This window comes from Kitasatospora sp. NEAU-69 (assembly GCF_057158765.1).
The window spans coordinates 1-56,098 of the sequence record NZ_JBWXUE010000027.1 but is presented as its reverse complement, the minus strand read 5'-3'; the positions used below and the strand labels follow the sequence as shown (position 1 = coordinate 56,098).

Sequence of the window (56,098 nt, the reverse complement as noted above, 5' to 3'; positions counted from 1 at the left end):
TGCGCCTCGACATCGGCCCGGTGCTCTCGCCCGAGCGCTACATCGGGCACGACGGCATCCTGCGCGCGATCCGGGCCGGCGACGCGGCCGCGGCGTCCACCGAGTCCTCTGACGTGATCGGCGCCTGCAGCCGCGCGGACGCCCGGCGGGCCGCGGAGGGAACCCAAACCTGACAGCGCAACCAGTCCTGACGCGGAAAACCCCGCGGGCCCGGCCGCACCTCAGAGGTGCGACCGGGCCCGCGGGGTTCGTGGCCGTGATCAACGGCCGATCAGCTGCCGGTCAGGCGCCGATCGCGTGCAGCCCGCCGTCCACGTGGATGATCTCGCCGGTGGTCATCGGGAACCAGTCCGAGAGCAGCGCGACGATGCCGCGGCCGGTCGGCTCCGGGTCGGTCATGTCCCAGGGCAGCGGCGAACGGACGTTCCAGGTGTCCGCGAGCTGGTCGAAGCCCGGGATCGACTTCGCCGCCATCGAGCGGAGCGGACCGGCCGAGATCAGGTTGCAGCGGACGTTCTGCTTGCCCAGGTCGCGGGCCAGGTAGCGGGAGGTGGCCTCCAGCGCGGCCTTGGCCGGGCCCATCCAGTCGTACTGCGGCCAGGCGAGCTGCGCGTCGAAGGTCAGGCCGACCACCGAACCGCCGTTCTCCATCAGCGGCAGGCAGGCCATGGTCAGCGACTTCAGCGAGAACGCCGAGACGTGCATCGCGGTCGCCACCGACTCCCACGGCGTGTTCAGGAAGTTGCCGCCGAGCGCGTCCTGCGGCGCGAAGCCGATCGAGTGCACGACGCCGTCCAGGCTGCCGAGGTGCTCGCGGACCTGGTCGGCCAGGCCGTCCAGCTGCTCGGTGCTGCTGACGTCCAGCTCCAGCACCTTGGTGGGCTTGGGCAGCTTCCTGGCGATCCGCTCGGTCAGGGTGGGCCGCGGGAACGCGGTCAGGATGATCTCGGCACCCTGCTCCTGGGCGAGCTTCGCGGCGTGGAACGCGATGGAGGACTCCATCAGCACCCCGGTGATCAGGATCCGCTTGCCCTCGAGAATTCCGCTCATGATCAGTGGCCCATGCCCAATCCGCCGTCCACGGGAATGACGGCTCCGGTGATGTACGCGGCCTCGTCGGAGGCGAGGAACCGCACGGTGGAGGCGACCTCGGCGGGCGCGGCGTAACGACCCAGCGGCACCCCCGAGACGATCTCCTTGCGGCGCTCGTCGCTGAGCACCGCGGTCATGTCGGTGTCCACGAAGCCGGGCGAGACCACGTTGACCGTGATGCTGCGCGGGCCGAACTCGCGGGCCAGCGAACGGGCGAAGCCGACCAGGCCGGCCTTGGAGGCCGCGTAGTTCGCCTGGCCCGGCGAGCCGAGCAGGCCGACCACCGAGGAGACCAGCACGATCCTGCCCTTGCGGGCCCGCAGCATCTTCGCGGAGGCGCGCTTGACGACCCGGAACGTGCCGGTGAGGTTCGTGTCGATGACCGAGGTGAAGTCCTCCTCGGTCATCCGCAGCATCAGCACGTCCTTGGTGATGCCCGCGTTGGCGACCAGCACCTCGATCGCGCCGCCGTGCTTGGCCTCGATCTCCGCGATCGCGGCGTCGACCTGCGCGCTGTCGTTGATGTCGCAGCTGACCGCGAGCACGCCGTACGGCGCCAGTTCGGCCGGGACCTCCCCGGAACGGCTGGTGATGGCGACCTGGTCGCCCGCCTCGGCGAAGGCCAGGGCGATGGCGAGGCCAATGCCCCGGTTACCTCCGGTGACGAGAACCGAGCGGCTCAACGATCCACCTCTCCTAGTCGTGAAATTCCTGCGCGGATGTCATGGTCCCGCTGCCCGCAGCCCCGCGTGGTACGGGGGCGGACGATATTCGGGAAACGTACGCAGTGTGACGCTATCGGTCGCTTCCGCACCGCGGCGCATCGACCCTCGACAGGTCCACACCTCCGGAACTGTCGCGTTCCGACAATCGTCCCGGTCGCTACCCTGGACCTTTCACCGGCACCGTCCGGTGCGGCGCGGCCGGGAACACCGGGCCGCGGACACCCGTTGCCCCTGACGGTATCCCGACGACAGACCACCACAGACCCTCCCAGAGCAAAGGGCGGCCCCCGATGAGCAAGGCAATCCCCGGCACTCGCAGGCGCCCGGGCCTACTGCTCACCCTGACCGGCCTCGCGGCCGTCGCCGGCACCGCCGCCTGGGCGCTGCGCGACCTGCCCGCCGCCTTCGGCCGCCGTCCGGACGCCGAGCGTGACGCCCGGATCCGCAACTCCCCGCAGTTCGCCGACGGCACGTTCCACAACGCGCCGTCCACCCTGGCCCGCGCCTCCGACCACCCGCCGCGCCCCGATCGCGACACCGTCCGCCGGATGCTCCTCGACCGGGACGGCCGCACCCCGGTCCGCCCGGTGCCGCTGGTGCGCACCGCCGACCGCCCCGGTGGGACGGCCGCCGAGGGCGTGGAGATCACCTGGTACGGGCACGCCTCCGCGCTGGTCGAGATCGAGGGCGCCCGGGTGCTGCTCGACCCGATCTGGAGCGACCGCTGCTCGCCGTCCGAGCACGTCGGCCCGAAGCGGCTGCACCCGGTGCCGGTCGAGCTGGAGGAGCTGCCGCCGGTCGATGTGGTGCTGATCTCGCACGACCACTACGACCACCTCGACATGCCGACCGTCAAGCGCCTGCTGCGCAGCCAGTCCGCGCCGTTCGCCGTGCCGCTGGGCATCGGCGGCCACCTGCGCCGCTGGGGCGTGCCGGAGCACCGGATCATCGAGCTGGACTGGAACGAGACCTGCACGCTGGGCGAGCTGACCGTCACGCTCACCTCGGCACACCACTTCTCCGGCCGCTCGCTGACCCGCAACGACACGCTCTGGGGCTCCTGGGTGATCGCCGGCCCGAGCCGCAAGGTGTTCTACACCGGCGACTCCGGCTACTTCGAGGGCTACGCGGCGATCGGCGCCGAGCACGGCCCGTTCGACGCCTCACTGGTGCAGATCGGCGCGTACGACGCGGCCTGGGCGGACATCCACATGACGCCCGAGGACGCGGTGCTGGCCCATCGCGACCTCGGCGGCGGGCTGCTCGTCCCGGTGCACTGGTGCACCTTCAACCTGGGCCTGCACCCGTGGGCCGAGCCGATCGAGCGGCTGCTCACCGAGGCCAAGGCGCAGGGCGTCACGGTCGCGGTGCCGCGCCCGGGCGAGCGGATCGACGTCTTCGACCCGCCGGAGCTGGACGCCTGGTGGGAGGGGCTGGCCTGAGCCGCCCGTCACGGCGCGGTCCGACGGTGTGACACCCGGCGATAACCGCTGGCCGAGAACTCCCCTGACACGACATGATGCGATGCGGGTAACCCTGACCCGGGGTCACCCGCCCGCCGTCATAGTCAGGCGGCGGCGCACCATGCCCCGCACCCAGGGAGTCCGATGCCGCCGACACTCCGCAGCACCGCGCCGGACGGCCGTGCCGTCGACCCGCTCTTCCTCGCTCTGCCGCTGCGCGAGCTCGCCGACGCCGCGCTCGACCGGGCCAGGCAACTCGGCGTCAGCCACGCCGACTTCCGGCTTGAGCGGGTCCGCAGCGCCTCCTGGCGGCTGCGCGACGCCCGGCCCGCCGGCAGCTCCGACACCGTCCAACTGGGCTTCGCGGTAAGGGTCGTGCTGGACGGCGCCTGGGGCTTCGCGGCCGGTGTCGACCTGACCCCGCAGGCCGCCGCCGCGGTGGCCGAGCAGGCGGTCGCGGTGGCGAGGCTCTCCGCGCGGATCAGCCGGGCGGCCGGCGGAGCCGACGTCGTCGAGCTGGCGGCGGAGCCGGTGCACCGGGACGCCAGCTGGATCTCCTCGTACCGGATCAACCCGTTCGAGGTGCCGGACGCCGAGAAGACCGGCCTGCTCGCCGACTGGAGCAGCGCGCTGCTGGCCGCCGACGGCGTCTCGCACGTGACGGCGAGCCTGCTCGCCGTGCAGGAGAACAAGTTCTACGCGGACACCGCCGGGACCGTGACGACCCAGCAGCGGATCCGGGTGAACCCGGACCTGGAGGCCGTCTCGGTCGACGAGCGGACCGGCGCGTTCGAGTCGATGCGCACCGTCGCACCGCCGGCCGGGCGCGGCTGGGAGTACCTGCTCGGTGAGGGCTGGGACTGGCAGGGCGAGCTGGCCAGGCTGCCCGAGTACCTGGCCGAGAAGGTCAAGGCGCCGAGTGTCGAGGCCGGTGTCTACGACCTGGTGATCGACCCCACCAACCTCTGGCTGACGATCCACGAGTCGGTCGGCCACGCGACCGAGCTGGACCGCGCGCTCGGCTACGAGGCGGCCTACGCCGGCACCTCGTTCGCGACCTTCGACCAGCTCGGCACGCTCAAGTACGGCTCCGAGCTGATGCACGTCACCGGCGACCGCACCGCCGAGCACGGCCTGGCCACCATCGGCTACGACGACGAGGGCGTGGCCACCCAGTCCTGGGACCTGGTCAGGGACGGGATCCTGACCGGCTACCAGCTGGACCGCCGGATGGCCAAGCTCAAGGGCCTGGGCCGCTCCAACGGCTGCGCCTTCGCCGACTCCCCCGCACACGTCCCGGTGCAGCGGATGGCCAACGTCTCGCTCCAGCCGGCGGCCGACGGTCCCGACACCGAGGGTCTCTTCGAGGGTGTCGAGAAGGGCCTGTACATCGTCGGCGACCGCTCCTGGTCGATCGACATGCAGCGCTACAACTTCCAGTTCACCGGCCAGCGCGCCTACGCGATCAGGAACGGCCGACTGGCCGGCCAGGTGAAGGACTTCGCCTACCAGGCGACCACCACCGACTTCTGGGGTTCGATGGCCGCGGTCGGCGGCCCGCAGACCTATCTGCTGGGCGGCGCGTTCAACTGCGGCAAGGCCCAGCCGGGGCAGGTCGCGGCGGTCAGCCACGGCTGCCCGTCGGCGCTCTTCGAGGGCGTCAAGGTGCTCAACACGCAGCAGGAGGCGGGTCGCTGATGTCGGGAACGTACAAGCCGCACGAGTTGGTCGAGCGCGCCCTGGAGCTCTCCCGGGCCGACGGCTGCGTGGTGCTGGTCGATGAGGTGACCAACGCCAACCTGCGCTGGGCGAACAACGCGCTGACCACCAACGGCGTCAGCCGCGGCCGCCGGCTGACCGTGGTGGCCACGGTGGACGGCGCCGAGGGCACCGCCTCCGGCGTGGTGGCCCGCGAGGCCGTCACGCTCGACGAGGTCGAGGAGCTGGTCCGGGCCGCCGAGGCCGCCGCCCGCGAGGCCGGCCCGGCCGAGGACGCCCAGCCACTGCTGCCGGCGGGCACCCCGTCCGCGGACTTCACCGAGCCGCCCGCCGGGACCTCGATCGAGGTCTTCGACGGCTTCGCCGACGAGCTCGGCGCCGCCTTCGCGCGGGCCCGCGCGGCCGGCCAGGCGCTGTACGGCTTCGCCCAGCACGAGGTCACCAGCACCTACCTGGGCAGCTCGACCGGTCTGCGGCTGCGGCACGACCAGCCGACCGGCTCGGTCGAGCTGAACGCGAAGGTCGGCGCCGCCTCCGCCTGGGCCGGCGCGGCCACCCGGGACTTCCGCGACGTCGACGTCGACGCGCTGCACGCGCAGCTCGACGAGCGGGTGGAGTGGGGCAAGCGGCGGATCGACCTGCCGGCCGGCCGGTACGAGACGCTGCTGCCGCCGTCCGCCGTCTCGGACCTGATGATCTACCTGTACTGGTCGATGAGCGCCCGGGACGCCTTCGAGGGCCGCACGGTCTTCAGCAAGGCCGGCGGCGGCACCCGGGTCGGCGAGCGGCTCTCCGAGCTCGCGCTGACGCTCCGTTCGGACCCGGCCGCCGCCGGGCTGGAGTCGGCGCCGTTCCTGCTCGCGCACTCCTCCGGCGACACCGGCTCGGTCTTCGACAACGGCCTGCCGCTGGAGGCCACCGACTGGATCCGGGGCGGCGAGCTGGCCAACCTGGCGAGCACCCGGCACTCCGCCGAGCTGACCGGTCTGCCGGTGCGGCCGGCGCTGGACAACCTGGTGCTGGAGACCGCCGACCAGGCCGCCGCGCCGACACTCGCCGAGATGATCGCGAACACCGAGCGCGGGCTGCTGCTCACCTGCCTCTGGTACATCCGCGAGGTGGACCCGGCCACGCTGCTGCTCACCGGCCTGACTCGGGACGGCGTCTACCTGGTCGAGAACGGCCAGGTGGTCGGCGAGGTCAACAACTTCCGGTTCAACGAGTCGCCGGTGGACCTGCTCGGGCGGATCACCGAGGTGGGCCGCACCGAGCCCACGCTGCCCCGTGAGTGGGGCGACTACTTCAACCGGGCGGCGATGCCCCCGGTCCGGGTGACCGACTTCAACATGAGCTCGGTCAGCCAGGCTTCATAACCGACAGAAGAGGTACGGAGTGGACGAAAGAAGCACGGTCAAGACCTCCAAGCGACTCTCCCGGATACTCCGGCACGATCCCGGCTCGGTCGGGATCACGCTGGACGAAGCCGGCTGGGTCGGCGTGGACGCGCTGCTCGCCGCACTCGCGGCGCGCGGCACCCGACTGAGCCGCGCCGAGCTGGACCACGTGGTCGAGCACAACAACAAGCGGCGCTTCGCCTACTCCGCGGACGGCCGGTCCATCCGGGCCAGCCAGGGGCACTCGGTGGCGGTCGATCTCGGCCTGGCCGCCACCGAGCCACCCGCGGTGCTCTACCACGGCACCGGGCACGGCTCGGTGGCCGCGATCATGCGCGAGGGACTGCGGCCGATGGGCCGTCAGGACGTCCACCTGTCGGCCGACGTCGAGACGGCCGTCAAGGTCGGCGCGCGGCACGGGCGCCCCGTCGTGCTGCAGGTGGACGCGGCCGGGCTGGCCGCGGCCGGGCACGTCTTCCGGGTGAGCGCCAACGGCGTCTGGCTGACGGACACCGTCCCGCCCACCCACCTCACCCGCCACAGCGGCTGAACCCGCGCGGCAGCGACTCGCGCCCCCGCTCTCCACGGCCGGGCAAGCTCGGCGTACGGTGGACGAAACCGGGCGGAATCGGTGTCGCGCGGGTGGATGCTGGTCAAGAGCTACGGCGGCGAGGCGGAGATGCAGATGGGCAGGAACACGGACGACGGGGTCTTCCGGATCACCGGTGCCCGGACCAGCCTCACCGAGGACGTCCGGGGCCGGCAGCGCCGCTACGTGATCTCGATGCTGATCCGCACCGCCTGCGTCCTGCTCGCGGTGGCGCTGTGGAACGTCCAGCGCTACGTGGCCTTCGGCGCGCTCGGCGGGGCGGTGCTGCTGCCGTACTTCGCGGTGATCATCGCCAACGCCGGCCGGGAGCGCTCACCGGGCCTGCCGAGCACCTTCGACGTGCCGGCCACCACGCCGCTGATGCTCGGCCCCGGCGGCACCGGCGGTGGTGGCGCGGCCGCAGCCGCCGCCACGGCTACCGCCAATGCCGCCCAGCCAGGCGAATCGCCCAGCGGCAGCTGAGCACGATCGGGCGGTGGCCCACCGCGACGGAGGGCTGACACCCCGTCAGCCGACACTCCGTCTGCTAACTCTCCGTATGCAGGCAGCACGAACCCACCCAAGGGGATTTCCCTCAAATCACGCCCGATTTGCCCACCCCTATGCCCTTTTGCCGCCTCTCAACCTCAGGAAATGCTCAAACAAATCTTTGGGGCCCTAGCCAACACCGGGGCTCTTCGTGACATACTGCGTACGCGCTCCGCATCCCCCGTCGGAGCGACGGACCGACGCCGGGCGGCTCCCCCCGTGGCTGCCCGGCGTCGTCATGTCCGCGTCAGCTCCATGGCGCGAGTCTAGCGGGGTGAGAGACTGTCGATCATGAGTATCGACTTCTTCGGCGGCGCGAACGGCGCGGCGGATGATGCCTCCCAGGGCCCCGCCGGTCCCCCCAAGTGCTCCGCGAAGGGCTGCCGGGCGAGCGCCGAGTGGGTCCTGGCCTGGAACAACCCCAAGCTGCACACGCCCGAGCGCCGCAAGACCTGGCTGGCCTGCCCCGAGCACCGCGAGTCGCTCGCCCAGTTCCTGAGCATCCGCGGCTTCCTCAAGGACGTCGTCGCGCTGGCCGACTGGCACGAGCCCGAGGTCTGACCCACCCGCGCCGCGACCCGCCGACTGCGCCCGGTCAGCCGCCGATCGCGGACATCGGCCGCTCGGGCTGGTGGAACTCGGGATCGTCGATCCCCGCGCCCGCCTTCTTGCCCCACATCGCAGCCCGCCACAGCGCGCCGATCTCGGCGTCCGAGGCGCCGTCGCGCAGCGCGCCGCGCAGGTCGGTCTCGGTGGTCGCGAAGAGGCAGTTGCGCACCTGCCCGTCGGCGGTCAGCCGGGTGCGGTCGCAGGCCCGGCAGAACGGCCGGGTGACCGAGGCGATCACGCCGACCACGGCCGGCCCGCCGTCCACCAGCCAGCGCTCGGCGGGGGCCGCGCCACGGGCGGCCGCGGGCTCGGGGGTGAGCGTGAACCGCTGCGCCAGCCGCTCCAGGATCTCCTCGGCGGTGATCATCTGCGAGCGGTCCCAGCCGTGCTGGGCGTCCAGCGGCATCTGCTCGATGAAACGGAGCTGGTAGCCGTTGTCCACGCACCAGCCGAGCAGGTCGGCGGCCTCGTGGTCGTTGGCGCCGCGCATCAGGACGGTGTTGATCTTCACCGGGGTCAGCCCGGCGGCTTCGGCGGCGGCCAGCCCGTCGAGCACGTCCTGGTGGCGCGGCCGGCGGGTCAGCCGGTGGAAGGCCTCCGGGTCGAGCGTGTCCAGCGAGACGTTGATCCGGTCCAGCCCCGCCGCCCGCAGCGCGGTGGCGGTGCGGGCCAGCCCGATGCCGTTCGTGGTGAGCGAGAGTTCGGGGCGCGGTTCGAGCTCGGCGCAGGCCGCGACTATCCCCACCAGGCCCGGTCTCAGCAGCGGCTCGCCACCGGTGAACCGCACCTCCCGCACGCCGAGCTCGCGCACCGCGAGGCCGACCAGGCGGACGATCTCCTCGTCGGTGAGCAGCTCGGGCTTGGCGAGCCACTGCAGCCCCTGCTCCGGCATGCAGTAGGTGCAACGCAGGTTGCACCGGTCGGTCAGCGAGACCCGCAGATCGACGGCCTGTCGACCGAAGGTGTCCAGGAGCACGGTTCGCACCTTCCCGAGAAGTCAGCTGGCGCTCGGCCACCGGGGGGGCGGGCCGGGCGCCAGCTTAATCCAGGGCGACCTTGCGCTCAGTCCGCGCCGATACCGGTGAGGGAGCGGACCTCCAATTCAGCGTACTTCGTCGGTTCGGCGACCCCGGTGGAGAGCAGCGTGCCCAGCCAGCCGAGCAGGAAGCCGATCGGAATGGAGACCAGCCCGGGGTTCTCCAGCGGGAACCAGTGGAAGTCCGAGTGCGGGAAGAGCGCGGCCGGACCGCCGGAGACCACCGGGGAGAAGATCACCAGCAGCACCGAGCTGACCAGACCGCCGTAGACCGAGCAGACCGCTCCGGCGGTGTTGAACCGCTTCCAGAAGAGCGAGTAGAGCAGCGTCGGCAGGTTGGCCGAGGCGGCGACCGCGAACGCGAGCGCGACCAGCGCGGCGGTGTTGAGCTTGTCCGCGTAGATGCTCAGACCGATCGCGACCGCGCCGATCACCACGGCGGCCAGCTTCGCCGAGCGGATCTCCTCCCGCTCCCCGACCCGGCCGCGCCGGATCACGTTCGCCCACAGGTCATGCGCGAAGGAGGCGGACGAGGCCAGGGTCAGCCCGGCCACCACGGCGAGGATGGTCGCGAACGCGACCGCCGAGATCACCGCGAGCAGCACCGCACCACCGGTCGACCCGGCGCCGCCGCCCAACTGCTGGGCCAGCAACGGCGCCGCGGTGTTGCCGGCGGCGTTGCTGGCCTTGATCACCTTCGGCCCGACCAGCGCGGCCGCGCCGAAGCCGAGCACCAGCGTCATCAGGTAGAAGACGCCGATGATGCCGATCGCCCAGAACACCGACTTCCGGGCCGCCTTCGCGGTCGGCACGGTGTAGAAGCGCACCAGGATGTGCGGCAGGCCGGCGGTGCCGAGCACCAGGGCCAGCGCCAGGCTGATGAAGTCGAGCTTGCTGGTGCCGCTGACGCCGTACTTCAGTCCGGGCTCGAGGAACGCCGAGCCCTTGCCGCTCGCGTGCGCGGCGGCGCCGAGCAGGTGGGAGAGGTTGAAGTCGTACTTGACCAGCACCCAGACGGTCATCACCGCGGCGCCGGCGATCAGCAGCACCGCCTTGACGATCTGCACCCAGGTGGTGCCCTTCATGCCGCCGATCGCGACGTAGAGCACCATCAGCGCGCCGACCGCGACGACGGTCCAGCGCTTGGCCGCGTTGCCCTCCACGCCGAGCAGCAGCGCGACCAGCGAGCCGGCGCCGACCATCTGGGCCAGCAGGTAGAAGATCGAGACCACGATGGTCGAGATGCCCGCAGCGGTGCGCACCGGGCGCTGGCGCATCCGGAACGCGAGCACGTCGGCCATCGTGTAGCGGCCGGAGTTGCGCAGCGGCTCGGCGATCAGCAGTAGCGCGACCAGCCAGGCCACCAGGAAGCCGATCGAGTAGAGGAAGCCGTCGTAGCCGGCCAGCGCGATCGCGCCGGCGATGCCGAGGAACGAGGCGGCGGACATGTAGTCGCCGGAGACCGCCAGGCCGTTCTGGAAACCGGTGAAACGGCGGCCGCCGGCGTAGAAGTCGGTGGCGTCCCTGGTCTGCCGGCCGGCCCAGATCGTGATGCCGAGGGTGACCAGCACGAAGAAGCCGAACAGCGACATCGTCATGGTGCGGTGGCTGCCGGCCGGGCCGGCCAGCAGCGCGGCCGTCCGGGCCGGCGGGGCGAGGACGGCGGTGAGGGGTGCGGTCATTCGCCGGCCTCCCTGGATGCGGCGACGGGGGGAGCGAACTGGCGACGCAGTTCGGCGGCCGGCGGGTCGAGCCGCCGGCCGGCGTACCTGGCGTACCAGGCGGCGATGGCGAAGGTGCTGACGAACTGCAGCAGGCCGAGCAGCAGGGCGACGTTGATGTGCCCGATCAGCTTGGCGGCCATGAAGTCGTGCGCGTAGCAGGACAGCAGCACATAGAGCAGGTACCAGAGCAGGAAGCCGAGCGTCACCGGGAAGGCGAAGCCTCGGAAGGACGAGCGCAGGGTGCGGAACTCCGGGCTCTGCGCGATACGTTCACCCGTCACCGGGTCGGTCGCGGTCGCGCGGTCCGGCGGGAAACCGGGCTGCGGGGGTTGGTCCACTATCTCTCCTGACGTCTTGGTGAGACAGGTCGCGCGGGCCTGGGATCGAGGGACAGCCGGGGGCGGTCCGCGCGGTGGGCGCACGAGTGGATCACGGCGGTGTGAGCGGTGTCACAGCCGTTGTGCGTGCCGATGCATGCTAAGAGCGAGTGCGCACTTGCGGACAGTGTTTGGCCGCATTCGGCGCACTATTCACACTGACGAGCTGCAAATCTGGCCGAAATACGTCGCTCCGCGACGATCTTCGGACATTACGAAAGGGGCGACACCCAGAACTGGTGTCGCCCCTCAGGGAATTGACTGAACGTCAGCCAATCACTTAATTCGATTGTCTAACTGCTGGATTGCGCCTGGGACCCAGAGGTCAGAACGCAATGCGCACCTTGAGCGCCGAGCGGTCGTCCATCGCCCGGTAGCCCTCCGGCACGCCGTCCAGGCCGACCGTGCGGTCGAATACCAGTCCGGGCTCGATCTTCCCGGCCAGCACGTCGGCGAGCAGCTCGGGAATGTACGCGCGGGCCGGCGCGACGCCGCCGCCGAGCGAAACGTTCCGGCCGAACATCTGACCGATGTCCACGCCCGCGCTGCCGCCGTGCGGCACGCCGACATAACCGACCGCGCCGCCGTCCCGGGTGATCGAGATAGCGGTGCGCATCGACTCCTCGGTGCCCACCGCCTCCAGCACGGCGTGCGCGCCCTGACCGCCGGTCAGCTCGCGCACCGCCTCGATCGCCGCGTCGCCACGTGCCGCCACCACGTCGGTGGCGCCGAACGTACGGGCGATCCCGGTCCGGAACTCGTGCCGGCCCAGGGCGATGATCCGACCGGCACCGAGCCGCTGGGCCGCGAGCACCCCGCACAGCCCGACCGCGCCGTCGCCGACCACGGCGACCGTGGCGCCCGGACGGACCTTCGCGGCGACCGCCGCGTGGTGACCGGTGGCCATCACGTCGGAGAGCGCCAGCAGGTGCGGCAGCAGCGCCTGGTCGGTGGCCGCCTCCTTGGGCAGCCTGACCAGCGTGCCGTCCGCGAACGGCACCCGGACCGCCTCGCCCTGGCCGCCGTCCGAGCCGACGCTGCCCCAGAAGCCACCGTCCGGGCAGGAGGTGTGCAGGCCTTCGCGACAGAACTCACAGGTGCCGTCCGACCAGACGAACGGCGCCACGACGAAGTCGCCCACCTTGGTGTCGGTGACCCCCGGGCCGACCTCCTCGACGATGCCGAGGAACTCGTGGCCGATCCGCTGGCCGGCCTCGCGGTCCGCCACGCCACGGTAGGCCCACAGGTCGCTGCCGCAGATGCAGGCGTTGACCACCCGGACCACGGCGTCGGTGGGGTGCTGGATCCTGGGGTCGGGGACCTGCTCGATCCGGATGTCGTTCGGGCCGTGGATGACGGTGGCGCGCATGGTGCAGTTCCTTACGGGAATGGATATGTCCGCTTGTACGACTATTCCCACGGGCCACTCTATTCCCAAGCCGGCGCCGGCTCCCCTTAAGCTGGTGCACCATGCATGCGCTCCCGCCGCAGGTCGGCCTCTTCCCCACGCAGCGCACCAGTGCATCCGACGTCCCGTCCGGTGCCGATTCCGGTGCCGCGTCCGAGCTCCTCGCCGGCGGGCCGTTCGACGCCGCCGGGCAGCCGGGCGGCTACGCGGTGGTCGACGTCGAGACCACCGGCCTGGGCCGCACCGACCGGGTGATCTCGGCGGGCGTCTACCGGCTGGACGCCGAGGGCGAGGTCATCGACCACTGGTACACGCTGGTGAACCCGCAGCGCGATCCCGGCCCGGTCTGGATCCACGGCCTGACCAGTTCGATGCTGGCCGACGCGCCGACCTTCCCGGAGATCGCCGAGGAGCTCGGCGAGCAGCTGCGCGGCCGCGTGATGGTGGCCCACAACGCACTGTTCGACTGGAACATGATCTCCCGTGAGTACGCGCGGGCCGGGCTGCGCGCGCCGGTCGAACAGCGGCTCTGCACGATGGTGCTCTCCCGCGACCTCGGCCTGCCGCTGCCGAACGGCAAGCTCGCCACGCTCGCCGAGTACTTCGGCGTGCGCCAGCGCAACGCGCACAACGCGCTGGACGACGCCCGGGTGCTCGCCGAGACGTTCCGTCCCAGCCTCCAGCTGGCCCGCAGCGGCGGGGTGCCGCTGCCGCTGACCACCTGCGTGGCCGTCACCGACCTGGGCGAGGACACCGCGCCCGGCGCCGCACCGGCCCGCGGCTCCTGGAACTCCTCGTACCGCCCCGCCCGCAAGCGGGTCGCCTGCCCGTACCCGAACCCCGGGCGCTGGCAGGAGGGCGGGCCGCTGGTGCAGGGCATGCGGGTGGCGATCACCGGCGACACCGCGACCGACCGCGAGGTGCTGGAGGACCGGGCCGTCGCGGCCGGTCTGCACATCGCGAGCTCGGTGAGCCGGCTCACCAGCCTGCTGGTCACCAACGAGCCGGGCAGCTGGAGCGGCAAGGCCCGCAAGGCGCGCGAGGTCGGCACGCCGGTGATCGGCGAGGACGCGTTCCTCCAGCTGCTCGCCGACGTCGCGCCGCACCCGGGCTGACCCCGGTTCGGGCGGCTTCGTCCCGGGGGCGTAGCGTGCCCTTTGTGTACCGTTTTATGCTCACCCGGCGCTGGCTGATCACCGTCCTGATCGCCCTGCTCCTGATCCCCGCCTGCATCCGGCTGGGCATCTGGCAGCTGCACCGGCACGAGTCCCGGGTCGCCCGCAACAACCTGATCGACGCCAGCCTGACGGCCGCGCCGGTCCCGTTCGACTCGATCTCCACCGGCCCCGGCTTCACCGTGCCCACCGACCTCACCTGGCGGACGGTCACCGCGACCGGCGAGTACGACACGGCGCACGAGTTCGTGGTGCGCCGGCGCACCGCCTCCGACGGCACCACGGTCGGCTACTTCGTGATCACCCCGCTGCGGCTCGCCGACGGGCACGGCCAGGTGCTGGTCAACCGCGGCTGGGTGGCTCCGGGCGCCGACGGCGTCTCCTACCCGACGGTCCCCGGCGCGCCGACCGGCCAGGTCACCGTCGCCGGCCGGCTGCGCCCGGACGAGACCGCCGCCCCCGGCGGCCTGCACGAACGCGGCGGCCTGCCGCCCCGGCAGTTCATGCTGATCAACAGTGACGACCAGGCCAAGGCGAACGGCAGCACGGTGCTCGGCGGCTTCATCGAGCTCGCGACCACCACCCCCGACCCCGGCGACGGCCACCAGGCCCAGCTGCTGCCCGCACCCGACCACTCCGACATCGGCCCGCACATGGCCTACACGATCCAGTGGTGGCTGTTCGCCGCGCTGGTGCCGGTGGGCGTGTGGATCATGATCCGCCGCGAGGCCCGGGACCGCGCCCAGGGCGCGGCCGGGGACGCCGCTGGGGACGCCGCCGGGAGCGCAACCGCCGCGACCGCGTGATCGCCCACCGCTGAAACCACCGCCCGGGGCAGAATGGCCCCATGGATCTTGGACTCAAGGACAGGGTGTACGTGGTCACCGGCGCGACCCGGGGCCTCGGCTTCGCGGCCGCCCGCGAGCTGACCGGCGACGGGGCCCGGGTGCTGGTGACCGGCCGCCGCCAGGAGAGCCTGGACGCCGCCGTCGAATCGCTCGGCGGCAGCGCGGTCGCGGCCGGCCTGGTCGCCGACAACGCCGACCCCGAGGCGGCCGAGCGGGTGATCGCCGCCGCCGTCGAGCGCTTCGGCCGGCTCGACGGCATCCTGATCAGCGTCGGCGGCCCGCCGGCCGGCCCGGTGCTCGCGGCGACCGACGAGGCCTGGCGCACCGCCTTCGACACCGTCTTCCTCGGCGCGCTGCGGCTCGCCCGGGCGGCGGCCGGCGTGCTCGGCGAGGGCGGCGTGATCGGCCTGGTGCTCTCCTCCTCGGTCCGCGAGCCGATCCCCGGCCTCGGCATCTCCAACGGACTGCGTCCCGGCCTCGCGATGGCCGCCAAGTCCCTGGCGAACGAGCTCGGGCCGCGCGGCATCCGGGTGCTCGGCCTGATGCCGGCCCGGATCGACACCGACCGGGTCCGCGAGCTCGACGCCCTCTCCGGCGACGCCGACGCCGCCCGGGCCCGCGCCGCCGCCGGCATCCCGCTGGGCCGCTACGGCACGCCCGAGGAGTTCGGCCGGGTCGCCGCCTTCGCCCTCTCCCCCGCCGCCTCCTACCTGACCGGCCTGATGATCCCGGTCGACGGTGGAGCCATGTCCGCGCTCTGACTCACCCGCGCCTGTCCGGCGGGAGCCGGTCAGGCGCGGAACGGCCCGGTCAGGCGCGGAACGGCCCGTCCAGCGCCGCCCACTGGAGCAGCATGATGGTCTTCGCATCCGCGATCTCCCCGGAGCGGATCATCCGCAGCGCCTGATCGAACGCCAGCTCCACGGTCGCGATGTCCTCGCCCTCGGCGGCGACACCGCCGCCCGCGCCGCTCGCGGTGGCCGGGCCGTAGGGCGCGGCGAAGAAGTGCAGGCGTTCGGTGACCGACCCCGGGCTCATGTAGACGGCGAAGACGTGCTCGGGTTCGCCGACCGCGTGGCCGGTCTCCTCTTCGGCCTCGCGGCGGATCGCCTGCTCGGGGGTGTCGCCGTCGAGCAGGCCGGCCGCCGTCTCCAGCAGCATGCCGTCCAGGTGGCCGTTGACGTAGGCGGGCAGCCGGAACTGGCGGGTCAGCAGCACGGTGCGGCGGGTGGCGTCGTAGAGCAGCACGGTCGCGCCGTCGCCGCGGTCGTAGGTCTCACGCTGCTCGCGGCTCCAGTGACCGTCGCGGTGCCGGTAGTCGAAGGTGGTCCGGCGCAGCACGTACCAGTCGCAGGAGAGCACCTCGACGTCGGTGATCCGCACCCGCGGATTGCCGGTCAGGTCGCGTCCGTGCCGGTCGAGGCCGGTGCGGCCGCGGCGGTCGGGGGTGTCGAGGCCCGCGGTCACCGCGTGGCGGTCGGGACGTCGGCGAGCTTGCGGTAGACCGGCTTGGCCTCGGCGCGGGCCTGCGCGACCATCCGGTCCGCGCCGGCCGAGGGGCCGCCGATCCGCAGCACCGCGTCGCAGCGCGAGAGCAGTTGCTCGGCTATCGGGTGGAAGATCTCCTCGAAGAGCGGGTCGCCCGGGGCGGCGCTGCCGGCGGTGCGCAGCAGCGGCAGCGCGAGCGCCTCACCGGTGACCGGCAGGTGGCCGGCCCGGAACAGCTCCAGCGCGGTCTCGTTCATCGCGCGGACGTTGGCTTCGAGCTTCTCGGGGTCGTCGCCGGTGCCGGCGCGGTAGGGGCCGGCCACCAGGATCATCAGGCTCATGCGGGTCGGGACCTCTCAGGCGAGGACGGTCCGCACACCCGCGTCGCGCATGGCGGCGAGGGTCTGCGGGCCGTTCGGGTGGGTGGCGGTGTCCTCGGCGGCGGCATCGGTCACGAAGACCTGCACGCTGCCGAGCGGGGCGACCTGGCTGAACGCGCGCACGCCGAGCTTGGTGGCGTCGGCGACCGCGACGGTCCGGGTGGACTGGGCGAGCCCGGCCTGCTTGACCGCCGCGTCGTCCAGCGAGAACTCCGACCAGCCGTGCTCGGCGTGCACGCCGCCGATCGACATCACGAAGCAGTCGAAGGCGAGCGACTCCAGGGTGCGCAGCGCGAGCGGGCCGACCAGCGAGCGCTCGCCGGGGCGGGAGCGGCCGCCGACCACCAGCAGCTCGATGCCGGGCCGGTCGGCGAGGCAGACCGCCGCCTGGAGGCTGAGCACCGCGACGGTCAGCGGTGCCCGCGCGGCCAGCTGCTCGGCCACGTGCACCGTGGTGGTGCCCGCGTCCAGCAGCACGCTGGAGCCGGGTTCGACCAGAGCGGCGACCGCCGCGCCGAGCCGGCTCTTCGTCGCGCCTTGCCAGGGCTCGCGGGCGGCGAAGCCCGCGCCCTCCTCGCGCGCCCGCGCGGCGATCGCGCCGCCGTGCACGCGCCGGACCAGCCCCTGCCGCTCCAGCAGATCGAGGTCGCGGCGCACCGTCATCTCGGAGACCCCCAGGCGCTGGGCGAGTTCCGAGACCGGGACGCGGTCGGCGGCGCCTTGCACCAGGCGCAGGGTCAGATCAAGACGGCTGGCTACTCCCATGCCGCATTTCTAACACACTGATGTTCATATGCACAGGCTGATGTGCGAACAGCTGATCCCCGCTCAGCCCACCCGCTCAGTCCACCCGCGGTGCGCGCTTGCCACGGCGGCGCCGGTGCGGGTGGTGGTGCGGCACCGCCGTCGGCGCGACCCGCAGCCGCAGCTCCACCGGCAGCCCGGCGACCACGCTGCGCGCCTGCGCGAGCGGACCGGCCCGGAATGCCCGCACCGCCGCCGGCACGTCCGTGCCGGGCGCGAGCAGCAGCACCGCGCGCAGCCGCCGGTGGCGTGGCTGGCGGCCAACCAGCCTGACCACCGCCGTCTCGACCTGCGGCAACTGCCGGGCCGAGATCTGGGCGGCGTCCGCCAGCGCCAGGCTGCGCAGCCGCAGCCGCAGGCCCGGGACGCCCCCGGTCGGCAGCTCCAGCTCGTCGGGCGCCGGGCGGCGGAGCTGGAAGACCAGCCAGCAGAGCGTCAGCAGCACCAGCACCGCGAGCCCACCGATCACCGCAGGCCACCACCAGCCGTGGTCGCGCCAGCGGGTGCGGGAGGCATGGCTGAGCACCGGCTGGGACGGCGAGGTGAGCGGCCACCAGCCGGGCGGCCGCAGTCCCACGTGCCGGTAGAGGCCGAAGCCGCCCGCCAGCACCAGCAGCGCGCCGGCCAGCAGCAGCAGACCGACCAGCCCGAGCAGCAGGCGGTTGACGGTGGACCGGCTCGGCAACAACCCGCGCTCCTCGGCTAGGACGTCCAGCTCGCCTGGTACGTCGGCTAGTACATCGGCGGACGGTGATGGGCCACCCGGCCGCGGATCTTCAGCTCGGGCTCCCGGGACAGCCCGATCCGGGCCAGCTCCGCGCCCAGCACGGCGCGCACCCGCGCGAGGTCCGCGCTGCCGTGCACCGTGACCCGGGCCCGCCGCCGGCCGACCCGCACCCGCGCGGCCGCGACCATCGGCAGCTCCAGCGCCCGGGTCTCCAGCAGCGCGGCCACCCCGACCCGGTCGATCGCCACCGGGCGCTCGTCCGGCAGGTCCTGGCGCAGCGCCAGCCAGCGCCGGTTGCCGGGACTCACGGCCAGCACGCAGAGCCCGCAGCCGAGCACGGCGACCAGCGCGGCGCCGGCCAGCACCCAGGGGGAGTCCAGATGCCGGGTGGCAAGCTGACGGGCCGTCCAGGAGCGCCAGCTGCCGGCGTGGTGCCCGGTCCAGACCGCGACCTCGTCGTACAGCAGCGCGCCCGCAGCGAGCAGCACGAGGAGCGCGACCAGCCCGGCGGCGGTGCCGCGGCTGGACGGGAAGCTGTGCTGCTGGCGCTCCGGCGGCGGCGCCGGCTCCACGACGGCGGGCAGCAGGGCGGGATCGCTCATGCCTGCTCACCCGCTCCCGGCCCGGCCCCTGAGCCCGGCTCGGTCTCGGAGCCGCCCGCCGTCTCAGCCTCAGCCCCACCCACCGTCTCGGTCTCGGACCCGGCCTCAACGTCGGCCTCGACCCCGGCCCCGGTCTCGGCCCCGGTCTCGGCCCCGGCCTCGGCCTCGCCCCCGGCGTCGATCTCGATCTCGGTCTCGGGCTCGGCCGTCTCCGGGTGCAACCGCTCCACCACCACGAGCACCTCGCGCGCCGGGATCCCGGTCAGCCCGCCGATCTGCTCGGCCACCGCCGCCCGCACCGCAGCGGCCCGCGCGCCCAGGTCGGACGGGAACGGCAGATCGACACCGACCCGCACCCGGGCCGCGCCGTCCAGCACCGAGACCGTCACCCGCGGCGGCTCGCCCACCGCGCCGACCCGCAGCGCGTCCCGGGCGGCCACCTGCGCGATCCGCACCAGCACCCGGTCGGCGATCCGCAGCCGCCCGCGCCGGCCCGGCGGCGTGGCCGGTCCGGTGTCCCGCCCCCAGGCGCGCTCCATCCCCAGCGACATCAGCGGCGGCGCCGGTCGCGGCTGCGCAGCAGGTCCCCGAGATCACCGAGGTCGATGTCGCTCTCCAGCAGCCGACCGGCCACGAAGCCGAGCACGCCGAGCACGGCGACCAGCAGGAACGCGGCGAACCCGCCGAAATAGCCGGCGAAGCCCAGGGCCATGCCGGCCACCATGCCGATCAGGGCGAGATTCAAGAGGTCTCCCGGTCGAAGTGGGCCGTGCGAAGGGTGTCTCTGCGGCTACTGGACCCGGGACCGCCGTTCGGAGGAGGACGGCGGCAGACCCTCCTCCTCGTCCGGTTCGTCGGGCAGGTGGACGTCGTTGACCGCGATGTTCACCTCGACCACCTCAAGGCCGGTCATCCGCTCGACCGCGGTGATGATGTTGCGCCGCACCGCCGCGGCGAGCTCCGGGATCACCACGCCGTACTCGACCACCAGGGCGATGTCGATCGCGGTCTGCTTCTCCCCCACCTCGGCCTTGATGCCGCGCGAGATGCTGGCCCGCCCGCCCGGCACCCGGTCGCGCATCGCGCCGAAGGTGCGGGCCAGGCCCGAACCGAGCGCGTGGATACCGGGAACCTCCCGGGCGGCCATGCCCGCGATCTTCTCCACCACGCCGTCGGCGAGCGCGGTGCGGCCACGCTCCTCGACGGCCGGTCCGGGCTGCGGGTGGACGGCCTTCGGCAGATCGGACGGCTTGGGGGTCTCGGGCATGGGGGTGCCTCCTGGGGGTGCGTCTCCAGCTATACCGCAAACTCCACCAACTCTGACATTCCGCCACGAAACCTGCGCCCGCAGGGAGCGGCGGTGCGGCCGCTCGGCGGGGTGGCCCAGCCGCGGTGGCCGCGGGCCCGGGAACGCCGGAAGGGCCCGGCTCCCCCCTCTGGAGCCGGGCCCTTCCCACACGCTGATCCAGCCGGATCAGTCACCGATGCCCGCCAGGTCGCGCAGCCGGCGGGCCTGGGCGGCGCGCTCGGCGGCGCACTGCTCCTGGTGCGAGCGCTGCCCGGCGCCCAGCAGCAGCGCCTTGGTCTCGATCACGGCGGCGCGCGGCGCGGCGAGCAGCGCGGCGGCCAGCTCGCGGCCGGCGGCGGCCAGCTCGTCACCGGGCACCACCAGGTTGGCCAGGCCGATCCGGGCCGCCTCGTCGGCCGCCACCCAGCGGCCGGTGGCGCAGATCTCCAGTGCCCGCGCGTAGCCGACCAGGTCAATGAGCGGCTTGGTGCCGGCCAGGTCGGGGACCAGGCCGAGCGAGGTCTCGCGCATCGCGAACTGCGCGTCCTCGGCGCAGATCCGGATGTCGCAGCCGAGCGCGAGCTGGAAGCCGGCGCCGACCGCGTGGCCCTGGACGGTGGCGATGGTGATCACGTCCGGACGGCGCCACCAGGTGAACGCCTCCTGGAAGCCGGCGATCACGGCGTCCAGCTCGGCGGCCGGCTCGGCCGCCAGGGCCAGGAAGTTCGCCTCGCCGGGGATCCCCTCGGGGGTGAACATCGCGCGGTCCAGGCCGGCCGAGAACGAGACGCCCTCGGCGCGCAGCAGCACCACCCGCACGGTGCCGGGCAGCTCACGGCCGACTGCGGCGAGCGCGCGCCACATGGCCGGGGTCTGGGCGTTGCGGCGCTTCGGGTGGCAGAGCGTGACCACGGCGAGTTCGCCCTCGACCTCCAGCCGGACACCGACCTCCTCCCAGTCGGCCGAGCTGGCAGTGGTGGGGACGGGCGCGGTCATGGGCACCTCCGGCGAGGGTCAGGGCAGGCTCCAGCGCGCTGCCCACTATGTCTACCGGAGAGTAACTTATCGACCGCCAATTGGACACCGCCCACCCGGCGACCCGATGGGGCCCGGAGCCGGGACATGGCGATCGGCGGCCGGACGGGTACATGTCACGGTCGCCGATACACCTGGACACTTGCGATAGACGTACCTGGTAGGACCTGACGGAAAGTCAGGAACCGGCTGCGGCAGCAGCCTTGGCCTTCCCGCGCGTGGCGCCGCCGCGACCCCGGAGGTTCACTCCGGATTCGCTCAGCATGCGGTGCACGAAGCCGTACGAGCGGCCGGTCTCCTCGGCGAGCGCGCGAATGCTAGCCCCCGAGTCGTACTTCTTCTTCAGCTCGGCCGCGAGCTTCTCACGCGCGGCACCAGTCACCCGGCTGCCCTTTTTCAGAGTCTCGGCCACCCGTGCCTCCTCGTAGCTGTGCTCGGTCAGATTCCCATGATCACCCATTGCCAGCGGTCTGGCCACCCATTCGACAAGGTCTGTCAGCGCAAAGGGGCGCCGCTCGGGGGTGATCGGAGCGCGCGCTGGCGCTCACCCTGGGTGTGCGCCCCCTCGCGGAAATCGGCGGCGACGGACGAAAGAGCTGATCAGCAGGGTCGCCCCGACGTCATGGCCAGGTGAAATGGCTAAAACGGAATCCTCGACCACTGCATTCCCGGATCGCGGTGCCTGATGATTCGGCATCCGCCGTATGCAGGAGCGCGTGTCTACCCGAGACAAGCGCCCGCGACCGGCGGACCGGTCACGGGCGGTGTTTGGGAGCGTTCGGGAGCACTTCGGGAGCGCCCCGGACACGGCCGGAAGCCCTCCGGGAGCGGCTCGGCAGGGTCAGGCGAGCGAGACCAGGTCGTGGTACGCCGGGCTCCAGAGGTCCTCGACGCCGTCCGGCAGCAGGATGATCCGCTCCGGCGCGAGCGCGTGCACCGCGCCCTCGTCGTGGGTGACCAGGACGACGGCGCCGGAGAAGGAGCGCAGCGCGCCCAGGATCTCCTCGCGGCTGGCCGGGTCGAGGTTGTTGGTGGGCTCGTCGAGCAACAGCACGTTCGCCGAGGAGACCACCAGCGAGGCGAGCGCGAGCCGGGTCTTCTCGCCACCGGAGAGCACCCCGGCCGGCTTGTCGACGTCGTCGCCGGAGAAGAGGAACGAGCCGAGGATCTTGCGGATCTGCACCAGGTCGGTGTCCGGCGCGGAGGAGCGCATGTTCTCCAGCACGGTGCGCTCGGGGTCGAGCGTCTCGTGCTCCTGCGCGTAGTAGCCGATCTTCAGGCCGTGGCCCGGGATCACCTCGCCGGTGTCCGGCTTCTCCACGCCCGCCAGCATCCGCAGCAGCGTGGTCTTGCCGGCGCCGTTGAGGCCGAGCACGACGACCCGCGAGCCACGGTCGATCGCCAGGTCCACGCCGGCGAAGATCTCCAGCGAACCGTAGGACTTCGACAGGTCGCTCGCGGTCAGCGGGGTCTTGCCGCACGGGGCCGGGTCGGGGAACCGCAGCTTGGCGACCTTGTCCGAGGCCCGGACCTGCTCAAGGCCGGAGAGCAGCTTCTCGGCGCGGCGGGCCATGTTCTGCGCGGCGACCGTCTTGGTGGCCTTGGCGCGCATCTTGTCGGCCTGCGCGTTGAGCGTCGCGGCCTTCTTCTCGGCGTTCGAGCGCTCGCGCTTGCGGCGCTTCTCGTCGTCCTCGCGCTGCTGCTGGTACTGCTTCCAGCCCATGTTGTAGACGTCGATCGCGGAGCGGTTGGCGTCCAGGTAGAAGACCTTGTTGACGACCGTCTCGACCAGCTCGACATCGTGCGAGATGACGATGAAGCCGCCCTTGTAGACCTTCAGGAAGTCGCGCAGCCAGGCGATCGAGTCGGCGTCCAGGTGGTTGGTCGGCTCGTCGAGCAGCAGCACGTCGGAGTCCGAGAAGAGGATCCGGGCGAGCTCGACGCGCCGGCGCTGACCGCCGGAGAGGGTGTGCAGTTCCTGGCCGAGGATCCGGTCCGGCAGGCCGAGCGCGGCGGCGATGGTGGCCGCCTCGGCCTCGGCCGCGTAGCCGCCCTTGGTGAGGAACTCGGTCTCCAGCCGGGAGTACTTCTTCATCGCGTTGTCGCGGGTGGCGCCCTTGCCGTTCGCCATCCGCTCCTCGTTCTCGCGCATCTTCTTGAGCACGGAGTCGAGGCCGCGGGCGGACAGGATCCGGTCGCGGGCGAGCACGTCGAGGTCGCCGGTGCGCGGGTCCTGCGGCAGGTAGCCGACCTCGCCGGAGCGGGTCACGGTGCCGCCGGCCGGCAGGCCCTCGCCGGCCAGCACCTTGGTCAGCGTGGTCTTGCCGGCGCCGTTGCGCCCGACCAGACCGATCCGGTCACCGGGGGCGACCCGGAAGCTCGCGGACTCGATCAGGATTCGGGCACCGGCGCGCAGTTCGAGGGCGTTGGCGGAAATCATGGCTGGGGGAACTCCTGGGGTGGGGCGGGCCCGGGCGCGTCAGCGGGACGCAGCGGACCGGGCACGGGGGCGCGGCGAAGGTCTGGGCGTGCTGGACGGACCGGCGTGGCCTGGAGCCGGACGCGCGAGCGCGCAGGCCGTCGGCCGTACCGACTGCCGCCGCTAATGCCCGGGGAGAACAGCCATGCCGGCCAGTCTACCGGGAGACCGACAGCTGCTTTCAGTCATTTACTGCTGGGCCTACTACTGGGCCGCGCCCGCAGCCGGGCCCGCGGCGGGCGTGACGGCCACTGCCGGGCAGCCGGCCTCCGGCTTGACGGCGGCGAACGGCGCGGCCGCGCTGTCACACGGCGTCTCGATGGCGCCCTGCTCGGCGTCGTAGACCCGGTTGCCGACCAGCGGGCCGTCGTCCAGCTCCACCCGGGTGCCGTCCAGCCGCTTGAGCAGCACCTTCGGGCCGGCGTTGATCTGGTAGCCGTGGCCGTCCAGCTTGAAGCCGGCGACCGCGCCGGGCAGCGGGCGGCCGGAGCTGGTGGTGCCGGTGCAGGTGCGCGGGACCAGCACCGCGGTGTCGGTGGCGACGGCGCGCAGCGGGTCGTAGGAGCAGCCGGCGTACGGGCGCGAGTTGAACCTGAGATCCCCGTCACGGTCCCGGAAGCCCATGGTGAGGCCCGGGGTGAGCACCTGGACCCACGGCTCCGGGCCGGTCACGACCTGCACCGCGGCCGCGGCCCGCTCCTGGAGCAGCTGCTTGCGCTGGGCCTCGGTGCGCTGGTCCGCGCCGGGGTCGTCGGAGCCGTGCAGCCAGTCGGACAGACCGGGCACCGCGCGGTGCCAGCGGACCGAGTGGTCACTGAGCTGCACCGAGGTCACCATGCCGTCGTCCCAGACCACGACCGCGCTCTGGTTGCCGAGCAGCGAGTAGTGCAGCGCGGTCGCGCCGTCGCGCTGGTAGCTCCAGAGCAGCGTGTGAGTTGCCGGGTCGTAGGCGTCGAGGCCGGTGCTCAGCTTGAAGTCCGGCAGCGGCGCGTCCGCGGACTGCGCGCCGACCGGGCTGGCCTGTGCGTTTCCGGGCGCGGAGACCTGGTCGCCGAACGGAACCGGGCGGTTGGCGTGCGCGGCAGCACCTACGCCGAGCACCAGCAGCACGGCGAGGGCGGGCAGCGCCGACCTCGGGGTCAGAGTACGAAACGGCTTCCAGGACACCTCGGGAGGGTACCTGGCGAACATTGAACCGTCAGCATGGCGTGGCCGAGCGTCCGGCCTACGGACGGATAACCGGACATTCGGCGGGGGTGGATTGGCGGGGGTGGACTGACGGTGCGAAGTCCGGTGCTCACGGAGAGCTGATGACCGGTCAGTCCGCGAGCCGCTCCGCGGCCGTTTCCAGCCGAGTTCGGCCAGACTCGCGACAAATGTCCACTTTAGGGTGACATTCGGCTTTTCTGACGGCAGCTCGCCTTACTGTCGGTGTGCGCGGGAGCACACGGCGGGAGCACACGACTGCCCTGCCGGCATCGTGCGGAGCCCCCTTGATCGCGTTGATCGCGCGGAGACCGCGCGGAGCCCCTAGGAGACGAGACGATGCGAATCGGCCGCCTGGCCCTGGCCGGCTCCGCGCTGCTGCTGGTCGCCACCGCGAGCGTCACCAGCGGCAGCCCGCACATGACGGCGGAGCACGGTACGGCCGACCGGAGCCCGTCCGCCGCCGTCTCGGCCGCCCCGCCGCCACCCGACGGCGGACAGCGCCCGCGCGGCTCGGCGCCCCGGCCGCCGTCCCAGCGGGCACTGCACGAGGTGCCGTTCGGCGCGTTCGTCGGCTCCTGGGACCAGTACATCCCGCAGATCGCGCGGATGGCCGGCTGGCTGAACGGCGCCAACCTCCAGGTCGGCCACACCTATCTGGCCGGAAACGGCTGGAACGACGTGGAGGGCGAGACGAAGGTCCTCGCGCTCTGGTCGCAGTGGCGCCTCGCCGACCCGAACCGGACGCTGGTGCTGAACGTGCCGATGCTGGTCCCGAACGAGGGTGACCTGCCGGACGACCAGGTGGCCCGGCTGCTCGGTCAGGGCGTGCGCGGCGCGTTCGACCAGCACTTCCTCAAGCTGGCCCGCAAGCTCGTCGCGCTCGGCGGTTCCGACACCGTGATCGTGCCCGGCTGGGAGATGAACGGCATCACCTACACCAGCCGCTGCCGGCCCGACCCGACGGCCTGGAAGGCGTACTGGCGGCGGATCGTCGGCGTGATGCGGTCGGTCCCCGGGCAGCGGTTCCGCTTCGACTTCGACCCGAACCGCGGGAAGGACGCGATCGCCTGGACCAAGTGCTACCCGGGCGACGACGTGGTCGACGTGATCGGCATGGACAGCTACGACCAGCCGGCCGGCGGGACCTTCGACGAGTACGTGCGCGAGCCGTACGGCCTGCAGGACCAGGTGGACTTCGCGGCCAAGCGCGGCAAGCCGGTCTCGTACCCGGAGTGGGGGCTGTTCCGCAACGGGGACGATCCGGAGTTCGTGCGGCGGATGGTCGAGTGGATGCGGACCCACGACACCGCCTACCAGACCGTGACCGACTACTGCCCGCACGGCTTCTGGGAGTGCCACAGCAACCCGCGCTCCAGCGCCGTCTACAAGCAGCTGATGAGCGGCTCCAAGGGCGCGGCCGACGTGACGATCCCCTCGCCGCCGTGCCCGGGCGGCGCCCGGCCGCCGCGGCCGGGCCTCGGCTGCCCGGGGTGGCAGCCGTCGGCGACGGCGAGCGCGTCGGGGTCGGCGGTGCCGTCACCGTCGCCGTCGCCGGTGTCGAGCCCGACGCCCACGCCCGCTGACACTGACGCGCCGTCGACCCTGCCGACCCTCCCGGCGCTGCCCAGCCCGCCGGTGCCGCCTTCGCCGCCGGCCGTTCCGTCGCCGCCGGTCCCGCCGGTGCTGCCGGTGCTGCCGGGCGGGCCGCTCGATCGGCCGACACCGCGTATCAAGGGGGACTGAGACACCGGACCGCCCCCGGCCCCCGCCCTGTCGGGCGGAGGCCGGGGGCGATCCGGTGCTCGGGTGCCTCTGGAGAGGGGGTGGTCACAGCGCGAGGGCTGAGGCACGAGCGGGGGCCGGGGGCGGTCCGGTGCTCGGGTGATCGCGCAGCGGGGGTGAGTGGGTGGGGCGGGGTTCGGTGGGGCTCAGGGCAGGCCCAGCCAGGTGCGGGTGCGGCGGACTGGGCCGCGTAGGTGGGGGGCGAGGGTGGTGCGGGTGCGGGCGAGGGTGAGGCGCAGGGTGAGGGCGGCGGCGCAGTAGCGGGGGCCGAAAAGCAACCGGTGGTTCTGCTCCCGCTCGGGGCGCCAGCGCTCCTTGTACTGCTCCTCGCCGCGCATGAGGCTTATCTCCGGGATCCCGGCCCGGACGGTCTCCTCCAGCGAGGTGCCGAAGAGCAGCCCCGCGATGTCCACCCGCTCGCGCAGCCCGGGGTGGGCGCCGTAGAGGTAGAGGCCGGCGAAGGCGGGGCAGAGCAGCAGCAGGTCCACCGCCATCAGCTCGTCGTCCAGGTAGTAGCGGTACACCACCGCCTGGCCGAGCGCTGCGAGTCCGGCCGTGGACTCGGTCAGGTGCCGCGCGAACCGGTCGGTGACGTGCTCGGCGGTGACCCCGCGGCTCTCCCACTGGAGCGCGTGCAGCCGCAGCAGCTCCACCATCGCCGCCCCGGTCTCCTCGACCGGCACCCGCCGCGCCTGCACGCCGGCCTCGACGAGCTTGCGCTGCTTGGCCCGGCTGCGCTGGGCGGTGCGCCCGGGCAGCCGGGCCAGCAGTTCCTCCATCGGGACGGCCGGCAGGTGCTGGCAGACCGAGTCGACGAGCTGGTGGCGGCGGCCGCGCCAGTGCGCGTAGACCCGGTGGGCGGCCGAGCCAGGGCGGACCTCGCGCAGCTCCAGGCTGTGCCAGGGACGGTGCAGCGCGAGCTCGTCGGCCAGCGCGGCGGCCAGCTCGGCGGCCGCCTCGTCGGCGTAGGCGTCGTCCAGCAGCAGATCGGTGAAGTCGACCAGCGCGCCGCCGAGCGCGGTGTAGCCGCCGAGCCGGCCGAGGGCCAGCGCGGCGGCGCCGACCAGCCGGCCGTCCCGGCGGACCAGCAGCACCCGCAGCGCGCCGGGCCGGCCGTACGCGCGCCACCAGGAGGCCAGCCAGGCCGCCGACTGGAACGGCGTGGCGGTCCGGCAGCGGGCGGCGAGGTCGTTCCACTCGGCGGCGAGCCCGTCGAGCGCGTCGTCCTCGCGGCGCAGCTCGGTGGTCCACCGGGGCAGTCTCGCCTCGCCGTCCGCCGGGGCCTGGGCCTGGGCCTGCGTCTGGTCAGGCCGGGCGGTGGTCACTGCGCGCTCCGGACCGGTTCGGCCGCCGTCGCCGCCACCGTCACCGCCGAGGCCGAAGCGGGCTTCGGCACCGGGACCGGCGCCGGGCCGGGCACGGCGGCGAGCGGCGCGGCGAGCGCCGACGGGCCCGCCTTGCGGCGCGTCATCATGCCGAGCGCCCCGACCAGCACGCCGGCCGCCGCGCCGACGGCCACGTCCAGCTTGCCGCTCGGCGTGGTCGGCTTGTCCGGCTCGGCGGCGGCCGCGAGCGGGACCAGCTTGACCCCGGTCTCCTTGCTGCCGGTGTTGGCGAAGCCGATCAGCGCCTTGGCCACCGCGTCCGCCGCCTTCACCGCGGCCTGCGGCTGCCGGCCGCTGCCGGCGATCTCGATCACCGGGGCGTCCGGCGAGGTGGTGCCGGCCACCTCGCCGCCCAGCTCGCTCTCGCTCTGCCCGGCCTCGGCCGCGGCGAGCGCCAGCACCTGCGGCTGCCCGGCCAGCCGGCCGTACGCCTGGGCGAAGTTGACCGCCACCGCGGCATCGGCGGTGTTCTCCGGGACCACCACGACGTAGGAGCTCGCGGAGTAGGACGGCGGTGTGACGACGGCGTAGCCGGCCCCGGCCACCGCGCCGAGCGGGACGGCGACGGCCACCGGCCACCAGTGCCGGGCGAGCGCACGCAGCGCGCGGCCGCCGCCGTGGCCCGTGTTCGCGCGCCCTGCCGACTCTGCGGACTGAGCGGACTCTGCTGATGCGGACCGTGCGGACTCTGCGGACTGTGACTCGGACATCTCAGGACTCCCTCCCGGCTGGGGCCGGCCGGTCGCCGCGCCCCAACCGCTCGTACAGTTCGGCCAGTTCGGTGGCCGTGCGGGCAATGTCGTAGTGCGTCACGGCGGCCGGGCGGGCCGCGGGGCCCTCGGATCGCCGGGCGGCGAGCTCCTGGAGCGCGTCCCGGTAGGCCACCGGATCCGAGGGCAGCTTGCGCGCGTGCGGTGCGGCGTCCGGCGGCAGCTCCTCCAGCGCCGGGCAGCCGCTGTGGCAGACCGGCAGACCCGCGGCCAGTCCCTCCAGCACCGCGAGGCCGAAGGTCTCCTCGACCGAGGGGGCCGCCAGCACGTCCATCGCGGCGAGCAGCTCGGGCACGTCGGCGCGCTCCCCGGCGAACCGGACCCGGCGGGCCAGCCCGAGCTCGGCGGCCCGCCGCTCCAGCGCCGGGCGCTGCGGCCCGTCCCCGACGATCAGCAGCCAGGCGTCCAGCTCGACCGGTAGCGCGGCGAGCGCCGCCACCAGGACCTCGAAGCGCTTGCCCGGCACCAGCCGGCCGACCGCGCCGATCACCCAGGCCCACTCCGGCACCCCGAGCGTGCCGCGCAGCCGGCTGCGCAGCAGCTCCCGGTCGGCGGCGGTCCGCTCGAAGCGCGCCGCGTCGATGCCGTTCGGCAGGACCGCGACCCGCTGACCCGGAACCCCCCAGTCGGCGAGCGTGCCGGCCACCTGCCGGGAGACCGCGACCGTGGTACCGCCGAGCCGCTCGGCCGCCAGGTAGAGCGACTTCACGCCCCGGCCGACCGCCCGGCCCTCGATCGTGCCGGCGTGCAGCGAGTGCTCGGTGGCCAGCACCGTGCGGACGCCGGCGAGCCGGGCCGCGAGACGGCCGTAGAGACCGGCCCGGTAGAGGTGGGTGTGCACGACGTCGTAGCGGCCGCCCCGGATCAGCCGGGTGAGCCGGGGCAGCACCGCGAGGTCGCGGTTGCCGCGCATCGCGAGGTCGTGCACGGTGAAGCCGTCGGCACGCAGCGCGTCGGCCACCGAGCCCGGGTTGGTCAGCGTGGCGACCTCGCAGTCGATGCCGGGCGGCAGGTGGCGCAGTGTCAGCAGCAGTTGCTGCTCGGCGCCGCCGGCAGCCAGCCCGGTGATGATGTGCAGCACCCTCACCGCGCGGCCCTCATCCCGCCGGCGCGGCGCAACTCGGTGACCACGTCCCGCAGTTCGTGGCGGCCGCGCTTGGCGCGCAGCCGCCAGGCACCGTCCCGGTCGCCGACGTAGCAGCGGGGCAGCGCGAACCGGCCGGCCAGCGGACTGTGCCGGATCGCCACCGCGTAGTCGTAGCCGGCCTCCTGGACGGCCCGGGCGGCGGGCAGGTCCACCGCGCCGTACGGGTAGCAGAAGCCGCTCACCGGGCCGCCGACCAGCGCCTCCAGCACCCGCCTGCTGTCGCGGACCTCGGCCCGCAGCAGGTCGGCCGCGACACCCGGCAGCGAGACGTGGCTGAGCCCGTGTGAGCCGATCTCCCAGCCGGCGGCGGCGAGTTCGCAGACCTGGTCGACGGTCAGCAGAGCCTTGCGCGGCCCTTCGACGTCCCAGCCGTTGTCGCCGCCGAGCCGGTCGGCGACCACGTACGCGGTGGCGGTGAAGCCGTAGCGGCGCAGGACCGGGACTGCGTGCCGGGCGAAGTCGGCGTAGCCGTCGTCGAAGGTCAGGCCGACCAGCCGGTCGCGCCGGCCGGCCGCGCGGGCGGCGAGCAGCTCGCGCATGCTCACGCCGCGCCAGCCGCGCCCGGCCAGCCAGCGCATCTGGGCGGCGAACCGCCGCGGGTTGACCGTGAGGAGGTACGGATCCTCCTCCTCCTCGGCCACCGAGTGGTACATCAGGACCCAGGGCGCCCCGAACCGTTGACCCGGCACGGCACCGGGATCCGGCGGCCGCAGGTGTCGATGGTGGCGGGTGACTTCAACGACCATCTGGCAGCGTTCCTTCCTCCGGTGGGCGCAGGTCCGCCGGGGGGCCGTAGGTGCCGGGTCCGTACTCGCCGCCATGGGGGGCGGTGCCGTACTGGCCGCCGTGGGGGGCGGGGCCGGGCTGACCGCCATGAGTGGCAGGTCCGTGCTGGGCGCCATGGGTGGCGGGGCCGGGACGGCCGCCATGGCCGGCGCGTCCGTGCTCGGCGCCGTGGGTGGCGCGTGTGCGCTGGGGGCCTTGGGTGGGGCTGCGGTGCGCGCCGGGGCTGCGGCGGGCGGGCGGCAGCAGGCCGCGCACCGGGCCGACCACCGGGCCCAGCCGGGGGCCCAGGCCCGCCCGCACCGGTGCGAGGAGCAGCCGGATCGACCCGGTCAGTTCGTGCGCGCCGAGCAGCCTGCCCAGGCCCGCGTAGACCGCCAGGACCACCGCGCCACCGACCGTGATCGACGCCAGCGGCTGCCCGCAGGCCCGCGCGGCCAGCGCGCCGGCCGCCGTCGCGCCCGCCCCGGCGAGGACCAACTTCGCCTGCCCGGCGAGCACTTGGCGCATCCGCAGGGCGATGCCGCGCAGCTTCAGGCCGCGCAGCAGCAGCACGGCGCAGGTGGTGATGCCGGCCGCGTTGGCGGCGGCCAGCCCGGCCGCGCCGAACCGGTGGGCGGTCAGCGCGCCGACCAGCGTGGTGACCACCAGCCCGATCGCCATCGCGCCGACCGGGTACCAGTCGAGCAGCCGGCGCCCGGCCTCGTCCGGCCCCGGGTCGTCGGCCCGCCGGACGGCCGGGCGCATCGAGAAGAACGGCCGGACCATCACGCCGATCAGCGCCTGCGCGAGCAGACCGAAGCTGTAGACCTGGATCGCCTGCGCGGTCGCGGCGGTGTCGGCGGGGCTGAAGGCGCCGCGCTGGAACAGCAGCGCGACCACGGCCGGCGCGCAGGCGATCAGGAACGCCGTGCCGGCGATCACGACGGCCGCGGCCTGCCCGAGGTCCTTCTCCACCCGGTCGCGCGCCGCGTCGAGGTCGCCCGCCGCGAGCGCCCTCGCGACCAGCGGGAAGGTCACCGTGCAGATCAGGATGGCCGTCGTCATGGCCAGCTGGGAGACCTTGGCCGCGTAGTTGAGGTGCGAGATGGTGCCGGGCGGCAGCGCCGAGCCGAGGTAGCGCTCGATGAAGACCTGGGACTGCCGGGTGAGCGTGAAGGCCGCCACCGGCAGCAGCGCGAGCGGGCTGAGGACCAGGGCCTGTCCGGCGGATCTTGTCGGATAAGCGCGCGGCGTTGGGCGCCCGGCTGGGCGTGCGCCCGAGTCGGCCTCGTACTGGGCCGTACTTGGGCGATTCGGGCGTGCGTCCAGCCGGGATGCCCGGCGTCGCGCGCCCGGCAAGATCCGCCGGACAGGCCCTAGCGCCCGGCCGGCCGGCCTCGCCGGGCGCAGGCGGAGCCCGGACGCGGAGGAGCCCAGCACAGTGGAGCCCCGTGCGGTGGACCCTGACAGGGCGGGCCGGCCGCGGCCGGGGCGACGACTGCGCAGCGCGCGGACGAACGGGCCGACCAGCACCCCGGCCAGCAGCAGGCTGCCGAAGGCGACCCCGAGCGCCGCCGCGCGCACCCCGAGCGCGCCGTGGCCGAGCGTCAGGACGCCGAGGATGCCGAGGTTGTAGGCGACGTAGATCGCGGCGGGCGCGGTGAAGCGGTGGTGGGCGCGCAGCGCGGCGCCGAGGTAACCGGCCACGCCGAACGGCAGGATCGTGACGGCCGTGATCCGGGTGCAGGTGATCGCGAGGGCCGGGTCGGCGAGCCCGGGTGCCAGCGTGTGCACCAGCTGCGGCGCCCAGAGCGCGGTGGCGCCGGAGAGCGCGCACAGCCCGGCGAGCAGCCAGGGCAGCGTGGCCGCCGTCAACTGCCGCACCGGGTCCGGGTTCTCCGGCCGCTCCTCGCGCAGCACGAGGGCCAGGCTGAAGGCCGGCACCATCAGGAACGCCATCGCGTCCTCGATCAGCAGCGGCGCGGCGGTCTCGGGGACGGTCCAGGAGACCAGGAACGCGTCGGTGCCCTCGGAGGCGCCGAAGAACCGGGCGAGCAGCAGGTCGCGCAGCAGCCCGAGCGCGGAACCGGCCGCGCTGAGCAGCGCGGTGATGCCGAACGCCCGGGCCAGGAAGGACGCGCTGCGCGGGGCCGGCGGCGCGGGGGCGGCGGGTGGGGGCGGAGCCAGACTCGGTCCGGCCGTCACGCCGACGCCCCCGCGACCGGCCCGGCCGCCGGTGACGCGCCTCTCTCCACCGGCAACGCCCACCAGCCCGCCACGCCGAGGATCACCGAGGTCAGCACCGTCGTGGTGCCGCCGATGTCCGCGTAGAGGAAGTCGACCAGCACCCAGACCAGCAGCCCGAGCGCCGCCAGGCCCGGCCCACCGGCCCGGCGCAGGCAGCCGAAGAGCAGCGCGCCGAACAGCGTGCCGTACGCGACGATGCCGATCAGCCCCTGCTCGCTCAGCACCAGGAAGTACATGTTGTGCGGGGAGAGCAGCGGCTCACGCTCGAAGCCGATCGTCGAGTCGGCGGCGTCGCTGCCGGAGGAGAGCCGCAGCGGCGCGTGCGAGTCGCGCAGCCGCTGGAAGCTCTTCGGCCCGGCGCCCGCCACCGGGTGGTCGGCGAAGATCGCCCGGGCGGTGGTCCACAGGTCGTACCGGTCGCTGACCGAGTGGTCCTCGTTGCCGCCGGAGACGGAGCCGATGCTGCTGAGCCGCTCGGTGACGTCGCCGCCGCCCGCGCCCAGCCAGCCGCCGGCGCTGAGCCCGCCGAGCAGCACCACCGCCGCCGCGAGCGCGATCACCGCGCCGCGCACCGCGAGCCGGGCGTCGGCGCGCAGCAGCAGCACGGCGACCGCGACGGCGGTGGCGATCCAGCTGCCCCGGCTGAACGAGACCGCGAGCGGGAACAGCAGGAAGGCCGCGGAGGCGAACAGGAAGCGCCGCAGCCACGCTGTCTGACGCTCCATCAGCGCGAGCGCGAGCGCCGCCAGCAGGCCGAAGCTGACCACGCCGGACATCGCCATGATGTCCAGCGCGCCGAAGGTGCCGACCGCCCGGATCGGCTGGCCGGTGTACGAGGCGCCGGTGCCGGTCAGGAACTGCGCGGCGCCCACCCCGCCCTCGACCAGCGCGGCCAGCACGAACGCGCCGAGCACCAGGCGCAGGTCGGTGCGGTCGCGCAGCGCGCACAGCACCGCCGCCGGGACCAGCACGAAGATCTGCACCAGCCGCACGAAGCCGGTCAGGCTGGCGGCCGGGTCGATCGAGCAGACGGTCGCGACCGCGGCCGCGAGGACCACGCCCGCGAAGGCCGCGCAGGCCCGCCGGCTCAGCCCGAGCGGGCGCCCGCGCAGCAGCTCCAGGCCGGTGAGCGCGACCAGCGCCATCGAGGCGAGGTCGGCGGCCGTGATGTGAACCGCCGCCGTGACGTCCTTCTCGCCGGTCGGTACGCAGACCAGCAGCACGGTCACGGCGGCCAGCAGGCTGGGCCGGCGCAGCAGGGCCGACCAGGCGTGCGCCCGTAACGCGGGCGGCGTCGCGGACGCCGAAGCGGCCGTCGAGGCGGAGGCCGCCGCACCGGGCGGCGCGGGTCGGGCGGGCAGGGTGAAGGCCACGGTGCGTCAGCTCCCGTCCGGGCGGAGCATCAGAACCGCCGTGCGCAGCAGGATCTTGACGTCCTGCCAGAGGCTCCAGCTCTCGATGTAGCGGTTGTCGAAGCGGGCCCGGTCCTCGATCGAGGTGTCCCCGCGCAGCCCGTTCACCTGGGCCAGTCCGGTCAGCCCGACCGGCACCCGGTGCCGGTCGGCGTACTCCGGGTAGGCCTGGCCGAACCGCATCACGAAGTACGGGCGCTCGGGGCGCGGGCCGACCAGGCTCATGTCGCCGCGCAGCACGTTCCACAGCTGCGGCAGCTCGTCCAGCGAGCTGCGGCGCAGCAGGTGGCCGACCGCGCTCATCCGGTGGTCCTGGGCGATGTTCCAGTGGGTGGCCGACTCGTGCTCGTTGGCCGGGCGCAGCGTGCGGAACTTGAGCAGTGTGAAGACCCGGCCGTCCAGTCCGGTGCGCTGCTGGCGGAAGAGCACGCCGGGGCCGGTGTCGAACCGGACGGCGAGCGCGCAGACCGCGAGCACCGGCGAGATCAGCAGCAGGCCGAACGCGGCGGCGCCGATGTCGAGCGCGCGCTTTCCGCGCCAGCCGAGCCGGCGCAGCGGCGGGCGGGTCAGCCGCAGGCAGGGGAAGCCCCAGAGGTGGTCGGCCGAGCGGCGCACGCCCGGCTCCAGCGAGCCGTGCTCGCGCAGCGCCGGGACCAGCCAGACCTGGCAGCCGAGCCGGACCGCCTCGCGCAGCAGCACGGCGGTCTCCTGCTCGTCGGCCGCGCCGGCGGTGGCGATCAGCTGGCGCACGCCGTGCCGGCGGATCTCGCGCTCCAGCGCCTCGCGGCCGCCGCCGAGCGCGGGCACCGGGGAGTCGCCCGGCAGCAGCACCGGATCCGGGTCGAGGTAGCCGACCGGGCGCATGCCGTACTCGGCGCGTTCGCGCAGCGCGGTGGCGACCCGCTGGCCGAGCGGCCCGGCGCCGAGCACCAGCACCGGGACGGGCCGGCGGCGGCGGACCTTGCGCAGCAGGTGGTAGAGGAACGCCCGGCCGCAGGCGGCGGCCAGCGCGAGCACGGCGAGCAGGGTGACCAGCCGGACGGGGTGGGCGGGGCCGGTGGACGGCCAGTGGCCGGGCAGGCAGCCGGCCAGCGTGACGGCGAAGGCGACCGCGACCGCGCAGCGGCCGATCAGCGAGGGGAGTTCGTCGAGCGCGGAGGGCGTCATCCTGGTCCGGTAGAGGCCGCCGGCCAGGTTGAGCGGGACCAGCAGCGGGAGAACGGCAGCCGCTGCGGTGAACGGGGGCGCGAACTCGCCCGCGCAGCAGGCCGAGGCGGTGCAGGTGGCCAGGGCGTCGACCACGAGCAGCCCGGCGGGCAGCAGGCCGCGGGCGCGCAGCCCGCGGCGGTGCCGACCGAGCACCGGAGCAGCGCGCGACTGCGCCGACCGGGCGGGCCGGTCGAGCAGCCCGGTCGCGAGCCGCCGGTCGCGGTCCGCGGGGCGCCCGGGCCGCGGCACGCTCTCGTGGTCAATGGTCATCAGCGCACGAACTCCCCTGTTGTGTGCCCTTGGTGGCGAGTTCCCGGAACCGGGACGGCCGGCGCCGCGAGCCCGGCGCCGTGGGCCCGGTCCGGGTAGCACCTGCCGCCGCGGCGAGCCGCGCCCGTTCCCAGTCGCACAGGAGTCTGATCAGCGACTCTGACCAGGGATGTCGAACTCACGGAACGAAGCAGGCAAAATCAGACAATACCGAACGATGGCTACAATTCCGGCAGTTGACTTGCCATTTCATTCCACCCGCCCATTAATCATTTTTTCTGACATGCGGGCGGCTCGCCGATGCGTTCTCACGCCCCGATCAACGATCAGGCTCCGGTCGGGACACGGGGAATCGCCCACTGAGGGGTGATCGAGTTCTGATTAATCGACTTCTGATACAGCTCGGACACCTGCGCGACGACCGAACGGACGTCATGCCGCCGCGTCACCCATTCCCGCGCCTCGGCCCCCCGGCGAGCGCACTCCAGCGGATCGGCCAGCGCCTCGGCGAGCGCATTGGTCAGCGCGGCCGGATCGCCGGGCGGGATCAGCGCCCCGGCCCGGTGCGCCTCGGGCAGTTGCTCGCGGGCCCCGGGCACATCGGTGAGCAGCACCGGGCGGGCCATCGCCATCGCCTCCAGCGGCGCGAGCGCCATCCCCTCCCAGCGCGAGGGCAGCACCACCAGGTCGGCCGCCGCCAGCCACGGCCGCGGATCGGCCACCTCGCCCGCGAGGCGCACCCGGTACGGCTCCGGCAGCGCGCGGGCCTGGGCGGCCAGCGCCTGCGCGTCGGGCCCACCGCCGACCAGCGCCAGCCCTGCGGTCGGCACCCGGCGGGCCACCGCAGGCCAGGCCGCGAGCAGCACGTCCTGCCCCTTCTGCCGGCAGAGCCGCCCGACGCAGACGGCGAGCGGCTCGGAGAGGTCCAGGCCGAGCGAGAGCCGGGCGGCGCGGCGCTCGGCGGGCGTGTAGTGGCGCGGGTCGACGCCGTTGGGCACGACCGTGAAGTCGGCGCTGATGCCGACCGCCTCGCCGTCGAGCCGCTCCTGCTCGCTGACGCAGAGCACGCCGGTGGCCCAGCGGGTCGCGTACCGCTCCCAGCGGGTGCTGGCGGTGGCCAGCGTGCCGGTCGCGGCGGCGAACGACCAGGCGTGCGGCTGAAAGACGGTGGGGAGTCGGCCGCGCAGCGCGAGCCGGCCGGCCAGTCCGGCCTTGGCGCTGTGCAGGTGCACCAGGTCGGGACCGGCGGTGCGGACCAGCCGGCGCAGCCGCGCGGTCTCCAGCGGCACGCTCGGCCCCGGCGAGCGGCGGGCCGGCCACTCCAGCACCTCGGCCCCGGCCGCCGCCGCCTCGGGCGCCAGCCGGCCGCCGGGCGGGCAAGCGACCAGCACCCGGTGCCCGGCGGCGCGCTGGCCGCGGACCAGATCGGTCACCACCCGGGCCACGCCGCCGTCGACCGGCTGGGAGACATGAAGGATCGTCAGATGCACGGGCGCGAGCCTAGGGCGGCCCGGCGCGGCGGCGACCCCGTTCTCACCCGCCCGGGGGCGGGGTCCACCCGTACGAGCCGGGCGCTCGCACGTGCGTGTCAGTCGGTTGGTCCTATGGTCGGACCTACTTGAGCTGGTCGGCCAGCCGGCTCAGCACCTCGTCGTGGATCCGGTTCAGGCCCTTCGGCGCGAAGGTGCGCTCGAAGAAGCCGCCGATGCCGCCGGCGCCGTTCCAGGTGGTCTCGATGCCGACCCGGGTCTGCCCGGCACCGGCCGCACTGACCGTCCAGGTGATCACCATCGAGGAGTTGGCGTCGGTCTCCACCAGCGTGCCCGGCGCGGGCGCGCTGACGGTGAAGAGGCAGTCACGGACGCGCTTCTCGGTGGCCTGGAGCTTCCAGTGCACCTGGGTGCCGGCGCCGATGCCGCCGGCCCGGACCTCGTACTCGCTGTACTGCGCGGGCAGCAGCTTCGGCCGGACCACGGTGTAGTCGGCCAGCGCCTCGTAGACCTGCTCGGGCGTGGCGGGGTAGGTCCGCTCGGTGACGGCTTGGACCTGGGCCATGTGCTGCTCCTCGGGAGGGGTACGGCTGTGTGGGGACGATTCGACGGGGCAAGCCAACCACACGGCTCGTCACCCCTGAGCGTCGCCACCCGGCAGCTCCAGACCGGTGATCATCGCGCGGACCCCGGCGCGGTACATCCGTTCCGCCGCGGCCTCGTCCTCCCCGGTGACGCCCCACTCCGTCAGCGGCGTGCGCAGGACGTCGGTCAGTTCCAGACCGATCAGCCCGTGCATCACACACCAGAGGCAGTACGCCGCACGGGTGGCCCCGCCACCCTCGGCGCCGGCCCGGCGGACGGCGGCGATCAGCGGCGCGAACGCCGTCTGCAGGGCCTCGGCGCGCAGACCGCCGGCCGGCTCGAAGTCAGGCAGCGCGCGACTGAACATGAAGCCGTAGCGCTGTGCGCCGGCGAGCGCGAATTCCCGGTAGGCATAGGCGATTTCGGCGAGGTCATGGTGCGTGTCGGCGGTTGCCGGGACGGCCGCGAGGACCTCGCCGAGGAGTGCGAAGGTGCGCTGGTAGAGGGCCTCCAGCAGGCCGGCCCGCCCGCCGAAGCGGGTGTAGAGACCCATCGTCGACGAGCCCGCCTCCTCGGCGACCCGGCGGATGGTCAGTTCGCTCGGCCCCCGGCCTGCGAGTACGCGCAGGCCGGCCGCGACGAGCCGCTCGGTGAGCTCGTCCTGGGCGGTCGAGCCGGATGCCACCGCGCCGCCCCGCGCTGTCTGGCGTGCCATGGGCGAGCTCCCTGCCTCCCGATCCGACCGGTCGTGCCCGACTTCGGCCTTTCCCGACAGCCCCTGGGCTGCCAACGACCTTAGCCGACCGCCGTCGCCCCTCTTCCCAGAGCTGCCCGACGCAGCTATAACAGTTGTAATAACACTCGTTATAGGGAGCTGTCATGCCACCCTTCGCACGCACGCACACGTCCACCGCGGTGGCACCGTCCGCGTCACCCACCGCACCTGTCGCGCTGTACCGGCTGGCCGGCGTCGCCGGGCTGCTCTGCTCGGCGATCCTGCTGCTCAACGCCGCCCGCCGGGGCGGACTGGTCGCCGACTCCGACCTCGCGCACGCCCTCGCCCCGCTGGCCGAGATCTTCGGCCTGGCCGCGATCACCGGCGTCTACCTGCGCGGGCGCGACCGCGCGGGGCTGCTCGGAGTGGTCGGCTTCGGACTGAACTTCGTCGGGATGGCCGCGCTGGTCGGCGGCGAGTTCGTACTCAACCTGATCTTCCCGGCCATACCACCGGCACAGGTGGCCCAGCTGCGCGCCGGGCTCACCGGCACCGTGCTCAAGGCCTCCTCGCTGGTCTTCCTGCTGGGCGCGCTGCTCCTCGGCCTGGCGCTGCTGCGGACGGCGCTGCCCCGGGTCGCCGTCGCGCTCTACGCGCTCGACTGCGTCCCGATCGGCCTGCGCGGGATCCTCCCGGCAGCCTCGCTGCTGTGGGGACTGGCGCTGGTCGCGGTGGCGCTGACCTGGCTGTCGGTCGGCCTGATCGGCGGTCCCGGCGGTCACGGCGGTAACGGCGGTAACGACGGTCACGGCGATCCAGGCGTTCGCCGCAGCCGGACGACGGCGCCCTGAGCCGACCGCCCACCGATCGACTCCTCAGGCGGTCAGGCCCCGCCCCCGATCACCCACAAGGCCGTTAGGGTGTTCGGTGTGCTGACTGAGCTGACCCGGGTGAAGGCCCTGCGCTATCTCGACCCGCTGCGGGCGGGCGGCTCGGTGCCGGGGATCGTCGAGACCGACGACCTCGGCACGTACGTGGTCAAGTTCACCGGCGCGGCGCAGGGCCACAAGGCGCTGGTCGCCGAGGTGATCGTCGGCGAGCTCGGGCGGCGGCTCGGCCTGCCGGTGCCCGAGCTGGTGCTGGTGGACTTCGACCCGGCGGTGGCCGCGCACGAGCCGGACCAGGAGATCCAGGACCTGCTTCGGGCCAGCGCGGGCCTCAACCTCGGCATGGACTACCTGCCCGGTGCCCGCGACTTCCGGCCCGGCCTGGTGACGGTGGACCCGCTCGAAGCCGGCCGGATCATCTGGCTCGACGCGCTGACGGCGAACGTGGACCGCAGCCGCAGCAACCCGAACCTGATGGTCTGGCACCGCCGCCTGTGGCTGATCGACAACGGCGCCGGGCTCGTCTTCCACCACCGATGGTCCGGCGCGGACGCCGCCGTGGGCCGCGCGTACGACCTGAGCGCCCACGCCCTCGGCGACTACTCCCCCGACCTGGCCGCCGCCGACGCCGAGCTCGCCCCGAAGGTGACCGACCAGCTGCTGCGCGAGGTGGTCGGCCTGGTCCCGGAGGAATGGCTGGGCGAGGAGCCGGAGTTCGCGAGCGGCGAGGAGCAGCGCGAGGCGTACGTACGACACCTGGCGGCGCGCGCCGCCCTCTCGCAGGAGTGGCTGCCGCAGGGCTTCGCCACGGAAGAGCAGCTGCGCGCGGCCGAGGCCGAGCGGGCGGCGAAGGCGCAGGCGGGCCGCCCGAGTTGGCTGCGCACGGTACCGGACCTGCACGGGCGCCGGGGGTGAGCTCGGCGCCCCGGTGGGTCGATCAGTAGTGGTGCGCTTCCTCACTCCTCGCCCTCTGCCATCCGCTGGAGATCTTCCGCCGAAACGGCGATGAGACCCTCCTGCTGCGCGCGAATGTCGGCGACGGCCGACTGCAGCCTCGTGGCATTGGCCGGGCTGCGCAGCAGGTAGTCGGTCTCCCGCAGGGACTCGTAGTCATCCGCCGCGACCAGGTAGGCGCGTCCAGTGTCGGAGATGATCTCGATGGCCTGCTGGTTGTCGTTCACCTCCTCGATGAGGCGGGAGAGTCGCTTGCGCGCTTCATCGGCGGTCATCGCCATAACCTGCCCCTTTGTACCCGGTGGTACTGCACCACGGTTCCACACTGCTGGTACCTCGATGCGGTACCAGCAGCTCGCGAGCGGCGGGGCACGGAAATCCGCTGGGCGGATTTATCGCTTTCCGCCCAGTCGATTCGTCTCCGAATTAGTCACACAGACTGATCACCACACGATCCCTTGCAGCGAAGGCAGTCACAGGCCGGCCAGACATCGGTGATCGGGCGCAGATACGGCTCCCCGAGCACGACGTCCCAGTTCGACAGTTCGATCCGCTCGCCGCTGGCGGTGACGCGGTACGTGCGCACGGACATCATGCTCTCGCGCGGGGTCGGTCGCTTGGCCATGATTGTTCGTCAGTTCCTTTCACACACCGGGCAGTTCGGCCAGTCGAGCGGGCAACTCCGGCTCCTGGTGTGGTGGTACGAGTGCGGGCCTTCGAGGTGGTCCAGCAGTGTGAGCAGCGGCTGGACGCGCTTGCGAACCGCAGCAGCCAGCCAACAGCTGCTGCTGGCAATGGGGTTGGCGTTAGGCATCGGAAGCCTCCACGCCTCTGCTGATCAGCTCGGCGATCCGCAGCACGATCTCCGGGCGGGCGTTTCCGAGCTGCACGAGGACGAGCCCGGTGAGCAGCGACGGCTCGTCGATCCCGAGCGACGGCAGGGTGATACCGGCGGCCGCGAGGGCCTTGACGAGCTGCTCCAGCGCACGCCGTGCGGCCGTGCGCTGGGGGCGCATGTAGGAGTGGTACTTCGAGGCCATGGAATCCGCCCTCCCGGAAATTACTGACTGTGCCTCAAGAGTGGCGCTATGGAGCTACGCTGCACCAGGGGGTAGCGGAATAATCCTTTCTGGGTATACAAGAAACAGAAAGAAGTGATCTTGTGGGTAAGGAGATTGACCCCACGACGTCCATGGCAGCGCTCTTCGCGGCGCGCGTCACCCGCCTGCGGAAGGCCGCCGGGCTGACGCAGCAGGAGCTGGGGCACGTGGCCCTGGTCCACAAGTCGCGGATCAACCAGGTCGAGCGGACGACGGGGTACCCGGTCACGAAGGAACTCGCGAAGCAGCTGGACGAGGCGCTGCACGCGGAGGACCTGCTGGTGGACCTCTGGGTGCACGTGGACAAGGAGCGCTTCCCGGACTGGGCGCGGGCGTTCATGGAGCACTCGGCGCACGCGGTGGCGATCCGCGAGTACGCGGCGCATGTAATCCCTGGCCTGCTGCAAACGCGGGACTACGCCCGGGCTCTCCTGCGAGTCGATCCCGGCCTCAAGGGCGAAAAGCAGCTGGACGAACGCTTGGCAGCCCGCCTCGGACGCCAGAAGCGGCTCGCTGCGGAGGACGGACCGGAGCTCTGGGCGGTCCTGGACGAGGCCGTGCTGGCGCATCCGATCGGCGGACCGGTCGTCATGCGACGTCAGCTGGAGCACCTGCTGGAATCCGCCGAGGATCCACGCATCACCCTCCAGGTGCTCCCGTTCGGCGCGGGCGCGCACTGGTGCATGGGCGGCTCGCTGACCATGCTGACCATGCCGAACGGCGACGAACTCGCGTACACAGAAGGTGCGCACCATGGGCGGCTCTTCACGGACCCGGACGAGGTCAATCCCTTTGCCGTGGAATACGATCGGATCCGGGCGCTAGCCCTACCGCCGGACATGTCGCTGCGCATGATCCGCGACGTCATGGAGGGCAGATACCTTGGCTCACGCGTCCCGACCCGACCTGACCGCCGCCGCCTGGCTCAAGTCCAGCTACAGCAACCAGGCGGGTGGCAACTGCGTCGAGGTGGCGAACAACCTCCCCGGCGTCGTCCCCGTCCGGGACAGTAAGAACCCGCACGGCCCCGCCCTGGTGTTCAGCGCCCCGGCCTTCACCGCCTTCCTCGGGGCGCTCCAGGCCGGCGAGTTCACTCCCGCCTGGCGCAAGTCCAGCCACAGCAACCAGGAGGGCGGCGACTGCGTCGAGGTGGCGAGCAACCTCCCCGGCGTCATCCCCGTCCGGGACAGCAAGAACCCGCACGGCCCCGCCCTGCTCTTCACCGCTCCGGCCTTCAGCAGCTTCCTCGGCGCACTCCAGGCCGGCGAATTCGGCACCCACTAGATCAACTCCCGGCAGCCGCACGGTTTACGACGGCTCCGAGTCCCCGGCTTCGGCGTCGGAGAGCTTCCTGAACTCGATCACCAGGGAGCCCCGGCGGCGCATCCGGGAGCCGGGGGCGGGGTCCTGGGCGGTGACCACCCAGGTGCCCGGCCAGGTCAGCGCCCCGACCGGCGGTCCGTCCGGATCGGCGGCGGCGATGACCACGCCCGCCGCCCACGCGACCTTGCGGGCGTGAGTCACGACCAGCCCGACGATGTCGGGCACTGTCACCTCGTCGGCGGTGCTCGGTCCCATCCAGCTCATGTCACCCTCCCCCGAGGGCAGCATCCCGCCGATCGCCGGCAGGGGGAAGACCGCAGCGTTTCACCGCGCGAGGAGTTCGGCGAAGCGGTCCAGAGCACGATCGGTGCGCTCCCGGTCGCCGGTGGTGGTGAGGTCGAACAGCAGGCCCCGGACAACCGCCATGACCAGCGTGGGTGTGACCGTGTCGTCGGCGCCGCTGGAGACGTCGCGGAAGGTGGCACCGAGCGTGTCGAACCAGTCGGTGATGGCCTCGCGCTGGTCGGGATAGTTCTCGGGGTGGACCAGCCCGTCGGCGTGCACCTCGAAGAACAGCCGCACGAACGGCGCGCGTTCGTCCGCGCTCATCCACGCCCAGATGCCGCGCAGCCGCTCCTGCACGGAGCCCGTCCTCGGCGGAAGGTGCTCGGCCAGACGCACCGCGCCCCGGCGGCGGGCCTCGGCGAGGACCGCCGCGACCAGCTCCTGCTTGCTGCCGAAGTCGTAGAGCAGCATCCGTGGGCTGGTGTCGAGGGCCACGGCCAGTGGCCGCAGGCTCAGCCCGGCCAGGCCGTGCGTCAGCACGTAGTCGGTCGCCCGCGCCAGCGTGCGCTCGCGGCGGGCGGGATCTGCGGGTCGCCCCACGGTCGTCGGTCTCCGCTCAATGGCTCGTCGGCAACTCGGAAGTGAATCAGCGTCAGCGAGTATATGGTACGACTGTTTCAACAACGAGGGGAGACCGCCATGACCGCCATGACCGCCATGCACGCCTTCGCCCGAGCACTCGTCCTGGGCCCCGGGAGTCACGTCGGCACGGCCTGGACGGCCGGGCTGGCCCACGGTCTGCGCCGCGACGGCGTGAATCTGGGCGAGGCCGACCTGATCGTCGGCACGTCGGCCGGCGCGATCGTCGGCGCGCTGCTCGCCACCGGGCAGGACCCGGGGCGGCTCGCGACCTCGACCCGTCTGCCGGCTCACCGGGTCAAGGCGGACCCCGGGCGGATGGGCGCGGTGTTCGCCGTGCTCGGCGACCGCAGCCTGGAACCCGGCGAGGCCAGGCGCCGCGTCGGCCGGCTCGCGCTCGACGGCGCCACGCCCGAGGCCGAGGAGGCACTGATCGCGGGGCGCGCCGCCCTGATCGGTGCGGACGCGTGGCCGCAGCGGCGGCTGCTGATCGCGGCCGTCGAGGCGACCACCGGTGAGCCCGTGGTGTGGGACCGCGAGAGCGGCGTGCCGCTGGTGCACGCGGTGGCGGCAAGCAGCGCCTTCCCGGGGGCCGCGCCGCCGGTCGCCATCGACGGCGGGCGGTACCTGGACGGCGCGCTGCGGGCCGGCACCAACGCCGATCTCGCGGCCGGAGCCCGCACGCTGGTCGTGATCGAGCCGATGGCGCACCTGTTCCCCCGCGAGCCGCTCAACCAGCAGCTGGCGACCGTGGGGGCGGACACCGTGGTGACCATCGGCCCCGACCCGGCCTCGGTACTCGCCTTCGGCTCGGATCCGGGCGACCTGGCCGCCTGGGAACCGGCGTACCAGGCGGGCCTTCGCCAGGCCGGCGACGTCGTCGCGCAGCTCCGCTCCGCGTGGAAGACGGCAGCCGAGGCGGCCTGACCCCGATCAGGCCAGGCGGGGCGGGCCGCGAACCTCCCGTCGGATCAGGTCAGATCAGAGCGACTTGAGGCGAGCCCTGAGCAGGCAGAACTCGTTGCCCTCGGGGTCGATCAGGACGTGCCACGGCTCGTCCCCGGTCTGGCCGATGTCGGCCGGGCGCGCGCCGAGGGCCAGTAGGCGTTCGAGCTCGGCGGCCTGGTCGCGGTCGGTGGCGTTGACGTCGATGTGCAGCCGGGGCTTCGCCCGCTCCGGCTCGTCCGTGGGGCTGAGGATGATCGTCGGCTGCGCACCACCGAAGCCCTCGCGCGGGCCGATCTCCACCGCGCCGTCGCTCTCGCGATCGAGCACCACGAAGTCCAGCACCTCGCACCAGAACCGCGCCAGCAGCTCGGGGTCACGGCAGTCGAGCACGAGCTCACTGATACGGCATGCCATGAGCGGAACCTGCTCTCGTCCGGGAGGTGACAGCAACCCGGCGACCGTACCGGACGAGGCGAAGACGGGCGAGGTGATTTCCGGGCCAGGGGCGGCCTCGATGAGACCGCCCCTGGTGCAGTACTAGCGGTCCTCGGACTCCTGCTGGTCCGTGCCCATCTGCTCGTCGATCTTCCGCTGGACCATGTCGGTCTGGCTCTGGTACTTGTTCCCGGTCTTCGCGTCGAAGGCGTCGCCGGCCTTCTCGACGCCCTGCTGGGCCGTGTCCTCGTGTCCCTTGAGCAGGCCCTTGAGCTTGTCGAGCATCGACATGGTCGTCCTCCTGGGAGATCGCCTGACTCCCCCCAGGATCACCGGGAAGGAGCCCGGCCGCATCCCGGGACAGCGCGAGGCCGACGCCGGCCCGTTCACTCCTCGGGCGTCTCCGCCTGCTTTGCGGCCCCCTGCTCGTCGAAGCGGTCCAGGAAGTCGTCCATGTCCTGCTCGGTGCGGTGGATGAGTGAGAAGACCTCGCTGCCACTCCCGGGCGCTCCCTCCGTGGCCAGGTGGAAGGACTGGGTCAGCGGCAGCACTTCGAAGTCGTTCTCGGCGGCGTACGCCGCTGCCTCGTTCTCGGCCAGTTCCATCGCGGCCTCCATGGAGTCCGCCTGCCAGATGGTCATACGTTCCTCGAAGGGCTCGCCCTCCCATGGCGTCCAGCGGAAGAAGGTGCGCACGCTGTACCAGGACTGCTCTTGCTCGGACACGCGTCCAGCCTCTCGTTCGGATGAGCCGGGTGGACCGGCACTGCTGAGCAGCGCCGGTCCACCCCGCGGAAACAGTAGCCACGGGGGAGGTTCCCCGCGGTTCAGGTGTGGGCTACCAGTCGAACACCGCCGACAGGCCGAGGCCGATTGCGGCGACTGCGCCGACGACTGCCGCTCCGACTGCCTCGAACGGGATCGCCGCCACTGCGACGACCACCACCGCGACTGCGGCAACCACAACTGCGGTGGTCACCACGGCATCCTGAATGTCGGAGGAGAAGTTGCTCTGACCACCGCCACCGCGCTTGCGCGCGTTGCGGTCGCCGGAGAACTTGTCGCCCTGCTTCAGCTTCTGCTTAGCGCTGTTGACCAGCTTCTTGTCGCCGGGCAGTGGCGGGTCACCGTTCTGCTGACGATCCAGCGCGTCCTGCTCGTCCTGGCTGAGCTGGGCCCCACTCTGCTTCGAGTACGGTTTGCGCGATCCGCCCTTGCCGCCCTTGTCGCCCATCGCCAGCGCACAGAGCAGGCCCGACGGATCGGCTTTGTTGACCGGGTCGTTGTCCGCGTAGGTATATGCCGATCGGCTGGCGCCCAGGGCCGGGTCGACGGTGAGGAACTGCGCGGTCGCCGGATCGTAGTAGCGGGCCCGCAGGTAGATCAGGCCGCTCTCGGCGTCCGTGTACCCGCTGCCGAACTGCAGCGGCGTGGTGCCGGTACCGGTGTGGGCGGTCACATTGCCGAACGGGTCGTAGGCGTAGGCGCCGACGATCGCGCCGGTACTGTCCAGCAGCGCCCGGGTCGATGCCAGGCTGTCGTGGAAGTACCACTGTGTGCCGCTCGCGGAGATCTGCTCGATCGGTGCGCCGTCGGGCCCGTACAGGTAGCTGGTGGTGCCGTCGGACAGCAGGTCGGCTGTCTGCCCGTCGTCCCAGGTGAAGGCGAGCGTGCTGCCGCCGGCCGTCTTGGAGGTGCGCAGACCCTGGCTGTCGTAGCTGTAGCTGCCCGAGCCTCCCGGACCGGTAAAGCTGGTCAGCTGGTTGCCCGCGTTGTACGTGTAGGTGCTGCCGATTCCGGTGGCCGGTGCGGTGGTGGTCCGATTGCCGCGCTTGTCGTAGGTGTAGGTGGTCGCGCCGACTGGAGCGCTCGCGCAGCCGGCAGTGCTGGTCGCACCGGGCAGCGTCCAGCAGAGCTGGTGGGCGGCGTCGAACGCCTGGCTTGATCCGGCGGTGGTGGTGGGGTTGCGCGCAGCGTCGTAGGCGTACGACGAGGTGCTGGAGCCGGTCGTCGAGCTGGCCAGTTGGCCCAGCGCCGTGTAGCCGAGGCTCTGGGCCGCGCCGGGCAGCCCGGTCGGCGTCAGTCCGGTCAGGCTGCCGGCGTTGTCGCGGCTGTAGACGAGCGACGCGAGCGCACCACCGTTGTTCGTGACCTGGCCGGCACTGGGCCGGTCGGTGTCGTCGAAGGTGTTGGTGACCGTGTCGCCGTTCGGGAAGGCGGTGGTGAGTAGGTTGTTGTCGCCGTCAAACCCGAATGTGGTGCTCTGACCGTTCCAGTCGGTCAATTTGGCTGGGTGGTTGCTCTTGTCGAAGGTCTCGGTGACCTGCTGGGAGGGGCCGCCGGGGTACGTGGTCGTGACCTGGTTGCCGTTGGCGTCGTAGCCGTAGCCGACCGTCTGACCGGCGCCGGTGGTCTTCGAGACCACCTCGCCGAAGGCGTCGTACTTCCAGCTGGAGGTGCCGGTGCCGTCGACGACCGCGGCCCGCCGGCCGCCGGCTGTGTAGGAAATCGACCGGACGGCGGGTGTCGTGGTGTCCGAGTAGGCCACCGAGGTCAGCTGGTTCGCCGGGTCGTACTGGAACGTGGTGACCTGGCCGGCGGGATCGGTCGTGGTCGCCGCGTTGCCGTTGGCGTCATAGCCGAACGAGGTGGTGCGGTTCGCCGGGTCGGTCTGGCTTGTCCGACGAGCGCGGTTGTCGTACCCGAAGGTCGACTTCTGGCCTGCCGCGTCCACGGCGTCGGCGATCGTGCCGTCGGCGTTGTAGTCGGTGCGGGTGACCGAGCCGTCGTTCATCGTGGCGGCTGTCAGCTGGCCGGCGAAGTCGTAGGAGTACGTGGTGGTGCGGCCGTCACCATCGGTCGCCGAGATCTGGTTCCCGTCCGCGTCGTAACCCGCGCCGACGGTGTGGCCGAGCGCGTCCGTGGTGCGAACGGCATTGCCCCAGGAGTCGTACTGAATCGTGGTGCAGCCCTTCGCGGGCGGAGTGCAGCCGGGGGTCGTGCCCGCTGCCACGCCGTTGGCCGTGACGGTGGAGGTCAGCCGGCCGGTTGCGGTGTCGTAGCCTGCCCGGGTCTGGTTGCCCTGGCCGTCGGTGACGGAGACCTGGTCACCGTAGGCGTCGTAACTCGCGCTGCGGGTGTTGCCGTTGGGATCGACCGTACGGGTCAGGTCGGCCGGGTAGGTGGCGTTGTCGTAGTAGAGGGCTGCACTGCGGGCCGGGGTGAGGCCATCGGATGCCTGCTTCGACACGCTGGTCAGCTGGTTGTGGCCGTCTGCCGCCGAGTTCGTGCCACTCGCGGTCGCAATGTGGCCGGCCTCGTCGTAGCGATAAGAGGTCTGCAAACCATCGGGGTCGACCAGCAGGATCAGGTTGTCGTTCCCGTCGTACGACTTGACGGTGGTGAAGCCGCGCTGGTCGCTGGACGAGATCTGGTTGCCGTGATCGTCGTAGGTGAACGTCTGGGTGCCGCCCTTGGGATCGGTGATCCCGGAGATGCCCAGACTGACCGGGTCGTAGGAGTAGCTCCAGGTCCCGGCGTCCGAAGTGCCGTAGCCCTTGGTCTCGGTGGCCAGCAGGCCGTTCTGGTACGTGTCGAGGGTCTTGTGGCCGGCCGGGTCGGTGACCAGGGTCTGGCCGGTGACCAGGTTGTTGGTGGTGTCCGGACCGTACGTGAACTGCGTGGTCCGGCCCAGCTGGTCGGTCTGGGTCAGCACGCGCTCGGCGGAGTCGTACGTCATCGAGACGACCGGCGCCGGGGTGGCGGTGCTGCCGAAGGCGGTCGGCTTGGTCATCGAGTTGAGCAGGTGCGCGGCCGTGTAGCCGTACTGCGCGTGGTCGTTGTCCTGCAGTGTGGGGGTGCGGGTGGTGCCCACGCCGTAGACGTCGGTCAGGTTGCCGTTCGCGTCGTAGCCGTAGGTGACCTGGCGGCCGGCGGTGTCGGCGAGTGCGGTGATGTGGCCGCCGGACCAGGTGAGCGTGTAGGCGCGGCCGGCCGGGTCGGTGATGGTGGACAGGTTGCCGTTGCCGTCGTAGGCCAGCGTGGTGGCGTACGGCGGGTTCGCCTTGGTGCCCGCGAGGTCCGTCTCGGCCGTCAAGTGTCCGGTGGCGGTGTCGAAGGTGTAGATCTCCTTCGACTTGCGCGTGAGGGTGTAGGTCGCCCCGTTCTTCACCAGCGTCGCGTTGTAGCGCGGCGCCGAGGGCGCGTAGGTGCCGTTCGTGTTGACGAAGGTGACCTGGGAGCCGTCCTCCTGGTGGACGGTCACGTTCCCGGTGCCCGGATCGGTGGTGGCGCTGAGGTTGTAGGAGTACGTCCAGCCCCAGCCGAACGGGCCGTTGACGGCGAGCGAGCCGTTCGGGCCGCTCGGGTCGGCGAGCGCGGAGGCGTAGCTGCGGCCGAAGTTCAGCGGCATGCCGCGGCCGGGCGTGGTCAGGTCGGTGAAGTCGTCACCGAAGTACCCGGTACTGGTGCTGACCGGGTCGCCGGCGGTGCGCGCGACACAACCGCACTGGACCCAGGACGGGTTGCTGCCCTTCGGCGCGTCCTGCACGGTCGGCGGGCCGCCGATCGGCTGGCCGGGCGTGCCGCCCATCGGGACGAACGCGACGGCGTCGTAGGCCACGTCGTAGTTGCTGTAGTCGACTCCGCTGGGGGCTGCGGTCTCGCTCTTGTTGGTGAGCTGGACGTTGCCGCCGTTCTGCATCGCGAACGTGCCGATGGTGACCCACTGTTCGGATCCCCAGTTCTGGTTCACCCGGATCTTCCACGGGGAGACGCCCCCACCGGGGTTGATCGTGTAGACCACGTTGGTGGCGGTCGCGGCCGTGGCCGGCAGGTGCAGCTTGATCTTGTAGTACTGGAGCTTCGGCAGGTTCGGCGTCCAGGTACCGGTGTTGACCTGGCTCGGGTCGGAGCCGTCCACCGTGTGGTTGAACAGGATGTGGCCGCCGAAGCCGACGCCCAGCTGGTGGGTGTCGATCGCGCCGAGCGGCGCGCCCGCGGCGTTCGTCCCGTAGCTGAGGTTGAAGGTGCCGCCCTGGGTCCAGTTCGGGCTGCTGCAGCCGACCAGGTTCAGCGGTGGGTAGCTCTGCGACTCGGCGACGATGACCGGCGCGCCGTTGGACGTGGTGGGCACCTTCGCCGGGTCCACGTTGCAGGTCGGCGGGTGCGGATCGGCCTGGGTGGGCTCGGTGGAGCCGGACGACCAGGTGTAGTCACTGGTCGTACAGGTACTGGTGCAGTCCCCCGCCCAGCTGGTGGGGGTGTGCCAGAAGCACTCGCGGTCCGCCAGCGTGCAGTAACTGATGTTCGGGTTCGACTGGTTGATGTAGTTCGGGTCGCACTTGCTGTCGGCACTGCAGAAGGTGGCGACCGGCGGGACCTGGAGCCAGTTCTGACCGCCGTGGTAGGTCGGCTTCGCGAAGGACGGGGTGAAGGCGGTGCCGTTGAAGCGCAGGATCGGGCTGGCCATCCAGCCCATGATCCGCTCCTCGTACGGCCAGCTGCCCGGGTGCTTGGCGTCGTCGTAGCTGGTGCGCAGGAACGGTGCGCGGTTCGGCGGGTAGTCCGGGTTGACCGGGTTGTTGCCCCAGCCCAGGCCCCAGGTGCCGTCCGGCCCGGTGCAGGTCGGGCTCGGGGTGCACTTGGTGGTGTTGCCGTGGTTCGCGTCGGGCTGGATGCCGGAGTTGTAGGCCCAGGTGGCCAGGTACCAGTTCTCCAGGTAGCGCGGGTCGCCGCCGTTCACCAGGATGCCCATGTTGTAGAGCGAGTTCCAGGTGTTCTCCAGGTTCTGCAGGCCGGCGGCCACGTTCTCCTGGTAGTCGACCGCGATCTTCCACTGGCCGTGCGCCGAGAAGATGCCGTCGCCGACGGACATGCCCGCGGTGACCTGGCCCAGGCCGTAGCCGCAGTCGGCCTTGGAGTAGTCCAGCTGGGTGACCGTGCCGCCGGCGCCGTAGTAGTCGCCGATCAGCGGTCCGCCCGGGATGCCCGGCAGCGCGTGCCAGGACGCCTGGCTGAAGTTGCTCTCCTGGGAGACGACCGCCTCGTAGACCGAGCGCGGCACCGAGTCCCAGCTGTCCCCGGCCGGGTGCTTCAGCGGGATCCGCGGGAAGTCGCTGTTGGGCGCGTAGGCGACCAGGCCCAGGTTCGCGAAGTTCGCCGGGCGGGTGTACTGCGGGCCGGTCAGCAGGCCCTGCTCGGCCATCTGCACCGCCCACTCCACCTGCTGCGGCGAGGTCTGCATGACCTGGCGGTTCTCGTCCAGACGCGGTACCGCGCACTTGGGGGTGGTGGTGTTCGCGGCGCCCGCGGCGGCGAGTGCGGCGAGGCGGTTGCCTGCGCTGGGCGCCGCTGCCGCGTCAGGGGCGGCCGCATCAGGGGCCGCCGCGTTCGGGGCGGCCGCGTTCGGGGGGCGCGGCGCGGTGGACGGGTCGGCCGAGGGATCGGCGCCGACCGTGGTGTCCGGCAGCACGGTGTTCGGCGAGGGCGTCTCGCTCGCCTTCGGCTGCTGGAGCACCTTGCTGCCGGCGGTCGCGACCACCAGCGGGGTCGCGGCGCTGTCCGGCGCGGCGGCGGCCTCGTCGCCCTGCGGCGTCGCGGCGGCCGGCTGCGGGGCCGCGCCCATGACGGCGCCGCCGTCCAGCGAGACGGCCTCGGCACCGAGCGGCAGCGCCTTGGCACTGACGCCGACCATGCCGGACTTGCCGTCCAGCTTGTCGGTGCCGACGACGACCGGCTTGCCCGCGCGGCCCGGAAGCAGCTGCACGGAGGTGCGCGGCCCGGTGCCGACCGTGGTCAGCTTGCCGCCGTGCTCCTTCAGCACGGTCGCGCTCTGGTCCTGCGTCGTGGTGGTGACCAGGCCGATCGAGCCGTCGGCCATCGGCCGCAGGTCGAAGGCCGTGCCGGAGACCTGGGCGAGTCGCTGCGGCTTGCCGGCGTCCGAGCCGGTCTCCGGGATCTTCACCAGGTTCGCGCCGACCACGCCGACCGGGCCGTCGTTCGTCGGCACCACCGAGGTGACCTGGGCGCCGACGGTCGTCGTGTGCTCGACCTTCCCGGCGGCCAGATCGACCGTCAGGATCTGCGTGCTCTGCTGCTCCGCCCCCGGGTTGGAGGTGAACGCGGCGAGGTCGCCGGTGCCGCAGCCGGGCGAGTGGTACTTCAGCGCGACGCCCGAGGCGACCGGCTTGACCGCACCGCTGTGCAGGTCGACCGAGTACGCGATGGCGCCGTGGTCGCGGGCCTCCTGCACGTTGACGGCCGAGGACGGCAGCACCGTGACGGCGGCGAACTTGCCGTCGCCCGAGGTGCACTGGTAGCCGGTCCAGGACTCGTCCTCGATGCCGGCCGGGCGCAGCAGCGCCACCTCGTGCCAGCTGTAGCCGGTACCGCCCCTGGCCACCGCGAGGTGGTAGCCGCTCGCGTCGCCCCAGCCGTTGAGCAGCACGTCCTCGGCCGGGCCGAGCGGCGTGGTGACCGGCTTGGCGGCGGGACCCCGCGGGGTCGCGGCGGGGGCGGCGGTCGGGTGCGGGGCCGCGGCGGCGGGGTTGGTGAGGCCGATGGCAAGGGAGACCGAGAGGCCGACGACGACGCCTGGCACGCCCAGCGCGTACCAGCTCGTTTTGTGTCGAATTCTATTTAAAGACATGACAGTTGACTGTCCTTCAGAAGGTGTGTGGAGGAGTCGGGAGCGCCCCGGACGCACTGCGGCAGCAGACCCGAGGAATCAGGATCTGCTGCCGTGGTACCTGGTGAAGCTCAGCCGCCCTGGCAGGCGTGCACGCTGCCCTGCTGGAGGTTGTACGTGCCGGTGGACCAGACGGCCTGTCCCCCGGTGTTGTAGATGACCAGGTTGCCGTCGTCCTGCACCGCGACCACACCGCCGGGAGCCGGGTTGCTCGTACCGAGGTAGCAGATGTCGGTGTTGCCGGACCAGAGCGAGATGTAGCCCTGGCGCGAGAAGTTGAGCACGTTCGGGATGTCGCCGTAGTAGGTGCCGGTCGCCCACAGGGCGTGGTTGTCGCTGGTCCGGTACAGGACCAGGTTCCCGTCACACTGGAACTTCAGGTACGTCTGGTACGCGTACCAGGTGGCACCGCAGCTGTAGTTCGGCGTGCTCGCCGTCAGCGGGATCTGGGGGCCGGTCCCGGTCGCGGACGCGGACGGAGCACCCGCCAGCAGCATGGAGACCGCCGCACCCGTCGCGGTTGCGACAGCGCCGATCTTCTTGAGGACGTTCTTCACGAAGCGAGAGCCTTTCGGGGTCGTCTGCACATATGACTCAGACTCATCCGCCACAACCCCCGTGAGGATTGTTCGATGACATACCGGACAAGCCGCCCGATATGGCGACCGGATACTCACCGGAAGCGCGCATGGCTGAGCCGCACCGCCGTCGGCGCCGCGATGGCGGACAACAGCCACCGGGTCAACACGCCGTCGACAGACGGCCCCCCAGCAGTTCTCTCCCCCGCGGCCGCCGGTTCGGCGGCGACTCCCGGACGGTAGTTCATCCACGCACGACACGACAGGAGTTTTAATGCGAACTAGTTCTTTCCGGCCAGTTCCTGATGAGGTTTTGATACGAATAGGCGTCACCAGGTGAACGGAAGTGGCCGAAAACCAGTCGCCGCGCTCTACCCGGCCTGGCGGTGCTGCGCGAAGGTCTTCAGCAGCCGGCCGGTCGCCGAGCGGACGATCTGCCGCACGTCGGCCGGCACCCCCGGGCAGTCGTCGGTCCGCAGGGCGCAGATCCAGTTCTCGGTGCCGGCGTCGAAGACCGTGGCGCCGCTCGCCGCCGTGTAGGAGGTCGCGTTCGCCGTGGTCGGCGGGCCGAAGGCGCAGGCGACGGCGGCGTGGCCGAGCACGGTGACCTGCGGGGCGCGGCCGGAGACGGTGTCGAGGTGGTCGGACTCCGGGCCGACCAGTCCGGTCAGCTGCTGCCCGGCCGTGACGCCGGTGCCCGACCAGAACGCGCCGCCCGGTGCGTCCACGACCAGCGGGGCGTTGGTGTGCGTGTCGCAGGCGTAGGACTGGCCGGTCAGCGAGCTCTGCGGGTCGGCGTCCGGCGGGCTCGGCCAGTCGCCGGTGACCCGGCTGTCCTCCTTGCCATAGAGCGGATCCTCCTGCGGCACCTTGTAGTTGACCTCGACCCGGTCCGGCCCGTCGGCGGCCGGCTCGAACCGGATCTTGCGGTAGACCGCGTTCGCGCCGAGGAACGCGAGGTCGCTGCCGGCGTCCCGGGCGTGCGTGACGGTGGCCCGCATCGCCGGGGACCAGTACTCGTCGTGCCCCTCGCTCAGCACCGCCGCCGCGCCGTCCAGCGCGTGCGGGTCGAGGTCCAGGTCCACGCTCGTGCGGTAGGCGAGCGGCAGGCCCTGGCGCTCGGCGAACTCGACCAGAGGCTGCTCCAGGTCGAAGAAGTCACCGGCGCCGGCCTCGTCCTGGTAGGGGCGGTCGAAGCTCACCGCCCGCGCGCGGGTCGCGAACGCGCCGTCCGGCCCGAAGTACAGGTTCCGCCCGCCCCAGGTGTTGTACGCCTGGTAGGAGGTGACCGGCTGGACAAGCACCACCCGCCCGGCCACCGACGGCGACTCGACGGTCAGCGGCACCCAGCGTTTGCCGCCCGACGCGGCGTCCAGCCGGAGCAGGTACGACCCCGGCGGCCACCCGTCGGTGTGGACGGTCACGCTCTGCTGCCACGGTGCGACCGTCATGCCCCGGGCGTCGGTGGTCGGCGCGGGCTGCGTGTGGCCGGGCGTCGGCGGCGAGCTCCAGACGAGGCGGGCGGGCAGGCCGCCGGCGTACGCGCCGAAGCGGTAGGCGCGGACCTGGAAGCTGCCGGCCGTGGTGGAGACCATCAGGTGCACCGGCGTGCCGGGCGCCACACCGGTGCGATCGGCGTAGCCCTGGATCTCGTCCACCGGCCCGGGGGCGCCGATCGCCCAGTCCGGCGCGCCGGGGAGGGCGGCCTCCGAGGTGGCGGCCGGGGCGGCGGAGACCGGATGAGCGGGAGCCCGGTGCGCACTGGTACAGCCGCCGACGAGCAGCACAGCGACGAGTGGGAGGATGACCCGCCGGGCGAATGGCACGCCCCGACCGTACTGCGCGGGCCGTGCCGGTCGGCTCGTTTGCGCTGACGCCGCGCCCTGCGCTTGCGTGGTGATCACGCAGGCGGGCCGGATTGGCCGAGCGGACGCTTCGCAAGCAAGACTCTCTAGCAAGACCAAGACACGGAGACGGCATGACCAGGGTCCAACTCGAAGAACTGCGTGCAGTGATCCACCCGCCGGGCAAGCTCGACAGCCGGGCGGAACACTGGGCCGGACGCCTCTACATGCGCTCCATCTCGCTGCGGGTGACCCGGCTGATGCTCGGCACCCGCTGGTCGCCGAACCAGATCACCGGCGTCATGGTGGTCGCCGGCGTACTCTCCGGAGTCGCGCTGCTGCTCCCCGGGCTGCCCGGCGCCGTGCTCTGCGTGCTGTTCATGCAGCTGTACCTGCTGCTCGACTGCGTGGACGGCGAAGTCGCACGCTGGCGTCAGCAGTTCAGCCCGCTCGGCGTCTACCTCGACCGGCTCGGCGCGTACCTCGCGGACGCCGCCGTGATGATCGGCATGGGGTTTCGGGCGTCCTCGCACGGGCTCTCGTGGTACGTGGTCGCCGGGATGGCCGCCGCCGTCGGCGTACTGATCCTCAAGGCCTCCTCCGACCTGGTGCACGTGGCGCGAGCGGACAGCGGCCTGGCGAAGGCCACCGACCAGTCGGTCGTGCCGCGCTCCTCGGGCCTGGCCAAGGTGCGCCGCCTGACCTCCGCCGTGGGCCTGCACCGGCTGGTCAACGGCATCGAGTGCACGCTGGTGCTGCTCGTCGCGGCGATCGTCGACCAGGCGCTCGGCAACCTGACCGCGACCAAGGGCGTGGTGATCGGCGTCACGGCGATCGTCTGGGTGCTGGTGCCGGCGCACATCGTCTCGATCGTCGCCTCGTCCCGCCTGAAGAAGTAGCCGTAGTGGTGGGGGGGGGGGGG

56 protein-coding genes (1 of these 56 cut by a window edge) are annotated in these 56,098 nt (G+C 72.6%); 17 read left to right on the top strand and 39 right to left on the bottom strand.

Annotation, left to right across the window (positions count from 1 at the left end; all coding sequences use genetic code 11):
- On the top strand, positions 1-173 hold the final stretch of the coding sequence (locus tag AC060L_RS27655) for a FadR/GntR family transcriptional regulator (RefSeq protein ID WP_483801659.1). 529 nt of this gene lie to the left of the window's left edge; only the last 173 of its 702 coding nucleotides appear in the window; the start codon falls outside the window, past its left edge; it ends in the stop codon at positions 171-173.
- Between the two features lie 109 nt (positions 174-282).
- Here AC060L_RS27655 and fabI read toward each other — a convergent pair whose 3' ends face one another.
- Positions 283-1,050, bottom strand: a complete 768-nt coding sequence (gene fabI / locus AC060L_RS27650) for an enoyl-ACP reductase FabI (RefSeq protein WP_483801658.1) — start codon at positions 1,048-1,050, stop codon at positions 283-285.
- 2 nt (positions 1,051-1,052) lie between these two features.
- Complete coding sequence (gene fabG, locus AC060L_RS27645) at positions 1,053-1,775, bottom strand: 3-oxoacyl-[acyl-carrier-protein] reductase (protein ID WP_483801657.1); 723 nt, start codon at positions 1,773-1,775, stop codon at positions 1,053-1,055.
- Positions 1,776-2,107: 332 nt separating this feature from the next.
- On the opposite strand from fabG, the gene AC060L_RS27640 reads away from it, so the two are divergent.
- The 6 genes from AC060L_RS27640 to AC060L_RS27615 all read left to right on the top strand — a co-directional run bounded on the left by AC060L_RS27640 (position 2,108) and on the right by AC060L_RS27615 (position 8,092).
- Positions 2,108-3,259, top strand: coding sequence for an MBL fold metallo-hydrolase (locus tag AC060L_RS27640; protein WP_483801656.1), 1,152 nt, complete (start codon positions 2,108-2,110; stop codon positions 3,257-3,259).
- A gap of 165 nt (positions 3,260-3,424) precedes the next feature.
- Positions 3,425-4,978, top strand: a complete 1,554-nt coding sequence (locus AC060L_RS27635; protein WP_483801655.1) for a TldD/PmbA family protein — start codon at positions 3,425-3,427, stop codon at positions 4,976-4,978.
- Complete coding sequence (locus AC060L_RS27630; protein ID WP_483801654.1) at positions 4,978-6,372, top strand: metallopeptidase TldD-related protein; 1,395 nt, start codon at positions 4,978-4,980, stop codon at positions 6,370-6,372. The genes AC060L_RS27635 and AC060L_RS27630 overlap by 1 nt, the downstream gene beginning before the upstream one ends.
- A 19-nt stretch (positions 6,373-6,391) precedes the next feature.
- Positions 6,392-6,943 (top strand): RNA 2'-phosphotransferase, encoded by a 552-nt coding sequence (locus AC060L_RS27625; RefSeq protein ID WP_483801653.1) that lies wholly within the window; start codon positions 6,392-6,394, stop codon positions 6,941-6,943.
- A 129-nt stretch (positions 6,944-7,072) separates the two neighbouring features.
- The gene (locus tag AC060L_RS27620) at positions 7,073-7,465 is read left to right on the top strand and encodes a DUF3099 domain-containing protein (RefSeq protein WP_483801694.1); all 393 of its coding nucleotides are present in this window, start codon (positions 7,073-7,075) and stop codon (positions 7,463-7,465) included.
- A gap of 357 nt (positions 7,466-7,822) precedes the next feature.
- Complete coding sequence (locus tag AC060L_RS27615) at positions 7,823-8,092, top strand: hypothetical protein (RefSeq protein WP_483801652.1); 270 nt, start codon at positions 7,823-7,825, stop codon at positions 8,090-8,092.
- 34 nt (positions 8,093-8,126) lie between these two features.
- On the opposite strand, the gene moaA is transcribed toward AC060L_RS27615, so the two are convergent.
- The 4 genes from moaA to AC060L_RS27595 form a co-directional block, all read right to left on the bottom strand.
- A complete protein-coding gene (gene moaA / locus AC060L_RS27610) occupies positions 8,127-9,116 on the bottom strand; it encodes a GTP 3',8-cyclase MoaA (protein ID WP_483801651.1) in 990 nt (329 codons plus the stop codon).
- Between the two features lie 86 nt (positions 9,117-9,202).
- On the bottom strand, positions 9,203-10,858 hold the full coding sequence (locus tag AC060L_RS27605) for a solute symporter family protein (RefSeq protein WP_483801650.1): 1,656 nt from the start codon (positions 10,856-10,858) through the stop codon (positions 9,203-9,205).
- The gene (locus AC060L_RS27600) at positions 10,855-11,238 is read right to left on the bottom strand and encodes a DUF485 domain-containing protein (RefSeq protein WP_483801649.1); all 384 of its coding nucleotides are present in this window, start codon (positions 11,236-11,238) and stop codon (positions 10,855-10,857) included. The genes AC060L_RS27605 and AC060L_RS27600 overlap by 4 nt, the downstream gene beginning before the upstream one ends.
- Before the next feature lie 364 nt (positions 11,239-11,602).
- Positions 11,603-12,646, bottom strand: a complete 1,044-nt coding sequence (locus AC060L_RS27595) for a zinc-dependent alcohol dehydrogenase family protein (protein WP_483801648.1) — start codon at positions 12,644-12,646, stop codon at positions 11,603-11,605.
- A 101-nt stretch (positions 12,647-12,747) separates the two neighbouring features.
- On the opposite strand from AC060L_RS27595, the gene AC060L_RS27590 reads away from it, so the two are divergent.
- The 3 genes from AC060L_RS27590 to AC060L_RS27580 are packed head-to-tail and all read left to right on the top strand — an operon-like array spanning position 12,748 to position 15,469.
- On the top strand, positions 12,748-13,800 hold the full coding sequence (locus AC060L_RS27590; protein WP_483801647.1) for a DEDDh family exonuclease: 1,053 nt from the start codon (positions 12,748-12,750) through the stop codon (positions 13,798-13,800).
- Positions 13,801-13,844: 44 nt separating this feature from the next.
- A complete protein-coding gene (locus AC060L_RS27585) occupies positions 13,845-14,666 on the top strand; it encodes an SURF1 family cytochrome oxidase biogenesis protein (protein ID WP_483801646.1) in 822 nt (273 codons plus the stop codon).
- A gap of 41 nt (positions 14,667-14,707) precedes the next feature.
- Positions 14,708-15,469, top strand: a complete 762-nt coding sequence (locus AC060L_RS27580) for an SDR family oxidoreductase (RefSeq protein WP_483801645.1) — start codon at positions 14,708-14,710, stop codon at positions 15,467-15,469.
- A 49-nt stretch (positions 15,470-15,518) separates the two neighbouring features.
- On the opposite strand, the gene AC060L_RS27575 is transcribed toward AC060L_RS27580, so the two are convergent.
- The 12 genes from AC060L_RS27575 to AC060L_RS27520 form a co-directional block, all read right to left on the bottom strand.
- The gene (locus AC060L_RS27575) at positions 15,519-16,175 is read right to left on the bottom strand and encodes an NUDIX domain-containing protein (protein ID WP_483801644.1); all 657 of its coding nucleotides are present in this window, start codon (positions 16,173-16,175) and stop codon (positions 15,519-15,521) included.
- Positions 16,172-16,528 carry a DUF4406 domain-containing protein gene (locus tag AC060L_RS27570; protein WP_483801693.1) on the bottom strand — a complete coding sequence of 119 codons (357 nt, stop codon included), beginning with the start codon at positions 16,526-16,528 and terminating at the stop codon, positions 16,172-16,174. The genes AC060L_RS27575 and AC060L_RS27570 overlap by 4 nt, the downstream gene beginning before the upstream one ends.
- A 24-nt stretch (positions 16,529-16,552) precedes the next feature.
- Positions 16,553-17,341, bottom strand: coding sequence for a DeoR/GlpR family DNA-binding transcription regulator (locus AC060L_RS27565; RefSeq protein ID WP_483801643.1), 789 nt, complete (start codon positions 17,339-17,341; stop codon positions 16,553-16,555).
- A 76-nt stretch (positions 17,342-17,417) separates the two neighbouring features.
- On the bottom strand, positions 17,418-18,065 hold the full coding sequence (locus AC060L_RS27560) for an alkaline shock response membrane anchor protein AmaP (RefSeq protein WP_483801642.1): 648 nt from the start codon (positions 18,063-18,065) through the stop codon (positions 17,418-17,420).
- Between the two features lie 47 nt (positions 18,066-18,112).
- Positions 18,113-18,709 carry a DUF6286 domain-containing protein gene (locus AC060L_RS27555; RefSeq protein ID WP_483801641.1) on the bottom strand — a complete coding sequence of 199 codons (597 nt, stop codon included), beginning with the start codon at positions 18,707-18,709 and terminating at the stop codon, positions 18,113-18,115.
- Positions 18,706-19,260 carry a hypothetical protein gene (locus AC060L_RS27550; RefSeq protein WP_483801640.1) on the bottom strand — a complete coding sequence of 185 codons (555 nt, stop codon included), beginning with the start codon at positions 19,258-19,260 and terminating at the stop codon, positions 18,706-18,708. Before AC060L_RS27550 ends, AC060L_RS27555 begins: the two co-directional genes overlap by 4 nt.
- Complete coding sequence (locus tag AC060L_RS27545) at positions 19,260-19,454, bottom strand: hypothetical protein (RefSeq protein ID WP_483801701.1); 195 nt, start codon at positions 19,452-19,454, stop codon at positions 19,260-19,262. Before AC060L_RS27545 ends, AC060L_RS27550 begins: the two co-directional genes overlap by 1 nt.
- Positions 19,455-19,499: 45 nt before the next feature.
- Complete coding sequence (locus tag AC060L_RS27540; protein WP_483801639.1) at positions 19,500-19,976, bottom strand: Asp23/Gls24 family envelope stress response protein; 477 nt, start codon at positions 19,974-19,976, stop codon at positions 19,500-19,502.
- A 207-nt stretch (positions 19,977-20,183) separates the two neighbouring features.
- The gene (locus tag AC060L_RS27535) at positions 20,184-20,993 is read right to left on the bottom strand and encodes an enoyl-CoA hydratase/isomerase family protein (protein ID WP_483801638.1); all 810 of its coding nucleotides are present in this window, start codon (positions 20,991-20,993) and stop codon (positions 20,184-20,186) included.
- Positions 20,994-21,210: 217 nt separating this feature from the next.
- Positions 21,211-21,444, bottom strand: coding sequence for a helix-turn-helix domain-containing protein (locus tag AC060L_RS27530; RefSeq protein ID WP_035843861.1), 234 nt, complete (start codon positions 21,442-21,444; stop codon positions 21,211-21,213).
- Between the two features lie 429 nt (positions 21,445-21,873).
- The gene (locus AC060L_RS27525; RefSeq protein WP_483801637.1) at positions 21,874-23,472 is read right to left on the bottom strand and encodes an ABC-F family ATP-binding cassette domain-containing protein; all 1,599 of its coding nucleotides are present in this window, start codon (positions 23,470-23,472) and stop codon (positions 21,874-21,876) included.
- A 243-nt stretch (positions 23,473-23,715) separates the two neighbouring features.
- The gene (locus AC060L_RS27520) at positions 23,716-24,678 is read right to left on the bottom strand and encodes a hypothetical protein (protein WP_483801636.1); all 963 of its coding nucleotides are present in this window, start codon (positions 24,676-24,678) and stop codon (positions 23,716-23,718) included.
- A gap of 378 nt (positions 24,679-25,056) precedes the next feature.
- On the opposite strand from AC060L_RS27520, the gene AC060L_RS27515 reads away from it, so the two are divergent.
- Positions 25,057-26,463, top strand: coding sequence for a glycoside hydrolase family 26 protein (locus AC060L_RS27515; protein ID WP_483801635.1), 1,407 nt, complete (start codon positions 25,057-25,059; stop codon positions 26,461-26,463).
- A 185-nt stretch (positions 26,464-26,648) separates the two neighbouring features.
- Here AC060L_RS27515 and AC060L_RS27510 read toward each other — a convergent pair whose 3' ends face one another.
- From AC060L_RS27510 to AC060L_RS27465, 10 genes are all read right to left on the bottom strand, one after another.
- Positions 26,649-27,827: a GNAT family N-acetyltransferase gene (locus AC060L_RS27510; protein ID WP_483801634.1), complete on the bottom strand. Its 1,179-nt coding sequence runs from the start codon at positions 27,825-27,827 to the stop codon at positions 26,649-26,651.
- The gene (locus AC060L_RS27505) at positions 27,824-28,597 is read right to left on the bottom strand and encodes a Wzz/FepE/Etk N-terminal domain-containing protein (RefSeq protein WP_483801633.1); all 774 of its coding nucleotides are present in this window, start codon (positions 28,595-28,597) and stop codon (positions 27,824-27,826) included. Before AC060L_RS27505 ends, AC060L_RS27510 begins: the two co-directional genes overlap by 4 nt.
- A gap of 1 nt (position 28,598) precedes the next feature.
- Positions 28,599-29,744, bottom strand: coding sequence for a glycosyltransferase (locus AC060L_RS27500; RefSeq protein ID WP_483801632.1), 1,146 nt, complete (start codon positions 29,742-29,744; stop codon positions 28,599-28,601).
- Complete coding sequence (locus tag AC060L_RS27495; protein WP_483801631.1) at positions 29,741-30,550, bottom strand: polysaccharide deacetylase family protein; 810 nt, start codon at positions 30,548-30,550, stop codon at positions 29,741-29,743. Before AC060L_RS27495 ends, AC060L_RS27500 begins: the two co-directional genes overlap by 4 nt.
- Entirely contained in the window at positions 30,540-32,774 is a 2,235-nt protein-coding gene (locus tag AC060L_RS27490) for a lipid II flippase MurJ (protein ID WP_483801630.1), read from the bottom strand. Before AC060L_RS27490 ends, AC060L_RS27495 begins: the two co-directional genes overlap by 11 nt.
- A complete protein-coding gene (locus AC060L_RS27485; RefSeq protein WP_483801629.1) occupies positions 32,771-34,189 on the bottom strand; it encodes an O-antigen ligase family protein in 1,419 nt (472 codons plus the stop codon). The genes AC060L_RS27490 and AC060L_RS27485 overlap by 4 nt, the downstream gene beginning before the upstream one ends.
- 6 nt (positions 34,190-34,195) lie before the next feature.
- Positions 34,196-35,707 (bottom strand): sugar transferase, encoded by a 1,512-nt coding sequence (locus tag AC060L_RS27480; protein WP_483801628.1) that lies wholly within the window; start codon positions 35,705-35,707, stop codon positions 34,196-34,198.
- Positions 35,708-36,033: 326 nt separating this feature from the next.
- On the bottom strand, positions 36,034-37,197 hold the full coding sequence (locus AC060L_RS27475) for a glycosyltransferase family 4 protein (RefSeq protein WP_483801627.1): 1,164 nt from the start codon (positions 37,195-37,197) through the stop codon (positions 36,034-36,036).
- A 124-nt stretch (positions 37,198-37,321) separates the two neighbouring features.
- Complete coding sequence (locus AC060L_RS27470; RefSeq protein ID WP_483801626.1) at positions 37,322-37,762, bottom strand: SRPBCC family protein; 441 nt, start codon at positions 37,760-37,762, stop codon at positions 37,322-37,324.
- A 69-nt stretch (positions 37,763-37,831) separates the two neighbouring features.
- The gene (locus tag AC060L_RS27465; protein ID WP_483801625.1) at positions 37,832-38,497 is read right to left on the bottom strand and encodes a TetR/AcrR family transcriptional regulator; all 666 of its coding nucleotides are present in this window, start codon (positions 38,495-38,497) and stop codon (positions 37,832-37,834) included.
- A 164-nt stretch (positions 38,498-38,661) separates the two neighbouring features.
- Here AC060L_RS27465 and AC060L_RS27460 point away from each other — a divergent pair, with 164 nt between their 5' ends.
- Positions 38,662-39,348 carry a hypothetical protein gene (locus AC060L_RS27460; RefSeq protein ID WP_483801624.1) on the top strand — a complete coding sequence of 229 codons (687 nt, stop codon included), beginning with the start codon at positions 38,662-38,664 and terminating at the stop codon, positions 39,346-39,348.
- A gap of 78 nt (positions 39,349-39,426) precedes the next feature.
- Positions 39,427-40,299: a HipA family kinase gene (locus AC060L_RS27455; protein ID WP_483801623.1), complete on the top strand. Its 873-nt coding sequence runs from the start codon at positions 39,427-39,429 to the stop codon at positions 40,297-40,299.
- A 41-nt stretch (positions 40,300-40,340) separates the two neighbouring features.
- Here AC060L_RS27455 and AC060L_RS27450 read toward each other — a convergent pair whose 3' ends face one another.
- The 3 genes from AC060L_RS27450 to AC060L_RS27440 form a co-directional block, all read right to left on the bottom strand.
- The gene (locus AC060L_RS27450) at positions 40,341-40,619 is read right to left on the bottom strand and encodes a type II toxin-antitoxin system Phd/YefM family antitoxin (protein WP_483801622.1); all 279 of its coding nucleotides are present in this window, start codon (positions 40,617-40,619) and stop codon (positions 40,341-40,343) included.
- Between the two features lie 149 nt (positions 40,620-40,768).
- Positions 40,769-40,963 (bottom strand): hypothetical protein, encoded by a 195-nt coding sequence (locus AC060L_RS27445; RefSeq protein ID WP_483801621.1) that lies wholly within the window; start codon positions 40,961-40,963, stop codon positions 40,769-40,771.
- A gap of 181 nt (positions 40,964-41,144) precedes the next feature.
- Entirely contained in the window at positions 41,145-41,378 is a 234-nt protein-coding gene (locus AC060L_RS27440; protein ID WP_483801620.1) for a hypothetical protein, read from the bottom strand.
- Between the two features lie 152 nt (positions 41,379-41,530).
- On the opposite strand from AC060L_RS27440, the gene AC060L_RS27435 reads away from it, so the two are divergent.
- Positions 41,531-42,451, top strand: a complete 921-nt coding sequence (locus AC060L_RS27435) for a helix-turn-helix domain-containing protein (RefSeq protein ID WP_483801619.1) — start codon at positions 41,531-41,533, stop codon at positions 42,449-42,451.
- Complete coding sequence (locus tag AC060L_RS27430; RefSeq protein WP_483801618.1) at positions 42,408-42,722, top strand: DUF397 domain-containing protein; 315 nt, start codon at positions 42,408-42,410, stop codon at positions 42,720-42,722. Before AC060L_RS27435 ends, AC060L_RS27430 begins: the two co-directional genes overlap by 44 nt.
- A gap of 24 nt (positions 42,723-42,746) precedes the next feature.
- Here AC060L_RS27430 and AC060L_RS27425 read toward each other — a convergent pair whose 3' ends face one another.
- Positions 42,747-43,025 carry a PASTA domain-containing protein gene (locus tag AC060L_RS27425; protein ID WP_483801617.1) on the bottom strand — a complete coding sequence of 93 codons (279 nt, stop codon included), beginning with the start codon at positions 43,023-43,025 and terminating at the stop codon, positions 42,747-42,749.
- Positions 43,026-43,085: 60 nt separating this feature from the next.
- Entirely contained in the window at positions 43,086-43,646 is a 561-nt protein-coding gene (locus tag AC060L_RS27420; protein ID WP_483801616.1) for a TetR/AcrR family transcriptional regulator, read from the bottom strand.
- 99 nt (positions 43,647-43,745) lie between these two features.
- On the opposite strand from AC060L_RS27420, the gene AC060L_RS27415 reads away from it, so the two are divergent.
- Positions 43,746-44,612 (top strand): patatin-like phospholipase family protein, encoded by an 867-nt coding sequence (locus AC060L_RS27415; RefSeq protein ID WP_483801615.1) that lies wholly within the window; start codon positions 43,746-43,748, stop codon positions 44,610-44,612.
- A gap of 54 nt (positions 44,613-44,666) precedes the next feature.
- Here the strand turns inward: AC060L_RS27415 and AC060L_RS27410 are convergent, their stop codons facing one another.
- From AC060L_RS27410 to AC060L_RS27385, 6 genes are all read right to left on the bottom strand, one after another.
- Positions 44,667-45,047: a VOC family protein gene (locus tag AC060L_RS27410; RefSeq protein ID WP_483801614.1), complete on the bottom strand. Its 381-nt coding sequence runs from the start codon at positions 45,045-45,047 to the stop codon at positions 44,667-44,669.
- Positions 45,048-45,170: 123 nt separating this feature from the next.
- Positions 45,171-45,359 (bottom strand): antitoxin, encoded by a 189-nt coding sequence (locus AC060L_RS27405; RefSeq protein ID WP_483801613.1) that lies wholly within the window; start codon positions 45,357-45,359, stop codon positions 45,171-45,173.
- 95 nt (positions 45,360-45,454) lie between these two features.
- Positions 45,455-45,793 (bottom strand): hypothetical protein, encoded by a 339-nt coding sequence (locus AC060L_RS27400; protein WP_483801612.1) that lies wholly within the window; start codon positions 45,791-45,793, stop codon positions 45,455-45,457.
- A gap of 112 nt (positions 45,794-45,905) precedes the next feature.
- A complete protein-coding gene (locus AC060L_RS27395; RefSeq protein ID WP_483801611.1) occupies positions 45,906-52,667 on the bottom strand; it encodes an RHS repeat-associated core domain-containing protein in 6,762 nt (2,253 codons plus the stop codon).
- A gap of 158 nt (positions 52,668-52,825) precedes the next feature.
- The gene (locus AC060L_RS27390) at positions 52,826-53,311 is read right to left on the bottom strand and encodes a hypothetical protein (protein ID WP_483801610.1); all 486 of its coding nucleotides are present in this window, start codon (positions 53,309-53,311) and stop codon (positions 52,826-52,828) included.
- Between the two features lie 392 nt (positions 53,312-53,703).
- A complete protein-coding gene (locus AC060L_RS27385) occupies positions 53,704-55,158 on the bottom strand; it encodes a N,N-dimethylformamidase beta subunit family domain-containing protein (RefSeq protein ID WP_483801609.1) in 1,455 nt (484 codons plus the stop codon).
- A gap of 152 nt (positions 55,159-55,310) precedes the next feature.
- Here AC060L_RS27385 and AC060L_RS27380 point away from each other — a divergent pair, with 152 nt between their 5' ends.
- Positions 55,311-56,075 carry a CDP-alcohol phosphatidyltransferase family protein gene (locus AC060L_RS27380; RefSeq protein ID WP_483801608.1) on the top strand — a complete coding sequence of 255 codons (765 nt, stop codon included), beginning with the start codon at positions 55,311-55,313 and terminating at the stop codon, positions 56,073-56,075.
- The last annotated feature ends 23 nt before the right edge of the window (positions 56,076-56,098 follow it).

Bases quoted from the DNA above. Each gene is read 5' to 3' on its own strand.
- AC060L_RS27615 (WP_483801652.1), top strand. From the start codon at position 7,823: ATGAGTATCGACTTCTTCGGCGGCGCGAACGGCGCGGCGGATGATGCC.
- AC060L_RS27380 (WP_483801608.1), top strand. From the start codon at position 55,311: ATGACCAGGGTCCAACTCGAAGAACTGCGTGCAGTGATCCACCCGCCG.
- AC060L_RS27515 (WP_483801635.1), top strand. From the start codon at position 25,057: ATGCGAATCGGCCGCCTGGCCCTGGCCGGCTCCGCGCTGCTGCTGGTC.
- AC060L_RS27640 (WP_483801656.1), top strand. From the start codon at position 2,108: ATGAGCAAGGCAATCCCCGGCACTCGCAGGCGCCCGGGCCTACTGCTC.
- AC060L_RS27410 (WP_483801614.1), bottom strand. From the start codon at position 45,047: ATGGCATGCCGTATCAGTGAGCTCGTGCTCGACTGCCGTGACCCCGAG.
- AC060L_RS27535 (WP_483801638.1), bottom strand. From the start codon at position 20,993: ATGACCGCGCCCGTCCCCACCACTGCCAGCTCGGCCGACTGGGAGGAG.
- AC060L_RS27415 (WP_483801615.1), top strand. From the start codon at position 43,746: ATGACCGCCATGACCGCCATGCACGCCTTCGCCCGAGCACTCGTCCTG.
- AC060L_RS27620 (WP_483801694.1), top strand. From the start codon at position 7,073: ATGCAGATGGGCAGGAACACGGACGACGGGGTCTTCCGGATCACCGGT.
- AC060L_RS27630 (WP_483801654.1), top strand. From the start codon at position 4,978: ATGTCGGGAACGTACAAGCCGCACGAGTTGGTCGAGCGCGCCCTGGAG.
- AC060L_RS27555 (WP_483801641.1), bottom strand. From the start codon at position 18,709: ATGAGCGATCCCGCCCTGCTGCCCGCCGTCGTGGAGCCGGCGCCGCCG.
- AC060L_RS27435 (WP_483801619.1), top strand. From the start codon at position 41,531: ATGGCAGCGCTCTTCGCGGCGCGCGTCACCCGCCTGCGGAAGGCCGCC.
- AC060L_RS27460 (WP_483801624.1), top strand. From the start codon at position 38,662: ATGCCACCCTTCGCACGCACGCACACGTCCACCGCGGTGGCACCGTCC.
- AC060L_RS27425 (WP_483801617.1), bottom strand. From the start codon at position 43,025: ATGAGCTGGATGGGACCGAGCACCGCCGACGAGGTGACAGTGCCCGAC.
- AC060L_RS27595 (WP_483801648.1), bottom strand. From the start codon at position 12,646: ATGCGCGCCACCGTCATCCACGGCCCGAACGACATCCGGATCGAGCAG.
- AC060L_RS27465 (WP_483801625.1), bottom strand. From the start codon at position 38,497: ATGGCACGCCAGACAGCGCGGGGCGGCGCGGTGGCATCCGGCTCGACC.
- AC060L_RS27570 (WP_483801693.1), bottom strand. From the start codon at position 16,528: ATGATCCTGGTGGCCGGCCCCTACCGCGCCGGCACCGGCGACGACCCC.
- AC060L_RS27440 (WP_483801620.1), bottom strand. From the start codon at position 41,378: ATGGCCTCGAAGTACCACTCCTACATGCGCCCCCAGCGCACGGCCGCA.
- AC060L_RS27505 (WP_483801633.1), bottom strand. From the start codon at position 28,597: ATGTCCGAGTCACAGTCCGCAGAGTCCGCACGGTCCGCATCAGCAGAG.
- AC060L_RS27580 (WP_483801645.1), top strand. From the start codon at position 14,708: ATGGATCTTGGACTCAAGGACAGGGTGTACGTGGTCACCGGCGCGACC.
- AC060L_RS27540 (WP_483801639.1), bottom strand. From the start codon at position 19,976: ATGCCCGAGACCCCCAAGCCGTCCGATCTGCCGAAGGCCGTCCACCCG.
- AC060L_RS27450 (WP_483801622.1), bottom strand. From the start codon at position 40,619: ATGGCGATGACCGCCGATGAAGCGCGCAAGCGACTCTCCCGCCTCATC.
- AC060L_RS27525 (WP_483801637.1), bottom strand. From the start codon at position 23,472: ATGATTTCCGCCAACGCCCTCGAACTGCGCGCCGGTGCCCGAATCCTG.
- AC060L_RS27445 (WP_483801621.1), bottom strand. From the start codon at position 40,963: ATGGCCAAGCGACCGACCCCGCGCGAGAGCATGATGTCCGTGCGCACG.
- AC060L_RS27480 (WP_483801628.1), bottom strand. From the start codon at position 35,707: ATGACCATTGACCACGAGAGCGTGCCGCGGCCCGGGCGCCCCGCGGAC.
- AC060L_RS27550 (WP_483801640.1), bottom strand. From the start codon at position 19,260: ATGTCGCTGGGGATGGAGCGCGCCTGGGGGCGGGACACCGGACCGGCC.
- AC060L_RS27590 (WP_483801647.1), top strand. From the start codon at position 12,748: ATGCATGCGCTCCCGCCGCAGGTCGGCCTCTTCCCCACGCAGCGCACC.
- AC060L_RS27635 (WP_483801655.1), top strand. From the start codon at position 3,425: ATGCCGCCGACACTCCGCAGCACCGCGCCGGACGGCCGTGCCGTCGAC.
- AC060L_RS27495 (WP_483801631.1), bottom strand. From the start codon at position 30,550: ATGGTCGTTGAAGTCACCCGCCACCATCGACACCTGCGGCCGCCGGAT.
- AC060L_RS27405 (WP_483801613.1), bottom strand. From the start codon at position 45,359: ATGTCGATGCTCGACAAGCTCAAGGGCCTGCTCAAGGGACACGAGGAC.
- AC060L_RS27605 (WP_483801650.1), bottom strand. From the start codon at position 10,858: ATGACCGCACCCCTCACCGCCGTCCTCGCCCCGCCGGCCCGGACGGCC.
- AC060L_RS27470 (WP_483801626.1), bottom strand. From the start codon at position 37,762: ATGGCCCAGGTCCAAGCCGTCACCGAGCGGACCTACCCCGCCACGCCC.
- AC060L_RS27565 (WP_483801643.1), bottom strand. From the start codon at position 17,341: ATGGGAGTAGCCAGCCGTCTTGATCTGACCCTGCGCCTGGTGCAAGGC.
- fabI (WP_483801658.1), bottom strand. From the start codon at position 1,050: ATGAGCGGAATTCTCGAGGGCAAGCGGATCCTGATCACCGGGGTGCTG.